Annotated in this window: 50 protein-coding genes (2 of these 50 running past the window's edge); 28 read left to right on the forward strand and 22 right to left on the reverse strand. The window is 56.7% G+C overall.

All coding sequences use genetic code 11. The features are described 5' to 3' along the window. Both IB226_RS21575 and IB226_RS21580 read right to left on the reverse strand, forming a co-directional pair. Positions 1–399, reverse strand: partial view of an ABC transporter substrate-binding protein gene (locus IB226_RS21575; RefSeq protein WP_192236959.1) — the beginning only. The gene continues 573 nt to the left of window position 1, outside the view; only the first 399 of its 972 coding nucleotides appear in the window; its start codon is at positions 397–399; its stop codon lies off the left edge, out of view. Then, positions 377–1,090: an ABC transporter ATP-binding protein gene (locus tag IB226_RS21580; RefSeq protein WP_192236960.1), complete on the reverse strand. Its 714-nt coding sequence runs from the start codon at positions 1,088–1,090 to the stop codon at positions 377–379. The genes IB226_RS21575 and IB226_RS21580 overlap by 23 nt, the downstream gene beginning before the upstream one ends. Positions 1,091–1,316: 226 nt before the next feature. Between IB226_RS21580 and IB226_RS21585 the strand changes: the two genes are divergently transcribed. Further along, positions 1,317–2,540, forward strand: a complete 1,224-nt coding sequence (locus IB226_RS21585) for an MFS transporter (RefSeq protein ID WP_192236961.1) — start codon at positions 1,317–1,319, stop codon at positions 2,538–2,540. Between the two features lie 214 nt (positions 2,541–2,754). Here IB226_RS21585 and IB226_RS21590 read toward each other — a convergent pair whose 3' ends face one another. Beyond that, complete coding sequence (locus IB226_RS21590; RefSeq protein ID WP_192236962.1) at positions 2,755–3,570, reverse strand: TIM barrel protein; 816 nt, start codon at positions 3,568–3,570, stop codon at positions 2,755–2,757. A gap of 424 nt (positions 3,571–3,994) precedes the next feature. Here IB226_RS21590 and IB226_RS21595 point away from each other — a divergent pair, with 424 nt between their 5' ends. After that, positions 3,995–5,500: a CoA-acylating methylmalonate-semialdehyde dehydrogenase gene (locus IB226_RS21595; protein ID WP_192236963.1), complete on the forward strand. Its 1,506-nt coding sequence runs from the start codon at positions 3,995–3,997 to the stop codon at positions 5,498–5,500. A gap of 24 nt (positions 5,501–5,524) precedes the next feature. Further along, complete coding sequence (iolB, locus tag IB226_RS21600; RefSeq protein WP_192236964.1) at positions 5,525–6,340, forward strand: 5-deoxy-glucuronate isomerase; 816 nt, start codon at positions 5,525–5,527, stop codon at positions 6,338–6,340. 72 nt (positions 6,341–6,412) lie between these two features. On the opposite strand, the gene IB226_RS21605 is transcribed toward iolB, so the two are convergent. Together IB226_RS21605 and iolC are read right to left on the reverse strand one after the other, a co-directional pair. Beyond that, positions 6,413–7,258, reverse strand: a complete 846-nt coding sequence (locus IB226_RS21605) for a MurR/RpiR family transcriptional regulator (RefSeq protein WP_101762694.1) — start codon at positions 7,256–7,258, stop codon at positions 6,413–6,415. Between the two features lie 331 nt (positions 7,259–7,589). After that, entirely contained in the window at positions 7,590–9,503 is a 1,914-nt protein-coding gene (iolC, locus tag IB226_RS21610) for a 5-dehydro-2-deoxygluconokinase (protein ID WP_192236965.1), read from the reverse strand. Between the two features lie 549 nt (positions 9,504–10,052). On the opposite strand from iolC, the gene iolD reads away from it, so the two are divergent. The 3 genes from iolD (at position 10,053) to iolE (ending at position 14,031) form a co-directional block, all read left to right on the forward strand. Continuing rightward, on the forward strand, positions 10,053–11,987 hold the full coding sequence (iolD, locus tag IB226_RS21615; RefSeq protein ID WP_192236966.1) for a 3D-(3,5/4)-trihydroxycyclohexane-1,2-dione acylhydrolase (decyclizing): 1,935 nt from the start codon (positions 10,053–10,055) through the stop codon (positions 11,985–11,987). 68 nt (positions 11,988–12,055) lie between these two features. Then, complete coding sequence (locus IB226_RS21620) at positions 12,056–13,069, forward strand: Gfo/Idh/MocA family protein (protein WP_192236967.1); 1,014 nt, start codon at positions 12,056–12,058, stop codon at positions 13,067–13,069. A 65-nt stretch (positions 13,070–13,134) separates the two neighbouring features. After that, positions 13,135–14,031 (forward strand): myo-inosose-2 dehydratase, encoded by an 897-nt coding sequence (gene iolE, locus IB226_RS21625; protein WP_192236968.1) that lies wholly within the window; start codon positions 13,135–13,137, stop codon positions 14,029–14,031. A gap of 131 nt (positions 14,032–14,162) precedes the next feature. Here iolE and glpD read toward each other — a convergent pair whose 3' ends face one another. Beyond that, positions 14,163–15,671: a glycerol-3-phosphate dehydrogenase gene (glpD, locus tag IB226_RS21630; protein ID WP_110867634.1), complete on the reverse strand. Its 1,509-nt coding sequence runs from the start codon at positions 15,669–15,671 to the stop codon at positions 14,163–14,165. Positions 15,672–15,899: 228 nt separating this feature from the next. On the opposite strand from glpD, the gene glpE reads away from it, so the two are divergent. From glpE to malQ, 5 genes are all read left to right on the forward strand, one after another. Then, a complete protein-coding gene (glpE, locus tag IB226_RS21635) occupies positions 15,900–16,226 on the forward strand; it encodes a thiosulfate sulfurtransferase GlpE (RefSeq protein ID WP_101762689.1) in 327 nt (108 codons plus the stop codon). Positions 16,227–16,258: 32 nt separating this feature from the next. Next, a complete protein-coding gene (gene glpG, locus IB226_RS21640) occupies positions 16,259–17,083 on the forward strand; it encodes a rhomboid family intramembrane serine protease GlpG (RefSeq protein WP_101762788.1) in 825 nt (274 codons plus the stop codon). 42 nt (positions 17,084–17,125) lie between these two features. After that, positions 17,126–17,884 (forward strand): DeoR/GlpR family transcriptional regulator, encoded by a 759-nt coding sequence (locus tag IB226_RS21645; protein ID WP_008107931.1) that lies wholly within the window; start codon positions 17,126–17,128, stop codon positions 17,882–17,884. Between the two features lie 175 nt (positions 17,885–18,059). Then, entirely contained in the window at positions 18,060–20,465 is a 2,406-nt protein-coding gene (malP, locus tag IB226_RS21650) for a maltodextrin phosphorylase (protein WP_192236969.1), read from the forward strand. A gap of 28 nt (positions 20,466–20,493) precedes the next feature. After that, entirely contained in the window at positions 20,494–22,548 is a 2,055-nt protein-coding gene (gene malQ / locus IB226_RS21655; RefSeq protein WP_192236970.1) for a 4-alpha-glucanotransferase, read from the forward strand. A 39-nt stretch (positions 22,549–22,587) separates the two neighbouring features. Here the strand turns inward: malQ and nfuA are convergent, their stop codons facing one another. Together nfuA and gntX are read right to left on the reverse strand one after the other, a co-directional pair. Further along, complete coding sequence (gene nfuA / locus IB226_RS21660; protein ID WP_064741235.1) at positions 22,588–23,163, reverse strand: Fe-S biogenesis protein NfuA; 576 nt, start codon at positions 23,161–23,163, stop codon at positions 22,588–22,590. A gap of 58 nt (positions 23,164–23,221) precedes the next feature. Beyond that, positions 23,222–23,899, reverse strand: coding sequence for a DNA utilization protein GntX (gene gntX / locus IB226_RS21665; protein ID WP_192236971.1), 678 nt, complete (start codon positions 23,897–23,899; stop codon positions 23,222–23,224). Positions 23,900–23,934: 35 nt separating this feature from the next. On the opposite strand from gntX, the gene bioH reads away from it, so the two are divergent. Then, a complete protein-coding gene (bioH, locus tag IB226_RS21670) occupies positions 23,935–24,705 on the forward strand; it encodes a pimeloyl-ACP methyl ester esterase BioH (protein ID WP_192236972.1) in 771 nt (256 codons plus the stop codon). Here the strand turns inward: bioH and IB226_RS21675 are convergent. Then, the gene (locus IB226_RS21675; protein WP_192236973.1) at positions 24,689–26,374 is read right to left on the reverse strand and encodes an alpha-amylase family glycosyl hydrolase; all 1,686 of its coding nucleotides are present in this window, start codon (positions 26,372–26,374) and stop codon (positions 24,689–24,691) included. The genes bioH and IB226_RS21675 overlap by 17 nt on opposite strands. Positions 26,375–26,487: 113 nt before the next feature. After that, on the reverse strand, positions 26,488–28,815 hold the full coding sequence (locus IB226_RS21680; RefSeq protein WP_110867721.1) for a Tex family protein: 2,328 nt from the start codon (positions 28,813–28,815) through the stop codon (positions 26,488–26,490). Positions 28,816–29,007: 192 nt separating this feature from the next. On the opposite strand from IB226_RS21680, the gene greB reads away from it, so the two are divergent. Beyond that, complete coding sequence (gene greB / locus IB226_RS21685) at positions 29,008–29,496, forward strand: transcription elongation factor GreB (RefSeq protein ID WP_101762682.1); 489 nt, start codon at positions 29,008–29,010, stop codon at positions 29,494–29,496. A gap of 146 nt (positions 29,497–29,642) precedes the next feature. On the opposite strand, the gene yjbE is transcribed toward greB, so the two are convergent. Then, positions 29,643–29,885: an exopolysaccharide production protein YjbE gene (yjbE, locus tag IB226_RS21690; protein ID WP_101762681.1), complete on the reverse strand. Its 243-nt coding sequence runs from the start codon at positions 29,883–29,885 to the stop codon at positions 29,643–29,645. Positions 29,886–30,397: 512 nt separating this feature from the next. Here yjbE and ompR point away from each other — a divergent pair. Next, complete coding sequence (ompR, locus tag IB226_RS21695; RefSeq protein WP_001157751.1) at positions 30,398–31,117, forward strand: two-component system response regulator OmpR; 720 nt, start codon at positions 30,398–30,400, stop codon at positions 31,115–31,117. Further along, positions 31,114–32,478: a two-component system sensor histidine kinase EnvZ gene (gene envZ, locus IB226_RS21700; RefSeq protein ID WP_101762680.1), complete on the forward strand. Its 1,365-nt coding sequence runs from the start codon at positions 31,114–31,116 to the stop codon at positions 32,476–32,478. The genes ompR and envZ overlap by 4 nt, the downstream gene beginning before the upstream one ends. A gap of 36 nt (positions 32,479–32,514) precedes the next feature. Here the strand turns inward: envZ and pckA are convergent, their stop codons facing one another. From pckA to IB226_RS21725, 5 genes are all read right to left on the reverse strand, one after another. Continuing rightward, positions 32,515–34,134: a phosphoenolpyruvate carboxykinase (ATP) gene (gene pckA, locus IB226_RS21705; RefSeq protein WP_101762679.1), complete on the reverse strand. Its 1,620-nt coding sequence runs from the start codon at positions 34,132–34,134 to the stop codon at positions 32,515–32,517. Positions 34,135–34,408: 274 nt separating this feature from the next. Beyond that, entirely contained in the window at positions 34,409–35,281 is an 873-nt protein-coding gene (gene hslO, locus IB226_RS21710; RefSeq protein ID WP_192236974.1) for an Hsp33 family molecular chaperone HslO, read from the reverse strand. Positions 35,282–35,305: 24 nt separating this feature from the next. Beyond that, positions 35,306–35,707 carry a ribosome-associated heat shock protein Hsp15 gene (gene hslR / locus IB226_RS21715; RefSeq protein ID WP_192236975.1) on the reverse strand — a complete coding sequence of 134 codons (402 nt, stop codon included), beginning with the start codon at positions 35,705–35,707 and terminating at the stop codon, positions 35,306–35,308. An 18-nt stretch (positions 35,708–35,725) separates the two neighbouring features. Next, positions 35,726–36,394 (reverse strand): GMP/IMP nucleotidase, encoded by a 669-nt coding sequence (gene yrfG, locus IB226_RS21720; protein ID WP_192236976.1) that lies wholly within the window; start codon positions 36,392–36,394, stop codon positions 35,726–35,728. A gap of 53 nt (positions 36,395–36,447) precedes the next feature. Further along, the gene (locus tag IB226_RS21725) at positions 36,448–38,589 is read right to left on the reverse strand and encodes an intracellular growth attenuator family protein (protein ID WP_137386663.1); all 2,142 of its coding nucleotides are present in this window, start codon (positions 38,587–38,589) and stop codon (positions 36,448–36,450) included. Between the two features lie 397 nt (positions 38,590–38,986). On the opposite strand from IB226_RS21725, the gene nudE reads away from it, so the two are divergent. After that, a complete protein-coding gene (gene nudE / locus IB226_RS21730) occupies positions 38,987–39,553 on the forward strand; it encodes an ADP compounds hydrolase NudE (RefSeq protein ID WP_101762674.1) in 567 nt (188 codons plus the stop codon). Positions 39,554–39,604: 51 nt separating this feature from the next. Here the strand turns inward: nudE and mrcA are convergent, their stop codons facing one another. Further along, positions 39,605–42,145, reverse strand: coding sequence for a peptidoglycan glycosyltransferase/peptidoglycan DD-transpeptidase MrcA (gene mrcA, locus IB226_RS21735; RefSeq protein WP_110867624.1), 2,541 nt, complete (start codon positions 42,143–42,145; stop codon positions 39,605–39,607). Between the two features lie 149 nt (positions 42,146–42,294). Here mrcA and pilM point away from each other — a divergent pair, with 149 nt between their 5' ends. The 12 genes from pilM (at position 42,295) to trpS (ending at position 52,277) form a co-directional block, all read left to right on the forward strand. Further along, on the forward strand, positions 42,295–43,104 hold the full coding sequence (gene pilM, locus IB226_RS21740; protein ID WP_192236977.1) for a type IV pilus biogenesis protein PilM: 810 nt from the start codon (positions 42,295–42,297) through the stop codon (positions 43,102–43,104). Continuing rightward, positions 43,104–43,646: a PilN domain-containing protein gene (locus IB226_RS21745; protein ID WP_192236978.1), complete on the forward strand. Its 543-nt coding sequence runs from the start codon at positions 43,104–43,106 to the stop codon at positions 43,644–43,646. Before pilM ends, IB226_RS21745 begins: the two co-directional genes overlap by 1 nt. Further along, the gene (locus tag IB226_RS21750) at positions 43,639–44,133 is read left to right on the forward strand and encodes a hypothetical protein (RefSeq protein ID WP_137386660.1); all 495 of its coding nucleotides are present in this window, start codon (positions 43,639–43,641) and stop codon (positions 44,131–44,133) included. Before IB226_RS21745 ends, IB226_RS21750 begins: the two co-directional genes overlap by 8 nt. Then, positions 44,123–44,500, forward strand: coding sequence for a HofP DNA utilization family protein (locus IB226_RS21755; protein WP_192236979.1), 378 nt, complete (start codon positions 44,123–44,125; stop codon positions 44,498–44,500). The genes IB226_RS21750 and IB226_RS21755 overlap by 11 nt, the downstream gene beginning before the upstream one ends. Continuing rightward, a complete protein-coding gene (hofQ, locus tag IB226_RS21760) occupies positions 44,445–45,704 on the forward strand; it encodes a DNA uptake porin HofQ (protein WP_192236980.1) in 1,260 nt (419 codons plus the stop codon). Before IB226_RS21755 ends, hofQ begins: the two co-directional genes overlap by 56 nt. Positions 45,705–46,185: 481 nt before the next feature. Then, positions 46,186–46,707 (forward strand): shikimate kinase AroK, encoded by a 522-nt coding sequence (gene aroK, locus IB226_RS21765; protein ID WP_008107887.1) that lies wholly within the window; start codon positions 46,186–46,188, stop codon positions 46,705–46,707. Positions 46,708–46,746: 39 nt separating this feature from the next. After that, positions 46,747–47,835 carry a 3-dehydroquinate synthase gene (gene aroB / locus IB226_RS21770; protein WP_192236981.1) on the forward strand — a complete coding sequence of 363 codons (1,089 nt, stop codon included), beginning with the start codon at positions 46,747–46,749 and terminating at the stop codon, positions 47,833–47,835. Between the two features lie 64 nt (positions 47,836–47,899). After that, on the forward strand, positions 47,900–48,937 hold the full coding sequence (locus IB226_RS21775; protein ID WP_192236982.1) for an SPOR domain-containing protein: 1,038 nt from the start codon (positions 47,900–47,902) through the stop codon (positions 48,935–48,937). 97 nt (positions 48,938–49,034) lie between these two features. Further along, entirely contained in the window at positions 49,035–49,847 is an 813-nt protein-coding gene (gene dam, locus IB226_RS21780; protein ID WP_101762665.1) for an adenine-specific DNA-methyltransferase, read from the forward strand. A gap of 65 nt (positions 49,848–49,912) precedes the next feature. Further along, positions 49,913–50,596, forward strand: a complete 684-nt coding sequence (gene rpe / locus IB226_RS21785) for a ribulose-phosphate 3-epimerase (protein ID WP_101762664.1) — start codon at positions 49,913–49,915, stop codon at positions 50,594–50,596. Continuing rightward, positions 50,580–51,257, forward strand: coding sequence for a phosphoglycolate phosphatase (locus IB226_RS21790; RefSeq protein ID WP_192236983.1), 678 nt, complete (start codon positions 50,580–50,582; stop codon positions 51,255–51,257). Before rpe ends, IB226_RS21790 begins: the two co-directional genes overlap by 17 nt. A gap of 15 nt (positions 51,258–51,272) precedes the next feature. Then, positions 51,273–52,277: a tryptophan--tRNA ligase gene (gene trpS / locus IB226_RS21795; protein ID WP_101762662.1), complete on the forward strand. Its 1,005-nt coding sequence runs from the start codon at positions 51,273–51,275 to the stop codon at positions 52,275–52,277. Positions 52,278–52,326: 49 nt separating this feature from the next. On the opposite strand, the gene IB226_RS21800 is transcribed toward trpS, so the two are convergent. The 5 genes from IB226_RS21800 to nirB all read right to left on the reverse strand — a co-directional run. Next, positions 52,327–52,773: a hypothetical protein gene (locus IB226_RS21800; protein ID WP_192236984.1), complete on the reverse strand. Its 447-nt coding sequence runs from the start codon at positions 52,771–52,773 to the stop codon at positions 52,327–52,329. A gap of 75 nt (positions 52,774–52,848) precedes the next feature. Then, the gene (gene cysG, locus IB226_RS21805) at positions 52,849–54,213 is read right to left on the reverse strand and encodes a siroheme synthase CysG (RefSeq protein WP_192236985.1); all 1,365 of its coding nucleotides are present in this window, start codon (positions 54,211–54,213) and stop codon (positions 52,849–52,851) included. A gap of 44 nt (positions 54,214–54,257) precedes the next feature. Then, positions 54,258–55,061, reverse strand: a complete 804-nt coding sequence (gene nirC / locus IB226_RS21810) for a nitrite transporter NirC (protein WP_192236986.1) — start codon at positions 55,059–55,061, stop codon at positions 54,258–54,260. Between the two features lie 30 nt (positions 55,062–55,091). Then, positions 55,092–55,418, reverse strand: a complete 327-nt coding sequence (gene nirD / locus IB226_RS21815; RefSeq protein ID WP_101762658.1) for a nitrite reductase small subunit NirD — start codon at positions 55,416–55,418, stop codon at positions 55,092–55,094. Next, positions 55,415–57,671: the 3' portion of a nitrite reductase large subunit NirB gene (gene nirB / locus IB226_RS21820; RefSeq protein ID WP_192236987.1), read on the reverse strand. The gene runs 284 nt beyond the window's last position; only the last 2,257 of its 2,541 coding nucleotides appear in the window; its start codon lies beyond the right edge, outside the window — the gene reads right to left on this strand; its stop codon occupies positions 55,415–55,417. The genes nirD and nirB overlap by 4 nt, the downstream gene beginning before the upstream one ends.

The following is a 57,671-nucleotide window of genomic DNA, read 5'->3' on the forward strand; positions in this document are numbered from 1 at the left end:
TTGCGTATTCCACACGATGCCGAGCGCGGAAATGCCTTGCGCGACATAGTTGGCGGTTTTGAACTGATCCGGCACCTTCGCCGCGTTGGCGCTGTTGAACGGCAGCAGCCAGCCGCGCTGTTGCAGATCTTCGGCAGTATCCCACGAAGCCGAGATCAGCACGTCGGCTTGCGGATTGGCCTGTTCCGCTTCCAGACGCGCCATCACTTTGCCGGTGGTGGCCTGGAAAATATTCACTTTGATGCCGGTCTGTTTTTCAAATCCGGCGGCAAGACTTTTCGACAGCGAACCCGGACCGGCGGTGTATACAGTCAGCGCCTGGGCGTCGTTGATCATGATGGCGGAAGTCAACATCATCGCGCTGATGGCTCCTGTTTTAACTGACTTGAGAGATGGCATTGCAGTCCCCTGAGAGGTGAGTAACGGAAACAATCTGGCCCTGCGCCAGGTGAATGATGCGGTCGGCCAGCGTGCTGGCTTCGTCGCGATCGTGCGTAACGTAAACAGCGGTGATGCGCGCCGCGCGCAGCAAATCCGCCATGGTGTGAACCAGAGTTTCACGCAGGTCGCGGTCGAGGTTGGAGAGCGGTTCGTCGAACAGCAGAATGGCCGGTTTCGCCACCAGCGCACGCGCCAGCGCCACGCGCTGCTGCTGGCCGCCTGAAAGCAGCGCCGGTTTGCGATCGCCAAAATCCTCAAGGCCCACCTGCGCCAGTGCGGCATCGGCCTGTTGCCGCGCGGCGGCTTTTTTCATGCCGCGCATACGCAGCGGAAAGGCGACGTTTTGCGCCACCGACATGTGCGGCCACAGCGCGTAATCCTGAAACACCATGCCAAGGTTACGTTTTTCCGGCGCATCACAGTGGCGCGGTGAGGCCACGCAGCGTTGGCCGATCCACAGTTCGCCGGCGGTGGGCTGCAACAAACCCGCCAGCAGTTTCAGCAGCGTGCTTTTGCCACAGCCGCTCGGGCCGAGCAGCGCCAGAATTTCGCCTGCGGGAATGGTCAGGGAGAGATCGTGCAGAATAGTCAGGTTATCCACCGACCATCTGAGATTTTTCAATTCAATAGGCAGCGCGGCATGCGTCATCGGCCACCTCGCGCGAAGGCGTGAGCGTTACGCACGCGCGCCTGAGAAATCAGGGGCGTCATCAGATTGTTATCCTCTTTGGGATTTGATTGGGGGCGAGTCTACGAGCGCGATATGACGAAATGATGACCATAAAACTGGGCATTTCACTGATGCGGATAAAACCAAATGGCGTATAGTTATCCTCTTGTTATAAAAATTCCGTCACCCACGAGCGCAATCACTCATGCCTGACTCGCCTGCCGCCGCACCTGAACACGGCCGTTTTCGCCTCAATTTACTGATCCTTTCCATCGTGAAGTTCAACTTTGCCAGCTATCTCACCATCGGCTTGCCGCTGGCGGTGCTGCCCGGTTTTGTCCATGACGGACTGGGTTACAACGCCTTCTGGGCCGGATTGGTGATCAGCCTGCAATACATCGCCACGCTGCTCAGTCGCCCACACGCGGGACGCTATGCCGATATGTGGGGGCCGAAAAAAGTGGTGGTGCTGGGGCTGGTGGGATGCTTGCTGAGCGGCATCTGTATTTTGCTGTCGGCGCTCAGCGATGGGCAGGGCGTGCTGAGCCTGGTGCTGCTGTGTCTGGGGCGCGTGATTCTCGGCATCGGACAGAGTTTTTCCGGCACCGGTACGTCGCTGTGGGGCGTGGCGCGCGTCGGTTCGCTGCATATTGGCCGGGTGATTTCGTGGAACGGCATTGTCACCTATGGCGCGATGGCGATTGGTGCGCCGCTCGGCGTGGTGATTTTCCGCAGCGGCGGCTTGCTGCTGCTTTCCAGCATCATCATTGCCATTTGTGTGCTGGCAATTGCGCTGGCGCTGCCGCGCGCATCAGTGAGAGGCAGCAAAGCCAAGCCGCTGCCGTTCCGTGACGTGCTGAGCAAGGTGTATGGTTTCGGCCTGATTCTGGCGATGGGTTCCGCCGGGTTTGGCGTGATCGCCACCTTTATCACGCTGTTTTATCAGGATAAAGGTTGGGATGGTGCCGCCTTCGCGTTGACCATGTTCAGCGCCGCGTTCGTCGGCACGCGTCTGCTGTTTCCGAATGCCATCAACAAGCTTGGTGGTTTGCGCGTGGCGAGTATCTGCTTTGCGGTAGAAGCGATGGGCCTGTTTCTGGTGGCCGGTTCATTCGACCCGTGGATGGCGAAGATGGGCGCGTTCCTCACCGGCGCGGGTTTCTCGCTGGTATTCCCGGCGATTGGCGTGGTGGCGGTAAAAGTGGTGCCGCAGCAGAATCAGGGCAGCGCGCTCGCGACTTATACCGCGTTTATGGATTTATCGCTGGGCATCACCGGCCCGATCGCCGGTTTCATCATGAGTTATGCCGGCGTGTCGCTGGTCTATTTCCTCACCGCACTGCTGGTGTGTTTAGCGCTGTTCTGCACGCTGCGCATGATTAAGCAGATGCCGGAAGAGCCGATGGGGGAGGTTAAAGAGAACGCATAATTTTGCTATTGAACTCAGGCATACCCTAAATAGTTTAAGTCAGAGCAAGGCGGCAAGCGTGAGAATCCCCAGGAGCTTACGCCCGTAAGTGACTGGGGTGAGCACGGGCAGCCAACGCAGCTATGGCTTAAAATATGACGGGTATGAAAAAAAGGCCTCCGACCGAGGCCAACACTAACAAAATGTGTCATTAGACACAGATAAGGGTTCGTTTTCAGGCTTGCAGCAACTCGATGCTGTAGCGAATTTGGCGTTCAATCTCAGCGGTATTCCACGTCTCCAGCGATGAGGCAAACGGCTCAAATGCGTAAATGCCTTTATAGCCCAACATCTCCAGACGTTTCACCTGCGCCACGCTGTTAAGCACATCGCGGTCGCTGAGCATGATGCGTTCTTCATCGGTCAGCTGCGCCGTTGGGCGGGTATCTTCCACGCCGGATAAATGCACCAGACCAATATGGTTGATATCAATCTCCTGCGGGAACTCGTTTTCGGCGTTCTCATACAGATGATGATGGAAGGTATCGAGCAGCACCTTAAACGGGACTTTTGCTTGCTGAATCAGTTGCTGCGTCTGCACCGCCGAGCGCAGCGAGCTGACCGGGAAGCCCAGCGGTTCAATCAGCCCCTGAATGCCATACTTTTCAAAGCGCGGCGCCAATACCTGCAGCGCTTCCAGCGTCTGCTGGGGCGGAATCTGAATCCCTTCATTGAGCGGACACATCACCAGCGCTTTTGCGCCGATGGCCTGAGCTTCCTGTAGCAGCGCGTCGGCTTTAGCCAGCAGCAACTCATCGGCACGGTTAAACGGATAGAGCGCGTTAATCGTCACGATTTCAATGTGGTACTTATCCGCTAGCGCGCGCAGCTGCGCCGCGCTGAGATCATCGGTTACCTTGCCGCTCTGCATGTCATTACGCAGTTCAACCTTGCTCAATCCCAGGCGTTGTACCAGCTGAAAGAAGGCTTCCAGCGTTAGCCTGGGCGCAATTTTACGGTTAATACAGAAACGGGTCGGATCGATGGCCATGTGCGGCTCCTGTAAACGGATGCGGATTAGGTGCTGCAAAGAGAACATTTATTTCATTGTTATTGAATTATGAAATATCAGATATTGGATCTGCCTCGCAAAAATTTCATATTTCGTTTCGCGTTGCATGGGGAAGCTGGATTTCAGACATAAATTCGGTGCGGGCAACGGCTTAGCGGCAGAGCGGTTTGGCGAGCCTTTAGCACCAGCAGTGCAGCGCTACGGGCTGATTTACACCCGGCTGTCAGCGCAGGCGGAAAAAATGCGATCCATGCCGCTAAAAGGAAATTTTCTAAAAAGAAGTATTTGAAAAATTCATTTCATTACGATAGCTTCATAGCACGCTTTAAGTATTGCCTGCACACGCAGCGTCGCGGTTCGAACGGGCTATCTGCAGGGAACTTCACATCTAAGAGGCAACGACATGACTATCGTAGGAAACTTTATCGGCGGCAAAATTACCCACAGCGCCAGCAATGAAACCATTCCCGTGTACGATCCGGCGACCGGCAAAGTCGTGCGTGAACTGACGCAGAGCACCGCTGCTGAAGTGGAAAAGGCGATTGAAGTCGCGCATGCCGCCTTCCCGGAATGGTCGAAAACCGCGCCGTTGCGTCGTGCCCGTGTGATGTTCAACTTTAAAGCGCTGATGGAAAAACATCGCGAAGAGCTGGCGGCACTGATCGTGTCTGAGCACGGTAAAGTGTGGTCCGATGCGCTGGGTGAACTGACGCGCGGTATCGAAGTGATCGAGTATGCCTGCGGTATTCCACATCTGATTAAAGGTGAAAACTCACCGAGCGTGGGCACCGGCGTTGACAGCTATTCGCTGATGCAGCCGGTCGGCGTTGTCGCCGGTATCACCCCGTTTAACTTCCCGGCGATGGTGCCACTGTGGATGTTCCCCATCGCGCTGGCGTGCGGCAACACCTTTATCCTCAAGCCACCGGCGCTGGATCCTTCCGCATCTGTGCGCATGGCCGAACTGCTGAAAGAAGCGGGCCTGCCGGATGGCGTATTCAACGTGGTGCATTCGTCTAACGAAGATGCCGAGCAGCTGTACAAAGATCCGCGCATCGCCGCGGTCAGCTTCGTGGGTTCTTCCGGCGTAGCGGAGCACATCTATAAAACTGCCAGCGCCCACGGTAAACGCGTGCAGGCGTTTGGCGCGGCGAAAAACCACGCCATCGTGATGCCCGATGCCGATCTCGATGCCACCGTGAACGCCATTATGGGCGGTGCGTTTGGTTCAGCGGGTGAACGCTGCATGGCGCTGCCGGTTGTGGTTGCCGTGGGTGACGACACCGCAGACAAACTGATTGCGCGTCTGACGCCGCTGATCAAAGCGCTGCGCGTCGGTCCTGGCATCCAGAAAGGTACCGAAGAGAATGAAATGGGGCCGGTGGTTTCTGCTGCGCACCAGAAGAAAGTGCTGGGCTACATCGACAAAGGTGAGCAGGAAGGCGCGAAGCTGGTGGTTGATGGCCGCGGCATCCAGGTTGCTGGCCATGCAGAAGGTTACTACGTTGGCGGCACGCTGTTCGACAATGTGACGTCGGATATGACTATCTGGCGCGAAGAGATCTTTGGGCCGGTGCTGAGCATCATGCGTTCCAGCGATTACGACAGCGCACTGCAGCTGGTTAACAGCCACGAATTCGGTAACGGTAGCGCCATCTTCACCAGCAACGGCCACACCGCGCGTGAGTTCGTGCAAAACGTCGAAGCTGGCATGGTTGGCGTTAACGTGCCGGTTCCGGTTCCGATGGCGTTCCACAGCTTCGGCGGCTGGAAGCGTTCGGTATTTGGTGCGCTGAACGTGCACGGTCCAGACGGCGTGCGTTTCTACACCCGCATGAAAACCGCCACCGTGCGTTGGCCGAGCGGCCAGCAGACCGTATCTGAGTTCAGCATGCCGACGCTGGGCTAATTTCGCTCAACAAGGAGGAACAGGATGTCTCTGATTTCGAAAGCGCAAAAACCCGACAGCAACGGCCGCATCCAGCACATCACGCCGGAAAGCGCGGGCTGGGAATATGTCGGCTTTGATGCCTATCTGCTGAAAAAAGGGCAGAGCCTGAAGCTGAGTAGCGGCGACAAAGAGTTGTGTCTGGTGCTGGTGGCGGGCTTTGCGTCGGTGAAAACCCGTCACGCCGAGTTTCCGAATCTGGGTAAACGTCTGTCGCCGTTTGAACGCACTCCGCCTTACTCAGTTTACGTACCGCATAACGACGAAGTGGAAGTGTATGCGGATAGCGATCTGGAGCTGGCGGTGTGTAATGCACCGAGCAGCGGCAACCTGCCGGCGCGACTGATTGCGCCGGAAGATGTTGGTGTTGAGCAGCGTGGTAAAGGGCGTAATCAGCGTCTGGTGCACAACATTCTGCCGGACAATAAAGAGGCCGACAGCCTGCTGGTGGTGGAAGTCTACACCGATGAAGGCGCGACCAGTTCGTACCCCAGCCACAAGCACGACCAGAAAAACAGCCCGGACGAAACCTATCTGGAAGAGACCTACTATCACCGTTTCGATCCTGAGCCAGGTTTCGCCATGCAGCGCGTTTATACCGACGACCGTTCACTCGACGAGTGCATGGCGCCGTATAACCGCGATGTGGTGACGGTGCCGCGTGGCTATCATCCGGTGGCAACCATTGCCGGGTACGATAACTACTATCTCAACGTGATGGCGGGTCCAAAACGTCTGTGGAAATTTACCTGGGAGAAAGATCACGCCTGGGTGAACAGCGACCAGTATCCGCGTTCGTAGATTGCACATCAATGTAAGAAGGGCAGCCACCTGGCTGCCCTTTTTTGTTAGCTGGTCGACTCTGCGAAGAGATTATTCGCTGGGCACGTTGTTGTTCAGCGCCAGCGACACGGCAAGCGTCTGTGCCAGACACAGCGAGGCGACCTGCGAACGGAAGCCATCCACTTGCGCTTCACGCACCACAAAACACACATCGCTGAAGGCAGCCAGCGGGCTGACCTGGCTGTCGGTGATGGCGATCAGATGCGCGCCACGTTTGGCACCCAACTCAACCAACTCCACCGCTTCACGCGCGTATGGCGAATAGCTGATGGCGATCACCACGTCTTTCGGGTTCACCATGCTCAGCTGCTCGGTGAACATGCCGCCGAGGCCGTCGATCAGAAACGCACGACGCTCCAGATGGCGCAGCGCATACACCAGATACGATGCCACGCTGAATGAGCGACGCAGGCCGATGATGTAGATGTTCTCGGCTTCATCGAGCATTTTCACCGCGCGGTTGAGCTGGTCTGGATTGACCTGCATCGCCAGCTGTTGCAGCGCCTGGCTGTTGACCATGGTGAAGACGTTGAGGATTTCGGCCGGGCTTTCGGGTGAAGTGGCGCTGTCGTCGGTGGCGGTCTGGCGGAACAGACGTGCGCGCTCGGTATAGTTAACGGTCTCTTCCATCAGGTGCTGACGGAAAACCTGTTTCATTTCGTTGAAGCCGCTGAAGCCAAAGGCGTTGGCAAAGCGGATCAGCGTGGAGGGCGGCACATCGGCATGTTGTGCGATGGAAGCAACGGTATCGAAAGCGATACTGTTACTGTTATCAAGGATATAACGAGCCACCTGCTTCAGGCGTTTGCTCAGCGTCTCATAGCGACGACGGATCTCGTCCTGTAACAAGGTTAATTGCGTTGGATTATTGGTCATTACTTCGGCCCGCTAGAAAAGAAAATATGGCTGGATAATGAGCGCTATAGTACCAGATGGATGGAAAATTTCATTTGTTTGACATCATCGTGACGCTTATTTCATCGGTTTATGAAATGCCTCACAGAATATGCAGGTTTTCCCCTCACCCTAACCCTCTCCCGCAAGCGGGCGAGGGAACCGTCTTGTGCGGTACACCGGATCGCGTTCAATACTCAACAATTGCTGGATCGGTCCCTTCTCCCGCTGGCGGGAGAAGGCCAGGATGAGGGCCAGCGAGCACAATCAAAAAAGCGGCCAATTGGCCGCTTTTTCCCAGCTAACTTCGCACTTAACCGCGTACAGCGCGCCAGTAGCCGATCAACCGCAGGTAATTCCCTTTCACGGTCTCAACCAGCGCCTTATCATCCAGCTCGCCTTGCAGCCACTGGCGTGACGGCTGGCCGAAGATGGTGCGACCTACCGCGAAACCTTTCACCCACGGCGCTTGCGCTGCGGCGGCGAAACCAGCTTTCAGCGTCTCTTCCGGGGCATCGAGGCCCAGCAGCAGAATGCCGCGGCAGTGCGGGTCGTTCTGCTCGATCAACCCGCTGATCGCCTGCCAGCTTTCGGCAGACAGCGGCGGCAGTTTCCACCAGTCTGGCTGAATGCCAAGGCTGTAGAAGTGGCTCAGCATGTCGTAATAGTAGGATTCGTTACGGTCCGGATTGCTCTCCGGCAGAATCAGCTCCAGCAGCAGTTCGTGCCCGCTCTTGTTACAGCCATTCCACACATCGAGCACCAGCTCATCCTGCTCTTTGCGCAGTTCCGCGCTGTCGTGCGGATGGTAGAACACCAGACATTTCACCACGTGCTCGGCTGGCCAGTCGACCAGCTGTGAGCCGATGTTGCCGTGTTCAAGGCGCAGCGGACGTGAACTTGGCAGCTCAATTGGACGCCCAATCCACCAGTTTTTACCGGTAATCGCGTTCAGCGCTTTCTGGCCGTAAGTGGTGTCCGCGAGGATGCCGCTCTTTTCATTCAGGCCGGCTTCATTGGCCGCTTCTTCTGCGGCACGCAGCAGCAGCAGTTTCAATTCTGGGATGCGCGCTTCGCTGACGCCCGCTTCGCGTGCCATATCAGCCAGCTGTTTGCGATGGTCGAAGGCGAACACATTCAGCTCTGGCCACTGCTGTTTACGCGTGGTGACGCGATGCAGGTGATTAAGACGTACATCAAGATCCGGACGTTTCACCTCTTTATCGCGGCTAAGGAAATCGTCCAGCTCTTCTTTGGTCGGCATCGCCGGTGCACAGCCGTGGCGCGAAACCACCAGCGCGCCACAGGCGTTCGCGTAACGGCACGCTTGCTCCCAGCTTTCATCATTCAGCCAGCCGCGCAGCAGGCCAGACATAAAGGCATCGCCCGCACCCAGCACGTTCAGCACTTCAACGCGCACGCCGCTCTGCAGTTTGGTCTGTTCCCAACTATCCGGGATCTCGCCCTCAAACACCACGCAACCCAGCGGACCGCGTTTGCACACTAATGTGGCCTGGCTCGATTGACGCACATTTTTCAGCGCGGTCAGCGTATCAGTGCTGCCACCGGCGATATGGAACTCTTCTTCCGTTCCGACCACCAAATCGAAATAGTGCAGCACTTCCTGCAGCTGTTGCGTCACTTCGCCCGATTCAATGAAACGCGTTTCGCCGTCGCCGAGTGAGGTCAATCCCCACAGCACCGGACGATAATCGATATCCAGCGCGGTGCGCAGGCCGTTGCGTTTGGCGATATCCAGCGCTTTCAGCACGGCAGCGCGGGTTTGCGGATGCGAAAGGTGCGTGCCGGTGACGGCGACCGCGCGTGAAGAGGTGATGAAATCTTCGTTAATATCTTCCGGCACCAGCCCCATATCGGCGCAGTTGTCGCGGTAGAAGATCAGCGGGAAGCTCTCTTCATCTTTGATCCCGAGGATCACCAGCCCGGTCAGGCGCTGCTTATCGGTAATCAGGCCATCGGTATTGCAGCCCGCTCGTTGCAGCTCTTCACGCAAAAAGCGGCCGTTATGCTCGTCACCTACGCGCGCCAGCATCGCCGATTTCAGGCCCTGAATCGCCGTACCGTAGGCCACGTTGCCGGAAGATCCGCCGAGATATTTGTTGAAGCTGGTCATATCTTCCAGGCGTGATCCAATTTGCTGACCGTAGAGGTCGACGGCGATGCGTCCGATACAAATCACATCAAGCCGCTTCTGTTGTGTACTCATACCTATTGTTTCCTTCTGTGATAAGCAGACACTGCGGGCGCTGCCGCCCAACGTCGAGCGCTTTGCTTCCGGGTTCTCAAGGTGCCTGATTGGCTTTGGTCGCAGTATGAGGAATAAAAATTCCAAATTCAATATGAAATGAAACATCCATCACGATTTTGTGAGCCAGGTAAAACTCTGACCAGGCCGCAAAGCGGCGTTGGAATCGTCGGGAGTTTCAGTGATAGTCAGGCTTGTGAGCCAGGTCTCAGGAAAGTGCTGGCGAATCAAGGAAGCTACTGAAGTGAAATGAAATTTCGTTATGACCTGCAAATGACCTGTTACTGTTCCACTTTTCCCCCTTTCCCGGCTTGCGCAGCCCACGTTTCATTGCTGAATTTGATCTCCATCGCAAAATGAAATGTTTCTTCTGTAATCGTGTTTAATGAAAAAAATATTTGTTTATAATCGCCTCACGTTTCACTTAATCCGCGGGCGCCGTGAACGGCAGTTTTTACCCGAACCGCGATGTACCTCGCCGCAGGTACCAGCATGTAAAGGAAGAAGCATATGGGCACAATCAGACTCACCACGGCACAGGCGCTGGTAAAATTTCTTGATAACCAATACCTGAACGTTGACGGCGTTGAAACCAAATTTGTGAAAGGCATTTTTGCCATTTTCGGTCACGGCAACGTGCTGGGATTGGGACAGGCGCTGGAGCAGGACAGCGGCGACCTGGTGGTGCATCAGGGCCGTAACGAGCAGGGCATGGCGCACGCCGCCATTGGCTTTGCCAAGCAGTCGCTGCGTCGTCAGATTATCGCCTGTACCTCATCGGTCGGTCCCGGCGCGGCCAACATGATTACCGCTGCTGCCACCGCGACCGCCAACCGCATTCCTTTACTGCTGCTGCCGGGCGATGTATTTGCCACGCGCCAACCGGATCCGGTATTGCAGCAGATTGAACAGAGCCACGATCTCAGCATCAGCACCAACGACGCGTTCCGCGCGGTGAGCAAATACTGGGATCGCGTCAGCCGCCCGGAACAGCTGATGACTGCCTGCATCAACGCCTTGCGCGTGTTGACCGATCCGGCAGAAACCGGCGCGGTGACGATTGCGCTGCCGCAGGACGTGCAGGGCGAAGCCTGGGACTTCCCTGAATACTTTTTCCAGAAACGTGTGCATCGTCTGGATCGCCGCTTGCCAACTGCCGCGCAATTAGAAGATGCGCTGGCGCTGATTGCGCGTAAACACAAGCCGCTGATCATTGTCGGCGGCGGCCTGAAATACTCTGATGCCGGGGATGCGCTGCTGAAATTTGCCGAGCGCTTCAACATTCCGTTTGCCGAAACTCAGGCCGGTAAAGGCACCATCGTTTCCGATCACCCGCTCAATGTCGGCGGCGTGGGCGAAACCGGCTGCCTGGCGGCCAACCTACTGGCGAAAGAGGCCGATCTGGTGATTGGTATCGGTACGCGTTACACCGACTTCACCACCGCGTCGAAATGGATTTTCCAGAATCCGGACGTCAGCTATCTGAACCTCAACGTCAGCAACTTCGACAGCTACAAGCTGGATGCGGTGCAGCTGCTGGCGGATGCGCGTGAAGGTTTAACCGCGCTGGAAAGCGGGCTGCAAGGTTTCGAAAACCATTGGGGCGGCCAGATTGAGCTGTCGCAAAGCAAGCTGTTGAAAGAGACGCAGCGCGTCTATGCCGCCACCTATAACACCGACGATTTCATTCCGGAAATCGCCGACCACGCCGATCGCGAAGCGCTGTTTGCCGAGTTTGAGCGCCTGACGAAATCGGTGCTGACGCAGAGCAGCGTGCTGGGCACCTTAAACGAGCAGCTCCCAAAGGATGCGGTGATCGTCGCGGCAGCGGGCAGTCTGCCGGGCGACCTGCAGCGCGTGTGGCGCACCAAAGATTACAACTCGTACCACGTTGAGTACGGCTACTCCTGTATGGGTTATGAAGTGAATGCCGCGCTGGGTGTGAAGCTGGCGCAGCCGCAGCGTGAAGTCTACGTCATGGTTGGCGACGGTTCGTTCATGATGCTGCACTCCGAGCTGGTCACGTCGATTCAGGAAGGGGCGAAAATCAACGTGGTGCTGCTGGATAACATGACCAACGGTTGTATCAACAACCTGCAGATGGAACACGGCATGGACAGCTTCACCACCGAGTTCCGCTTCCGTAATCCGGAAGGCGGCAAGCTGGATGGCGGCTTTGTGCCAGTGGACTTCGCGGCGATCGCCGGCGGTTACGGCTGCAAAACCTACCGCATCACCACGCTGGAACAGCTGGAAGCCGCGCTGATCGATGCGCAGAAGCAGACCGTTTCCGTGCTGTTCGACATCAAAGTGCTGCCAAAAACCATGGTGCACAAATACTTCAGCTGGTGGCACGTCGGCGTGGCGCAAACCTCTACGTCAACGCGCACGCAAGAAGTGGCCGACAACCTTAACGTGCACATCGAACAAGCACGTAAGTATTAAAACCTCTTTTAGGCCGGAGCTCTCCGGCCTTGTTTTACCCTAACTTATCCGACTCTACAGGTGTAATTATGACGCTCAAACTCGGTGTAATTGGTACCGGTGCAATTGGTCAGGAACATATTCGTCGCTGCAATAACGTTTTGCAGGGTGCGAAAGTGGTGGCGGTTTCTGATATCAACGTGGAAGGGGCGCGCGCGGCGCTGCAACGTCTGAATATCGAAGCCGAGGTGTATCAGGATGGTCATCAGGTGATCAACTCACCGGAAGTCGATGCCATTCTGGTGACGTCCTGGGATCCGACCCACGAAGAGTTTACGCTGGCGGCAATCGCGGCCGGCAAACCGGTGTTCTGTGAAAAGCCGCTGGCGCTGAGCGCTGAAGGTTGCCGTCGCATTGTGGATGCCGAGATCAAACACGGTAAACGTCTGGTGCAAGTGGGCTTTATGCGCCCGTACGATGCCGGCTATCGCGCGCTGAAAAAAGTGATCACTGACGGTGAAATCGGCGAACCGCTGATGCTGCACTGCGCGCACCGCAACCAGAGCGTCGGCGAGAATTACACCACCGACATGGCGATCACTAACACCCTGATTCACGAGCTGGACGTGCTGCGCTGGCTGACCGAAGACGACTACAAAACCGTGCAGGTGGTGTTCCCGCGCACCACGTCGAAGTCTCATGCCAATTTGAAAGATCCGCAGATCGTGCTGTTCGAAACGCAGAAAGGTATCCGCATTGATGTGGAGATCTTCGTTAACTGCGCGTACGGCTACGACATTCAGTGTGAAGTGGTGGGCGAAGAGGGCATCGCTAAGCTGCCGGAGCCTTCGGCGATCCAAACGCGCAAAAACGCGCGTCTCGGCGTGCCGCTGCTGACCGACTGGAAAGACCGTTTCATTGATGCTTATGACGTTGAGCTGCAAGCGTTTATTAATGACGTGAAAGACGGCCAACTGACCGGACCTTCTGCCTGGGATGGTTTTGCTGCCTCCGTGGCCGCCGATGCCTGCCACAAAGCGCAGAACAGCGGTGCGATTGAGCCGGTAACCATGCCGCCGCGTCCGGATTTCTACGCCAAATAACTGAGCTGTGCGCTAAATACTCCTCGGCGGCTCAGCGGCCGCCTCTGTGAATCAGGGACAACAACATGAACAAAGACAACGTTAAACTGGCGATCGCGCCAATCGGCTGGACTAACGACGACATGCCAGAGCTGGGCAGCGAAAACACCTTCCAGCAAACCGTGAGTGAAATGGCGCTCGCGGGCTTTACCGGCAGCGAAGTGGGCAGCAAATATCCGCGCGATCCGGCGATTCTCAAGCCGATGCTCGATATCCGTGGCATTCAGATCTGCAACGCTTGGTTCAGCACCTTCTTCGCCAACGGCGACAAAGCGAAAACCATCGACGGATTTACCAATCACATGAACTTCCTGCATGCGATGGGCGCGCGCGTGATTGGTTGCTCCGAGCAGAGCAAAAGTATTCAGGGCACCACGCTGGCGGTGCTGGAGCAGAAGCCGATTTTCAGCGATGAAGAGTGGCGCTTAACCGCAGAAGGCTACAACGAGCTGGCAGAGATCGCCGCGAAAAAAGGCATGCGTTTGACGCTGCACCACCACATGGGCACCGGCATTCAGACGCCAGCCGAGATTGACCGCTTTATGGAATCGACCAATGAGAATGTTGGCCTGCTGTACGATACTGGCCACATCTACTATTCCGAAGGTTCACAGCAGGCGATGCTGGATGTGCTGACCAAATATCTGCCGCGTATTTTCCACGTGCATCTGAAAGATGTGCGCGACAGCGTGGTAGCCGAAGTGCGTGAGAAATCGCTGTCGTTCCTGGATGGCGTGAAGAAGGGGACTTTCACCGTGCCGGGCGATGGCGTGATCGATTTTAAACCGGTGTTCAAAATCCTCGATGATTACGGCTATAAAGGCTGGATGGTGGTGGAAGCGGAGCAGGATCCGGCGCTGGCCAATCCGTTCGAATATGCGGTAAAAGCGCGTAAATACATCCGCGAGAATGCGGGGTTGTAAGGGCAAATGCGCGCAATGCATTGCGCCGCTACGGGATGTGCACGCATTCGTAACGGCGCGATTTATCGCGCTGTTTTCCATAAAAAAAGGCCGTTATCCCATCAGGATAGCGGCCTTTTAATTGGCTGAGATTATGACGCTAACGACAACGCCGGTTTCTGTGCGTTGACCGCCAGCCACTCGGCAATGCGCGCCTGCTCGGCTTCGTTCAGCCACATACCTTGTTTGGTACGACGCCAAATCGCATCATCCAGCTCGCGTACCCATTCGTTTTTCACCAGGTAACGCAGCTCGGCTTCGTAGAACTCGTGACCGAAGTTTTCACCCAGATCATCGATGCTCTTCGCGCCTGCCAGCAGCTCTTCGGTGCGGCTGCCGTAAGTCCGCGCAAAGTGACGCGCCATCCCTTCGCTGATAAACGGATAGCGACGACGCAGGCTGGCGGTGTAATCCTCGCGTGAACCGGAGAAATCCCCGCCCGGCAATACCGCGTTTTTGGTCCACGCCGGGCCGATATTCGGGTAGTATTTGGTCAGTTTCTCCAGCGCATGTTCCGCCAGCTTACGATAGGTGGTCAGCTTGCCGCCGAACACGGACAGCAACGGCGCCTGGCCATTGTCGTCATGCACATCCAGCGTGTAATCACGGGTGATGGCCTGCGGCGAATCCGATTCGTCATCGCACAGCGGACGTACGCCCGAGTAAGTCCAGACGATGTCATCTTTGCTCAGCTGCTGTTTGAAGTGTCCATTGAACACGTTCAACAGGTAGCTGATTTCGTTGTCATCGATCTTCACGTCTTTCGGATCGCCTTTGTACTCCACGTCGGTGGTGCCGATGATGGAGAACTCATCCATCCACGGAATCACAAACACGATACGGTTATCTTCGTTTTGCAGGATATACGCCTGCTTTTCGCGATGGACGCGCGGTACCACGATGTGGCTGCCTTTGATCAGACGAATGCCGTACGGCGATTTCAGCTTCAGACCATCGTCGAAGAACTCTTTTACCCACGGACCGGCCGCATTGACCAGACCTTTGGCGCGCCAGGTGTAGGTTTTACCGCTGTCGATATCTTCGGCTTCCACCATCCACAAACCGGCTTCACGCCAGGCGCGGGTCACGCGCGTGCGGGTGCGTACTTCGCCGCCCTGTTTTTCCACTTCCTGCGCGTTGAGCACCACCATGCGCGCATCATCAACCCAGCAGTCAGAATATTCGAATCCGCGCGTGATCTCCGGCTTGAGGGCCGAATCCGCGCCAAAACGCAGGCTCTTACTACCCGGCAGCGTGGTGCGTTTGCCGAGGCGATCGTACATAAACAGGCCCATGCGGATCATCCACGCCGGACGCAGATGCGGACGGTGCGGCAGACGGAAGCGCATCGGGAAGGCGATGTGCGGGGCCATTTTCAGCAGCACTTCACGTTCTGCTAACGCTTCGCCCACCAGGCGGAATTCATAGTGTTCAAGGTAGCGTAGGCCGCCGTGAATCAATTTCGAGCTGTTGGAGGAGGTTGCACAGGCCAAATCCCGCGCCTCCAGCATCAGCACCGACAGTCCGCGTCCTGCAGCGTCCACTGCAATGCCGGCTCCGTTAATGCCGCCGCCGATCACGATCAGGTCTTTGGTTTCCACGTCATCTCCTCCGATGTTCGGAATAGTTCTAAAATGTTCGTTTTCGAGCGTAATGATAATCGGAAACCAACATCTACGCCAGCGGTTAACTGAATAAAAACATTTTTGCGTGATATAGCTAACATTCCGACAGGAAAAAAATCACATAACCACAGGGCTTGTCAGGTTATCGCGGCGCGTTCTCAGGTTAAACTAGGCGCTAATCGTGATGAAGTAATGAGAGACACCATGGAAACCTTCGAGTGTATTAATGTCCTGCAGGCGCAAGAGCATCTGGCACAAGGTGCGCAGCTGGTGGATATCCGTGATCCGCAGAGCTTTATGATGGGCCACGCGGCGGGCGCGCAACATCTGAACAACGATAATCTGGCGGATTTCATCGCCAACGCTAATCAGGCTTTGCCGGTGCTGGTGATGTGCTATCACGGCAACAGCAGCAAAGGCGCGGCGCAGTTCCTGCTGGGCCAGGGATTCAGCGCGGCGTACAGCATTGACGGCGGATTTGATGCCTGGCGCGCGGCATTCCCGGCGCAGGTTGCCCTCGGCGACGCCTGAGCCCATCGCATAAGGAAGGAGATCACCGCATGATGCGCATTACCCAGTTCAATAATCCGCGCATGGCGCAGGCGTTTGTCGACTACATGGCGACTCGCGGCGTGACGCTACGCATTGAGCGCGAAAGCCACTTTGTCATTATGTTGGATGACGAAAGCAAGCTGGAGAGGGTCGAAAACGAACTCGCGCAGTTCGTGCGCGATCCCAACCATCCGCGCTATCAGGCGGCCAGCTGGCATAGCGGCAACACCGAAAGTGGCTTGCGCTACGAGCGCACTAATATCTGGGCGAGCATTCGCGAACGCGCAGGTCCGCTCACCATGGCCATCATGATCGCCTGCATCGCGGTGTTTATCCTGATGCAGATCGTCGGTGATGATGTGGCGCTGGAGTGGCTGGCTTGGCCGGCGGATTCCTCGCAATATTTCCAGGTGTGGCGCTGGTTTAGCCATGCGCTGCTGCACTTCTCGCTACTGCATATCCTGTTCAACCTGATGTGGTGGTGGTATCTCGGCGGTGCGGTCGAGAAGCGTCTCGGCAGCGGCAAGCTGTTTGTGATTATGCTGATCTCGGCGCTGCTAACTGGCTGGATGCAGGCCAAGTTCAGCGGCGTGCTGTTTGGTGGCTTGTCGGGCGTGGTTTACGCGTTGATGGGTTACTGCTGGCTGCGCGGCGAGCGCGATCCCGAAAGTGGTATTTATCTCGAGCGCGGCCTGATTGGCTTCGCGGTCGTATGGTTGGTGATTGGCTGGTACGGCGCATTTGGTCTGTCGATCGCCAACGCCGCGCACGTCACCGGCTTGCTGGTGGGTTTAGCGATGGCATTTGTTGATACGCGTAAGATTACGCGTCGTTAGCAGCACCAATAAAAGAAGCGGCCACGAGCCGAGGAGAGAGATGTGAAGCAGACGCAACGTCATGACGCCATTATCGATCTGGTCCGGCGTCAGGGATATGTCAGTACCGAAGAGCTGGTGGATCACTTTGAAGTCAGCCCGCAAACCATTCGGCGTGACCTGAACGACCTGGCCGATCAGAACAAAATCATGCGCCATCACGGCGGGGCGGCGCTGCCGTCCAGCTCAGAAAATACCGCATGGCAGGATCGTAAAATGATGTGGTCGGCGGAGAAAGCGCGTATCGCCGAGCGCGTGGCGAGCCAGATCCCTGATGGCGCCACGCTGTTTATTGATATCGGCACCACGCCGGAAGCGGTGGCGCATGCGCTGCTCAATCACAATAATCTGCGCGTCGTCACCAACAACCTCAACGTGGCGATTCTGCTGATGGCGAAACCTGATTTCCGCGTGATTATCGCCGGCGGCGAAGTGCGCACGCGCGATGGCGGCATCATGGGCGAAGCGACGCTGGACTTCATTTCGCAGTTTCGCCTCGATTACGGCATTCTCGGCATCAGCGGCATTGATATGGATGGTTCGCTGCTGGAGTTCGATTATCACGAAGTGCGCACCAAACGCGCCATCATCGAAAACTCGCGCTGCGTGATGCTGGTGGTGGATCACTCCAAGTTTGGCCGTAATGCGATGGTCAACCTCGGCAATATGAGCCTGATTGATTACATGTATACCGATCAAAGCCCGCCGGCCAGCGTGCTGAAAGTGATTGAACAGCACGAAGTTCACCTCGAACTTTGCTAATGCCGTAGCGGCGCAATTTATTGCGCGATAAATCGCGCCGCTACAAAAATCAGCACCGATTTTTTTCACCGCACCTGCATTTCCCTGTCGCTTTTTTCTGCGCCCCCAGCTTTACTTATCCATTCACCTCTTGCGCTCGCCCGGCTTTACCGTTAACGGACTCGAAGGGATTGATATGTCGCAGCAAAAATTCAATAAAACACGTTTCGACGCCGCGCTCACCCGCCAATGGCAGCATCTCGGACTCACTTCCGCCCAGCAAATGACACCGCAGCAATGGTGGCAAGCGCTGAGCCGCGTGCTGGCAGAAATGCTGGCGACGCAGCCACCTGCGCCAGCCAAACACGGGCAGCGCCACGTCAACTATCTGTCGATGGAGTTTCTGCTGGGGCGTTTGACCGGCAACAATTTGCTCAATCTTGGCTGGTATAACGAAGTGCAAGCCGCGCTGGCGGAACATCAGGTTGAGCTGAGCGAACTGCTGGAAGAGGAGGTGGATCCGGCACTCGGTAACGGCGGATTGGGGCGTTTGGCCGCCTGCTATATGGATTCGATGGCGACCGTCGGCCAGGCTGCGATGGGCCACGGCCTCAACTATCAATACGGCCTGTTTCGTCAGACGTTTGCCGACGGACAGCAGCAGGAAGCGCCGGATGACTGGCAGCGCGATCGCTATCCGTGGTTCCGCTACAACGCCGCGCTGGATGTGCAGGTAGGCCTCGGCGGCAAGGTCAAAGAGAACCACGATGGCAGCCTCAGCTGGCGACCTAAAATTCACCTCAAAGGCGAAGCCTGGGATTTGCCGGTGGTGGGCTATCGCAACGGTATCACGCTGCCGCTACGCCTGTGGAAAGCCAGCAGCGCGCAGCCGTTCGATCTCACCGCGTTCAACAACGGCCAGTTTCTGCAGGCTGAGCAGCAAGGCATTGCAGCCGACAAGCTGACCAAAGTGCTCTATCCCAATGATAATCATGCCGAAGGTAAGCGGCTGCGCCTGATGCAGCAGTATTTCCAGTGCGCCTGCGCGGTGGGCGATATTCTGCGGCGTCATCATCTCGCCGGGCGCGCCATTCGCACTTTGCCTGATTTCGAAGTGATCCAGCTTAACGACACGCATCCCACCATCGCCATCCCGGAGATGCTGCGCGTGCTGCTGGATGAGCATCAACTGAGTTGGGACGATGCGTGGCATATCACCAGCCGCACTTTTGCGTATACCAATCACACGCTGATGCCGGAAGCGCTGGAGCGCTGGGATGAGAAGCTGGTGCGCGACCTGCTGCCGCGCCATATGTTGATCATCCGCGAGATTAATCGCCGCCTGAAAAAGGTGGTGAAGCAACGGTGGCCAGACGATAAAGCGATCTGGCACAAGCTGGCGGTGGTGGCTGATGGTCAGGTGCGCATGGCGAATCTGTGCGTGGTGAGCTGTTTCGCCGTCAACGGCGTGGCGGCGCTGCACTCCGAGCTGGTGGTGAAAGATCTGTTCCCGGAATATCACCAGCTGTGGCCAAACAAATTCCATAACGTGACCAACGGCATCACGCCGCGCCGCTGGTTGAAACAGTGTAATCCGCTGCTGGCGACGCTGATCGATGACAGCCTGCAGGTTGAGTGGGCCAACGATCTCGATGCGCTGGCGTGGCTGGCACCTTTCGCCCGCAAGAAGGCGTTTCGTCAGCAGTTTCGCGACATCAAGCAGCAAAACAAACAGCGGCTGACGCTCTACGTCAAGCGCGTGACCGGCATTGATATCAATCCGGATGCGCTGTTTGACGTGCAGATTAAGCGACTGCATGAGTACAAACGTCAGCACCTCAGTTTGCTGCATATGCTGCACTGCTATCGCCAGCTGCGCGACAACCCGGATAACCCCGACTTCGTGCCGCGCGTGTTCCTGTTTGGCGCCAAAGCCGCGCCCGGCTACTACCTCGCCAAAAATATCATCTATGCCATCAACAAAGTGGCGGAGGTGATCAACAACGATCCACTCGTCGGCGATCGCCTCAAAGTGGTGTTTATCCCGGATTACCGCATCACCGCCGCAGAGCTGATGATTCCGGCCGCCGATCTCTCCGAGCAGATTTCCACCGCCGGTTATGAGGCTTCCGGCACCGGCAATATGAAGCTGGCGCTGAACGGCGCACTCACCATTGGCACGCTGGACGGCGCCAATGTGGAGATTGCTGAAGCGGTGGGCGCGAAGCATATCTTTATCTTCGGCAACAGCGTGGATGAGGTGAAAGCGCTGAAGGCGGGAGGCTACAGCCCGAAAAAGCTGCGTAAACAGAATCCTTATCTGGATGGTTTGCTGAAGGAGCTGGAGAAGGGCAAGTTCAGCGACGGCGATAAGCATGCGTTTGATTTGATGCTGCAAAGCCTGACCAAAAATGGCGATCCCTGGCTGGTGCTGGCCGACTTTGATGCCTACATCGCCGCGCAGCAGCAGGTGGAAGCGTTGTGGAAAAATCCGGACGCCTGGACGCGCGCAGCGATCCTCAATACCGCTCACACCGGCCGCTTCAGCTCTGACCGTTCAATTCGCGATTATCAGCAGCGGATTTGGCAGGCGGCCCGATAAAGACACGATAGATGATTTTGGAGACACGATGACGCTCAACAAGCTGGACCAGGCGACACAGGATGCCGGCATTTCGCTGCGCTTTATTAACGCGCACGGCGAGCCGGAAACCATCAGCGATGAGACCAAACGCGCGTTGCTGGCAGTCATGGAAACGCCAACCGGTAAAGCGCCACCACTGCCGCCGGTGCAGGTATTTGCCGCTCGCAGCAAGCGCCAACTGACGCCACAAGGCAGCGGCACCTTTTCCTGGCAGCTACAAACCGAACAGGGCAAAAGCTTCAGCGGCGAAGTGCAGGGCGGAGAACCGCTCACACTGCCGCCACGTCTGTCACAAGGTTATCACCAGCTCACGCTGCGCAAAGGTCGCCAGCAGTGGCAAACCCGCATCATCATTGCGCCACGCCGCTGTTTTATCCCGGCATCAGTCGAGCAAGGAGAGAAACTGTGGGGCGCGTTAGTACAGCTTTACACGCTGCGATCGGATGACAATTGGGGCATCGGTGACTTCGGCGATTTGGCGCAAATGCTGGAGAACGTTGCCAATAATGGCGGTGACTTCGTTGGCCTTAATCCTTTGCATGCGCTTTATCCTGCACAGCCAGAACATGCCAGTCCTTACAGCCCAACCTCGCGTCGCTGGCTCAACGTGCTGTATATCGACGTTAATCGGCTGGAGGATTTTCAGCGTAGCGAGGCAGCGCAGCGTTGGTGGCAAAGGGCGAAAACACGCAAAGCGCTGGATCAGGCGCGCGCGGCTGAGTTTGTCGATTACAGCGCGGTGGCCAAACTGAAATTGGCCGCGCTGCGCTTTGCCTGGCAACGCTTTCAGCCGCGCGCCGCTGAAGATGCCGGATTCCAGCAATTTATCGTTGAGGGCGGCGACCATCTGCGTTATCAGGCGGCGTTTGATGGCATTCTCGCCGAACGCAGCCAGCAGCATCCTGATGAATGGGGTTGGACCAACTGGCCGGAAGGCTGGCGCAACGCTTTGCTGCCGGAGGTGCAGCAATGGTGTGCGGAACACGAAGAGGAGATTCAGTTCTGGAGTTGGTTGCAGTGGGTGGCGCAAGAGCAGTTTGCCATCTGCTGTCAAATTAGCCAGCAGCTTGGCATGGAAGTGGGATTATATCGCGACTTAGCGGTCGGCGTAGCGCAGGGCAGCGCGGAAACCTGGCAGGATCCGGAACTGTATAAACTCGGCGCTTCCGTCGGTGCGCCGCCGGATCGCCTCGGTCCACAGGGGCAAAACTGGTGTTTGCCGCCGCTCGATCCACATGTGATGCGCGCGCGCGGCTATCAGCCTTTTATCGACCTGCTGCGCGCCAATATGCGTGACTGCGGCGCTTTGCGTATCGATCACGTGATGGCGCTGCTGCGCTTGTGGTGGATTCCCTACGGCGAAAGCGCGGATAAAGGCGCTTACGTGGCCTATCCGGTTGAGGATCTGCTAGCGATCCTTGCGCTGGAGAGTCAGCGCCATCGCTGCATGGTCATTGGCGAAGATCTCGGCACGGTGCCAAAAGAGATCGTCAGCCTGCTGCGCAAAAGCGGCATTTTCTCGTGGAAAGTGTTGTTCTTCGAGCAGCACGGCGATGGCAGCTATCGTCAGCCGCAAGAGTATCCCGTGCAGTCGATTGCCAGCGCCAGTACCCATGATTTGCCGACGTTGGCGGGATTCTGGGGGTATGAGGATCTTTTTCTGGGTCACAAACTGGGCTTGTACCAGGAGAGCGTATACATGTCATTGCTAAGGCAAAGGGATAAACAAAAACAGGCGCTATTGGATGCGCTGCATCAGATGAATACGTTGCCTGCGCGCCACGGTACCGTTGCCAGCCGATTGTCCTTCACACCGGTGCTCAATCGCGGCTTCCACCGCTATCTGGCGCGCACTAACAGCGCATTGCTGGGGCTGCAACCTGAAGACTGGCTTGCTATGACTTCACCGGTCAACGTGCCGGGTACGGTAGATGAATATCCAAACTGGCGGCGCAAGTTAAGCGTCACAATCGAAAAGATGTTTAGAGGAAACGTGCCGGGCTTATTGAATGCGGTGAATACCGGGCGCAGGAAGCGTTGAAGAACGCGCGGCAGCGTCGGGTCGCTGCCGCGTGCTTAATCAGTAGTACGAGTGCTCGCCGCGCTGGTGCTCGGTCAAATCGCGCACGCCTTTCAGCTCAGGGAAGGCTGCCAGCAGCTCTTTCTCGATGCCATCTTTCAGCGTGACGTCGATCATCGAACAACCGTTACAGCCGCCGCCGAATTGCAGAATGGCGATGCCGTCATCGGTGATTTCCATCAGCGATACGCGACCGCCGTGGCCAGCCAGCTGCGGGTTAATCTGCGCTTGCAGCAGATATTCCACGCGTTCCACCATTGGCGCATCGTCAGAGACTTTCCGCATTTTGGCGTTAGGCGCTTTCAGCGTCAGCTGCGAACCGAGGTTGTCGGTAACAAAGTCGATTTCCGCGTCATCGAGGTACGGTGCGCTCAGCTCATCAACAAAGGCTGACAGTTTTTCGAACTTAAATTCGGTATCAGTCGCTTCTACTGCATCGGGTGGGCAGTAAGAAACACCGCATTCTGCGGTTGGCGTACCCGGATTAATGACGAATACGCGAATCTGAGTGCCATCTTCTTGTTTGGACAGCAATTTTGAGAAGTGCTCTTGCGCAGCATCAGTAATAACGATCATGGCGATTGCTCAATAGTTGACTAAATTACTTGGTTATAATACGCCCAACACCGACGCTCTACAAGGTACGGCACAGGCAACCAATGTGTACGCTGGCCGCGCCTTGCGCCAGCAGGATGCGGCTAATTTCCGCCACGGTACTTCCGGTCGTCACAACATCGTCGATAAGCAGGATATGGCGTCCGTGCACCGGCATTTCAAGGCGAAACGCGCCGCGCAGGTTCTTTTTGCGCGCGCTGGCGCTCAATGAATGCTGAACTGCGCCCTGTCGCACCCGCTTTACCGCTTCGCAATATTCACAGCCCAGCCAGCGAGCCAGCGGTTTTGCTAGCAGCGCCGCCTGATTGTAGCCGCGTTGCCAGGCGCGCCGACGATGCAGCGGTACGCTCAGCACCAAATCTACACGCGGCAGCCGGTAATCACGACGCATTGTTAACAATTTTAACAAAATCAGCCGCGCCAGCATCACTCTGAGTGCGGTTACGCGAGAAAACTTCAACTGCTGCACCCAATCGCTCAGCGGCGGCAGGTAATCGCTGACGCAGCTCAGGCTCTGCCACGGCGGCGGGCGGCGCAGGCAGCGCCCGCAGGGCTGCATTCCACTGGCCGGTAAACCGCAGCAGGGACAGAGTGCCGGTAGCCGCGGAATTTGCTGCACGCAGCGGCTGCACAAACCGTGGCTGGCAATCTGCAACGGCAGGCGGCATAGCCAACACAGGGCCGGGATTGGTAGCATAGCGACCTCCTTATCACTTTTCCGGAGTGTAACCGATGAGTTCGCTTTACTGGCACACCACAGGCACGGGCGATCGCGATCTTGTGCTGCTGCACGGCTGGGGTTTGAACGCCGAAGTGTGGCAAAACATCGTTTCGCGACTCAGCTCGCATTTTCGCCTGCATCTGGTGGATCTGCCGGGCTTTGGCCGCAGCCAGGGTTTTGCGCCGCTGACCTTAGTGGAAATGGCGCAACAGCTGTTGCCGCAGTTACCCGATCGCGCGGTGCTGCTCGGCTGGTCGCTGGGTGGATTGGTGGCCAGCCAGCTGGCGTTAACCCAGCCGGAGCGCGTTGCAGCGCTGATCACCGTTGCCTCATCGCCGTGTTTTACCGCGCGTGATCAATGGCCGGGCATCAAGCCCGAAACGCTGCAAAATTTTCAGCAGCAGTTGAGCACCGATTTCCAGCGCACCGTGGAGCGCTTTCTGGCGCTGCAAACTATGGGCACGGAGAACGCGCGACAGGATGCGCGTCAGTTGAAAGAGGTGGTGTTATCGCAGCCGATGCCGTCGGTTGAAGTGCTGGAAGGGGGATTGGAGATTCTGCGTCAGGACGATTTGCGTGCCGCGCTCGACGATCTGCCGCTGCCGTTCCTGCGTATCTACGGCTATCTCGATGGGCTGGTGCCGCGTCGTGTCGCAGAAGAACTGGATTCACGCTGGCCAGCTTCATCCTCGGTGGTGATGGAGAAAGCCGCGCATGCGCCTTTCATTTCTCACCCCGATGAATTTACGCAGCTGATCATGACGTTTACCGCAGCCACATAAACTGCCACGCAGCCAGCGTTAAGGGCTGGCTGCCATCCAGCTTCTCACCGCTAATCACATCCTGCATATGCCGCGCCAGCGGTAACTGTGTCGTCACCTCATGACGGCTGAGATTAAACACACACAGCAAACCCTCATCGCTATCCGGCTGATGGCGACGCAACACCAGCAGGCTATTTTCGCTTTCCAGCAGCGTCATCGGATTATCGGGATGAAACGCGGGCTGCCGCGTGCGCAGTTGAATCAGCGCGCTCAGGCGTTCATACACCTGTTGGCGCAGCGGGTTGCCGCCGCTGATCCACTGTTCCATTTCACGCAGGCTGTACTTCTCCCGGTTGATGGCACGGTTATGACCGGCGGCGCGCACGCCTTCATTATCGTTGCGCGAGCCAAGAATACTTTGAATGTAGATCGCCGGTACGCCAGGAAACGACAGCAGAATCGCGTGCGCCAGCAGGAAGCGGCGCAAACGCGTGTCATCGTCGTCGTCCTGCTGATTGAGCGCATCGAAATAGGTGACATTGATTTCGTAAGGGCTGGTGGTGCCATCGGCATTGTTCTTGTAGGAGACCAGCGCGCCTTCCAGCGCTAAATCACGCACCAGCGCCACAATCTCCACTTCCGACAAAATGCCGCGCGCCGGATTGAGTCCAATGCCGTCGTGCGAGGCGAGAAAGTTAAAGAAAGTGGTGGTGCCGCCGCCTAAATCCAGCGTGCTGGCCCATTGACGCAGCGCACGCGCCGATCCGGAATGAATGGCGTGCAGCACCAGCGGCGGCAGCGAAAACTGATACACCATTTGCGCTTCATCTTTGCCGTTACCGAAATAGCTGATGTTGTCTTTGTGCGGCACGTTGGTTTCGGTGACGATCACCGTACCGGGCGCCACTTCATTGGCGATGGCGCGAAACAGCTTCACCAGCTGATGCGTTTTCGGCAGGTGAATGCAGTTGGTGCCCGGCGTTTTCCACATGTAGCCCACCGCGTCGAGCCGCACATAATCCGCGCCTTTGTTCAGGTAGTCGAGCAGCACATCGACCATGCGAATCAGCACTTCCGGATTGCCAAAGTTGAGGTCGATCTGGTCGGCGCTGAAGGTGGTCCAGATATAGCGCGTCTCGCCGTCGGCCATCGCAAACGGTGTGAGCAGCGGCGAGGTGCGTGGACGCGTCACCGCGCTGAGATCGGTCGCCGGCGGCATGCTGATAAAGAAATCATCCCAACCCGGATCCTGCCCCAGAAAGTGTTGAAACCAGCGGCTGTGCGCCGACATATGGTTGCAGACAAAATCAAACATCAGCCGCGTTTCGCTGTGCAGCGCGCTGATGTGCTGCCAGTCGCCGCAGATCGGATTGACCTGGTGATAGTCGATAACCGAGAAGCCATCGTCGGAAGAGTAGGGAAAAAACGGCAACAGATGCACCAGACTGAAAGTGGATTGCAGATGCTGCTGATAAAAACGCGAGAAGCTGGCGAGGGTTGGCTGTTCGGGTTCGCGGAACTGATCGGCATAGGTAATCAGCACCACATCTTTCTCATCCCAATGCGCCTTGCGCGGCAGTTTTACCGTATCGCGCGCGGCACGAATGTGTGAAAGCAGGCGTTCACGCGCCGCGACCGGAAAGCTGCCGTGATAAATCTCATCGATTAAGGCGTTGATAATATCCATGGATCGCTGGGCCACGCGGAAGGTTATTTTTTCAGCGTAGTTGGATGAGGAGATTTATCAAGCTGATACGCGCAGAGACGAGGGTTTCTCTGCGCGTTATTTACGGCAGGAACTTAGCGTTTTTTACCGAATGCCGCGGCGAGCGCATCGCCCATCGCGCTGTTGCCGGCAGACGAGCTGGCAGGTTTGCCGCGACCTTTGTTATTGGCCGCCGGGCGGGCGTTTTCTTTGCCTGCGCTGCGGTTGCTGCCGCGGGCATTGCTTTCACCAGGCTGCTCGTCCAGACGCATGGTGAGCGCAATACGCTTACGCTGCATATCCACTTCCATTACCTTCACTTTGACGATATCGCCGGCTTTCACCACCTGATGGGGATCTTCAACGAACTTGTCGGAAAGGGAAGAGATGTGCACCAAACCATCCTGATGCACGCCGATATCGACGAAAGCACCGAAGTTGGTGACGTTGGTGACGGCGCCTTCCAGCACCATGCCCGGCAGCAGATCGTTGAGCGTTTCCACGCCTTCAGCAAATTGCGCGGTTTTAAACTCCGGACGTGGATCGCGGCCCGGTTTTTCCAGCTCTTTGATGATGTCTGTGACCGTTGGCAAGCCAAAGCGCTCATCGGTAAAGTCGCGGGCATTCAGATCGCGCAGACCGCCAGCATTGCCCATTAGCTCATTCAGCGCCTGCTCGGTGGCGGCCAGAATGCGCTCGACCAGCGGATAAGCTTCCGGGTGCACGGTTGAGGCATCCAGCGGGTTATCGCCGTGGTTGATGCGCAGGAAGCCCGCGCACTGCTCAAAGGCTTTCGGCCCGAGGCGGCTCACCTTCAGCAGTTGCTGACGGTTCTGGAAGCGGCCATTTTCATCGCGCCAGCTAACAATATTCTGCGCCATCATGCGGGTTAAACCGGCCACGCGGGTCAGTAGCGCCACAGACGCGGTGTTGAGATCGACACCCACGGCGTTTACGCAGTCTTCCACTACCGCATCCAGCTTCTTCGCCAGCTGGCTTTGGCTGACGTCGTGCTGATATTGGCCTACGCCGATCGATTTCGGATCGATCTTCACTAGCTCGGCGAGCGGGTCCTGCAGGCGACGCGCGATGGAAACCGCGCCACGGATGGAAACGTCGAGATCCGGGAACTCCAGCGCCGCCAGCTCAGAAGCCGAATAGACCGATGCACCGGCTTCGCTGACGATCACTTTCTGCGCGTTGATTTGCGGGAACTGCTTCTGCACGTCGAGGAAGAAGCGCTCGGTTTCGCGCGAGGCGGTACCGTTACCAATCGCCACCAGTTCAACCTGATGTTTGGCGCACAGCGCCGCCACAGCCGTGGCCGCTTTCGCCGCCTGGCCGGTGTGCGGATAAATGGTATCAGTGGCGACCAGCTTGCCGGTGGCATCTACCACCGCAACTTTCACGCCGGTACGTAAGCCTGGATCGAGGCCCATGGTGGCGCGCATGCCCGCAGGCGCGGCCATCAGCAGATCGTGCAGGTTACGGGCAAATACGTTGATGGCTTCATCTTCGGCGCGTTCACGAAGGGTGCCCATCAATTCAGTTTCGAGGTGCAGCAGCACTTTGATGCGCCAGGTCCAGCTCACCACCGCTTTACGCCAGCTATCCGCTGGCGCGTTATTCAGGCGCAGCTTGAGGTGTTCGGCGATCAGCGTTTCGCCATAGCTTTCACGCGGGGCTTCATCGAACTGCGGATCGGCATTCAGCGACAGCTGCAGCACGCCTTCATTGCGGCCGCGGAACATCGCCAGCGCACGGTGCGACGGGACGCCGCTCAGCGCTTCGTGATGATCGAAGTAGTCGCGGAATTTCGCGCCTTCTTCCTCTTTACCTTCCACCACGCGCGAAACCACATGCGCGTTCTTCCACAGATATTCACGCACTTTCGCCAGCAGCGTGGCGTCTTCGGCAAAGCGCTCCATCAGGATGTAGCGCGCGCCATCCAGCGCAGCGCGCACGTCGGCGACACCTTTGTCGGCATCAACGTAGCTGGCGGCCAGCTGCTCGGGATCCTGCGATGGGTCCTGCCACAGCGTATCGGCCAGCGGTTCCAGACCGGCTTCAATAGCGATCTGTCCGCGCGTGCGACGCTTCTGTTTGTACGGCAGGTAAAGGTCTTCCAGCTCGGTTTTGTTCAGCGTGCTGTTGATGGCGGTGGCGAGTTCAGGCGTGAGTTTGCCCTGTTCGTCGATGGATTTCAGAATCGACTGGCGACGATCGTCCAGCTCGCGCAGGTAACTCAGACGGCTCTCCAGCAAACGCAGCTGGGTGTCGTCGAGTCCGCCGGTCACTTCCTTACGATAACGTGCGATAAACGGCACGGTGTTCCCTTCATCAAGTAAGCGAACGGCAGCATCAACCTGGTCGGCGCGTGCCTTCAGCTCACCTGCGATAATCTGGCTCAGTGAATCTTTCATCATCATTAACAATGCTTACACAGGGTTGGAAATAGCGGACAGTTATACGGAATGAGGCCGAAAATTGCCAGCCGGTGGCCCGTGAATCCGTCTTTTTCTGAATGCAGCGCGCGCAATCTTGCTGATGGTCAATCGGTCGCTTATTGTTAGCCTCTTTGCTGCGAAGAACCGCCGTCACCACGAGTTGAAGTCATGAAAACCCAACTGATTACCCGCGAAGGCTATAACAAGCTGCGTGCCGAACACGACCATTTGTGGAATGAAAAGCGTCCCGAAGTCACCAAAATCGTCTCCTGGGCGGCCAGCCTCGGCGATCGTTCGGAAAACGCGGATTACACCTACAACAAGCGTCTGCTGCGCCAGATCGATCGCCGGGTGCGCTATCTGCGCAAATGCCTCGCCGATCTGAAAATCGTCGATTACGCGCCGCAGCAGGAGGGCAAAGTGTTTTTCGGTGCTTGGGTGCAAGTGGAGAATGAGCAGGGCGACGTGAAGCGTTTCCGCATTGTTGGCCCGGATGAAATTTATGGCGAGACGATGAAAGAGTACATCTCGATCGACTCGCCGATGGCGCGCGCGCTGATCAAGAAAGAAGTGGATGACGAAGTGGTGGTCAACACGCCGGAAGGGCAGAAGTTGTGGTTTGTGAACAGCATCGATTATGTGAAAGAGACGCCTTAAGAAAGCGCAATCGCCGTTGGTGTAGTACTCAACACTCTTTCGCAAAACGCACACATCGTCGCGGCGCAATTGACTGCGCGATAAATCGCGCCGCGACGAAATGTGCGGTATTAAATGGCAGAGATTAACGGAACGGCCGTGATGCGTTATTTACCGGCCTGGGTCGCGGTGGTGGTTGAGGTACCGCTGCCACCTTTGTCGCCGCCGCCCATGGTCGCCAGCGCCACGCCCAGCAGCGCGCCTACAGCGCCAACACCAATCGCGTCAGAGTTACCCTTCGCCGTCGTGGATGCCTGCGCGCCAGCCGCTTCGCCCGCGCTGGTGGCCGCCTGAACCTGAGTGAAGCTGGTCAGTACCAGTGCGCCCAGCAGAATTACCGTTTTTTTCATTTTTCTCTCTCCACATGAACTCAATAACAACAGGTACGAATCCAGTGTCGGAGATCGAGAGAAGCGAGGAAAGAGGAGATTACTGATTGATTTGTAGGAATTAATTCAACACTGGCCTTGTTTTTCATCGCTCGGGAATTGTTCCGAAAACAGATGCGCATTCCGCAAGAGAAATGCCCTATTTTATGCTGCCATCACTGCAACTCAGGCCTATTCTTCACCATCACCTTAAGTCAAATCGCCCTGAACGCCTCTCTGGCGGCGGGATTTTTTGTCATGAACCAGTAACAGAAAGAAAATGCGCCAAATTTTCAGATAAGCGCTAAGCGGCTTGAAAGCACAGATAAAAAACGCGAAGCGAAGCGCATTTCAGGGTCAAAAATAAATATAAGCTGCTGTTTAATATGCTTTGTAACAATTTCGGCTAGAATATAAACCATTAATGACTGTCACACTGAGGCCTCTTTTTTTAACAATATTGGCTCAGGCAATGGCGCCTTTGGGAGTTGAACATGCAAGAGAACTACAAAATTCTGGTCGTCGATGATGATATGCGTTTGCGTGCGTTGCTGGAGCGCTATCTCACCGAGCAGGGCTTTCAGGTGCGTAGCGTTGCCAACGCCGAGCAAATGGACCGACTGTTAACCCGCGAATCCTTCCACTTGATGGTGCTCGACTTGATGCTGCCGGGCGAAGATGGTTTGTCTATCTGCCGCCGTTTGCGCAGTCAAAGCAACCCGATGCCGATCATCATGGTCACCGCGAAAGGCGAAGAAGTGGATCGCATCGTCGGTCTGGAAATCGGTGCGGATGACTACATTCCAAAACCGTTTAACCCGCGCGAACTGCTGGCGCGTATTCGTGCCGTATTGCGTCGTCAGGCCAATGAGTTGCCGGGCGCGCCTTCGCAGGAAGAAGCGGTTATCGCCTTCGGTAAGTTCAAGCTGAACCTCGGCACCCGCGAGATGTTTCGTGAAGATGAGCCAATGCCGCTGACCAGCGGTGAGTTTGCCGTGCTGAAAGCGCTGGTGAGCCATCCGCGTGAGCCGCTGTCACGCGATAAGCTGATGAACCTGGCGCGTGGCCGTGAATACAGCGCCATGGAACGCTCCATCGACGTGCAGATCTCGCGTCTGCGCCGCATGGTGGAAGAAGATCCGGCGCATCCACGTTACATTCAGACCGTTTGGGGTCTTGGCTACGTATTCGTTCCGGACGGCAGCAAAGCATGAGGCGATTGCGCTTCTCACCCCGCAGTTCGTTTGCCCGCACCTTGTTATTGATTGTTACCTTGCTGTTCGTCAGCCTGGTAACAACCTATTTGGTGGTGCTCAATTTCGCCATTCTTCCCAGCTTGCAGCAGTTCAATAAGGTCCTCGCGTACGAAGTGCGTATGTTGATGACCGATCGGCTGCAGCTGGAAGACGGAACGCAGTTGGAAGTGCCACCGGCCTTCCGACGCGAAATTTATCGTGAGCTGGGCATCTCGTTGTATACCAACGCGGCGGCGGAAGAGAGCGGTTTGCGCTGGGCGCAACATTACGAATTCCTCAGTGAGCAGATGGGCCAGCAGCTGGGCGGTCCTACCGATGTCCGTGTCGAGGTGAATAAAAACTCGCCGGTGGTGTGGCTGAAAACCTGGCTGTCGCCGGATATCTGGGTGCGCGTGCCGCTCACCGAAATCCATCAGGGCGACTTCTCACCGCTGTTCCGCTACACGCTGGCGATTATGCTGCTGGCGATTGGCGGCGCCTGGCTGTTTATCCGCATCCAGAACCGACCCCTGGTGGATCTGGAGCATGCGGCGTTGCAGGTCGGTAAAGGCATCATTCCACCGCCGCTGCGTGAATACGGCGCGTCGGAAGTGCGTTCGGTGACGCGGGCGTTTAACCAAATGGCGGCCGGTGTGAAGCAGTTGGCCGACGATCGTACCTTGTTAATGGCGGGTGTCAGCCACGATTTGCGTACGCCGCTGACGCGCATTCGTCTCGCTACTGAGATGATGGGCGAGCAGGATGGTTATCTGGCGGAGTCGATCAACAAAGATATCGAAGAGTGCAACGCGATTATCGAGCAGTTCATCGACTATCTGCGTACCGGTCAGGAGATGCAGACCGAGCGCGCCGACCTCAACAGCGTGCTGGGCGAAGTGGTGGCGGCAGAGAGCGGCTACGAGCGCGAGATTGAGAACGCGGTGATGTCCGAGGATTTGATGCTGGATATCAACCCGCTGTCGATCAAGCGCGCGCTGGCGAATCTGGTGGTCAACGCGGCGCGTTATGGCAATGGATGGATTAAGGTCAGCAGCGGCAAGGAGCTGAACCGCGCGTGGTTCCAGGTGGAAGATGATGGTCCGGGCATCAAGCCGGATCAGCTACAGCATCTGTTCCAGCCGTTTGTGCGCGGCGACAGCGCGCGCAGTACCAGCGGCACCGGTCTCGGTTTGGCGATTGTGCAGCGTATTATTGATGCGCATGAAGGCTCGCTGGAGATTGGTGACAGCGACCGGGGCGGATTGCGGATTCGTGCCTGGTTGCCGATTCCGGAAGGCAGCAGCGCTACGGCGGTGGCGAGTATCAATCACAGTGCGTGATACCCGGCGGGCATTTATGCCCACCGGGTTTTCACATCACAACTGCGGACCCGCCTGCACTAGCGCTTTACCCGCATCGTTATCGGTATATTTCTCAAAGTTAGTAATAAAGCGCTGCGCCAGATCCTGCGCGGCTTGCTGCCAGGCCGCTTCTGTCGGCCAGCTGCGGCGCGGATCGAGAATCGCGCTATCCACCTGCGGCAGAACTTTAGGCATCTGCAGGTTGAACACCGGCAAGGTGTCAGTCTCAACCTCATCCAGCTCCCCAGCCAGAATCGCATTGATGATGGCGCGCGTGTCTTTCAACGAAATGCGCTTGCCGCTGCCGTTCCAGCCGGTATTCACCAGATACGCCTGCGCACCTGCCGCTTCCATGCGCTTCACCAGCACGTCGGAATATTGCGTTGGGTGCAGCGTCAGGAACGCCGCGCCAAAGCAGGCAGAGAAGGTGGGCGTTGGCTGCGTGACGCCGCGCTCGGTACCGGCCAGTTTGGCGGTGAAGCCAGACAGGAAATGGTATTGCGTCTGTTCCGGCGTCAAGCGTGAAACCGGCGGCAGCACGCCAAAGGCATCGGCGGTCAGGAAAATCACCCGCTTCGCATGGCCCGCTTTCGACACCGGCTGCACGATGTTCTCGATATGCTCGATCGGATAAGAGACGCGGGTGTTCTCGGTCTTGCTGCCGTCGGCGTAATCCACGCTGCCATCGGCGCGAACCACCACATTTTCCAGCAGCGCATTGCGGCGAATCGCACGGTAGATCTCCGGCTCCGCCTGCTCAGACAGATTGATGGTTTTGGCGTAGCAGCCGCCTTCAAAATTGAACACGCCGTCGTCATCCCAGCCGTGTTCGTCATCGCCAATCAGCTGGCGATCCGGATCGGTGGACAACGTGGTTTTACCGGTGCCGGACAGGCCGAAGAACACCGCCACATCGCCCGCTTTGCCGACATTAGCCGAACAGTGCATTGAAGCGATGCCTTTCAGCGGCAGCAGGTAGTTCATGATGGCGAACAGCCCTTTCTTCATCTCGCCGCCGTACCAGGTGCCGCCAATCAGCTGCATGCGCTCGGTCAGGTTGAAGGCGACGAAGTTCTCGGAGTGCAGACCTTGCGCCTGCCAGTCTGGATTGGTGCACTGCGCGGCGTTCATCACCACGAAATCCGGTTTGAAGTCAGCCAGTTCGGCTTCGCTCGGGCGGATAAACATGTTTTTGACGAAGTGCGCCTGCCAGGCCACTTCCATCACGAAGCGCACGCTGAGGCGCGTGTCAGGATTGGCACCGCAGAACGCATCGATCACAAACAGGCGTTTGCCGGAAAGCTGCTGGGTGCAGCGATCTTTCAACGCCTGCCAGGTTTCCTGTGACAGCGGCTGGTTATCATTTTTACCGTTGCCGACATCGTTCCACCACAGCGTGTCGCGCGTGGTGTCATCCCGAACGATGTACTTATCTTTTGGCGAGCGACCCGTGAAGATGCCGGTATCCACGGCAATAGCACCGCTCTGCGTCAGAATGCCTCGCGCATAACCTTCCAGCTCTGGGCGAGTTTCTTCCTGAAACAGGGTGTCGAAATCAGGGTTGTACACCACTTCGGTGGTGCCACTGATGCCCATAGAGGCGAGGTCTTGCGATGTCAGGCCGTTAACGCGCATGTGACTGCTCCTTTAATCGGTATCTGTTACTGCATATTTTTTATGGGGTGATTCTGCCGCCTGCCTGCATAGCCACGCAGGGCAGATCGCGCGCAGTGTACTCTTCTGAGCACGGCGGAAAAGAGAAGATAGTCAGAAATGCGAGCTGGAACGTGACAAGTAGAGAAATCTGCCACTTATGAAACTAAAGTCAGCGTTATTTAGCTAATAACCGTGATAAATGATAGGGATACGTTCAGCAGGAATGCGGGCGGATGAACCGCCCGGCAGGTAATTAATGCACGTGATCGCTGTTGTTGGTTGGCGCGTTACGAATGGCGGCAATATCCACCGCATCAAACACGTAATGCGATCCGCAATAGTCGCAATTCATATCGATTTCGCCATCCTCTGCGAGGATTTCGTCCACTTCCTCAACCGGCAGCGTGCTCAGCACTTCACCGCAGCGCTCGCGTGAACAGGTGCACTTGAAGCTGACTGGCGACGGATCGAACACGGTGGCTTCTTCCTGATGATACAGGCGCCACAGCACGTCGGTGGCGGGCAGCTCAATCAGCTCTTCGCTCTTCACGGTTTCGGTCAGCGTGGCGAGGTGATTGAAATCATCCAGGCTCGGCTCTTGCGCTGGCAGCACCTGCAGCAGAATGCCGGCTGCGCCTTTGTCGCTGGTGCGGATAAACAGGCGCGTTGGCAACTGCTCAGAACGCATGAAGTAATCTTCCAGACAACCCGCCAGCGTATCCGCTTCCAGGCCAACCACGCCCTGATAGCGCTCGCCTTTCTCTGGCGAAATGGTGATCACCAGATAGCCGTTACCGACCATCTCTTTCAGGCTGCTGCCGGGTGCGATCTCCGCGTCTTCTTGCACGCGCGCCACGCCACGCAACTCCTGACGGTTGTTACCGTTGATCACCGCCAGCGTCAGCGGACCGTCGCCCTGTAACTGCACCGTGATATCACCGTCAAACTTCAGCGTTGCCGTTAGCAGGCTGGTGGCTACCAGCAGCTCGCCCAGCAAGGTTTTTACCGGCTCAACGTAGTTGTGATTTTCGACGATTTCACGCCAGGTTTCGCTCACATTGACCAGCTCGCCGCGCACGGCGACATTTTCGAACAGGTAACGGTGCAGTTGATCGTTTGCAGACATAGTGTTTCTCTCGTTGGGGGCGCGTTATTTATCACCCGACAATTTAAATTTCATCAGATCGCGGCGCTCTTTCTTATCCGGGCGGCGATCGGGGTGCGGCATGGTTAAGGCATTCATCTTGCGTGCCAGCGCGGTTTTCTCGCGCTTGTCGATGCTGGCGGCGGTTTCGGCATACAGCGCCTGGGCTTCGCTGGCCGGACGACGCTGATCGGTCACGGCGGTGATCACCACGGTGCGCTCATCGTTGCCCTGACGCAGCGTCAATTCAGCATTTAGCTCCACCATTTTGCTCGGCTTGCTGCGCTGACCGTTGTAATGCACTTTGCCGCCTTCGACCATTTCGCGTGCCAGCGCACGCGTTTTGTAGAAGCGTGCGGCCCACAGCCATTTGTCGAGGCGCACGCCTTCGCTCACTTTCTCTTTCATGGTATTGCGGCTCCTGCTTTAACGCAGCGTCTCACACAACTGGCGATAATCGCGTACCGCCGGATGACGCTGGAAAGATTGATCGGGCCGACCGGAATCCGGATTGCTGACGCCTAAGCACCAGCGGATGCCCCAGCGTGTTGCTGCATCCAGAATCGCTTCGCTGTCATCAATGAATAGCGTGCGCGCGCTGTCAAACGCAGTGTGTTGCTGAACGGCTTGCCAGAGACGCGGATCCTCTTTCGGATATCCAAAGGTATGGGTGGAAAGTAATAAATCAAGGTGGGCAGCTAATCCGGTCTGCTCCAGTTTCACATCCAGATTGTAAGGATGCGCATTGGTCAACAGAATCGTACGTTTACCTGCGGCACGCAGCGCCTGCAATAGTGGCAGCGTATCTTCACGCATTGCCGCGCGGTGGCGCTTCTCCCACGTCATGGCGTGAATATCCAGCGCCAGTTCCTGCGACCAGTAATCGAGACAATACCAGTTTAGCGTATGCACCACGGCCTGGTATTTCTGCTCAATCAGCTGATGCGCTTCGCCCAGCGTGATGGCTCGTTCGCGGCTTAGGGTTTCCGGAACGTGTTCCAGCCAGAAGTGGCGATCAAAGGCGAGATCGAGCAAGGTGCCGTCCATATCCAGCAGCACGGTATCAATCTCTGACCAGTTAAACGTAACCTGCATTGTCTTTCTCGCCGCAAAAAAGTGGGCGACAGGGTAGCACAGAAGGAGAGGGCTCAGAACAGCGAGCGCACGCTCTGCATAGTGTTCAGATTGTGGTTGAAGCACTTATCGTAATACTGCTGAATTTCCGCCATGCGCAGGCGATTGCGATGAATACGACGCAGCGCCAGCAAGCCGTTGATCACCGCGCTGGCAATCAGCACCAGCATCAACAGCGTAGTACCCAAATAGCGCCATTGCGCCATGGCATCCGGCTCGTTATGCAGCGCGATATGGCGTGTGCCGTTGGCATCGGTGGTAATACTGGTGATGATGCCGCTGGCGGCGAATGGCGTATGCAGCAGCATGCCGGACATGCGTTGCAGTTCGCGCCATTGCGAAGGTGCATCAAGATCGAACAGCGGTACCGACGGCTGCGGCTGCATCACCATCTGACGACCTTCATCACTGACAATCAGGAAGCCACCCGGCGGTGGACTATTAAGGTTTTCAGCCGCACGACGCGTTTCACGCGCGAAGAAGCTGGAGGTGGCGGTGTTCACCAGATTTTCCAGCGCTTCGGCACTCACCGGACGCAGCAGCACGTTCATGCCATTCAGCTTGCCAGAATCCGCACGGTGAATCAGTGAATCCCAATCTTTGGCGTTGCCGAGATTCACCAGCGCATTTTTCAGGCGTACGCAATCCTGCTGCTGGCTGCACAGATCCTGGGTTTTCAGCACCAAATCCGAGAAGTCATCCAGCAGAATCATGCCCGATTTCTGAATCGCCGAGGCGAGCTGCGGGTTGAGTTTGGGATCGGTATTGGTTTCCGGATGCAGCTGGCGCGTGGTGGTATCGAGCAGCGCCGAGGCTTTATCGATGATCTCCGATTGCGGCTGTGGCAGCGGCGCGGCGTTATTCCAGTAAATCGCCGAGCAGTCGAACGGCATGTAGGCGTAGCTGCGATTGCTTTGATAATTGCCCGGTACCGAACACATGCCGGTGCCACCCACTTTCAAAATGTCGCCGATGTGCAGCGGCAGCGCATTCAGCTTATCCACGCTATTCACTTCAATGCTCTCGGTGCCTTTCACCCACGCAAGGCTGAGTTTGATCGGCATACTGAGAGGAATCCAGGTGAATAGCATGACCAGCACCAGCAGCGAGCCGCACGCCAGCACCAGATTTTTACGCCAGCGCTGCACCGGGAAGTTACGCACTTCGTCCTGCAGCGACAGGAAGCGACCCTGACGCACTACCTGACGATTGAGGTACATATCGACGTCGGTGGTTTGGCCTAAATCGTGCGCTACATACGGCTGCCAGTGCGCGGGATAGATTAAATCAATAATGCCCAGCGAGATGTTGCTCTGCTCCTGATTGGATTCACCAAACAGGCCCCAGCGCTTGGGCGCACCGCGCAGGCAATGCACATCGCGCAAACCTTTGGCGCCAGGGAAGCGATAGAGGAACCACAGGCTAACGGCGATCATCAGGCAGCCGAGCAGCGCAATCCAGCCCATCAGGCTGCCGGGCAGCACCAGACTCAGGAAGAACAGCAGGAAAGCGAAACAGATGGCGACCGCTTCACGCGTGCCGTCGGCGCGAGACAGCTGATACTCTTCTGAGGTCTCTTTGCGTACCTGCAGCAGCTCAACATTCTCGCTCTCTTCTTTACGAATTGACGCGTTAGTGGACATCGGCCGCACCAGTGGCGGCAGCGCCGGTTGTTCCACCGCGTAATTCACCAGCGAATGTCCGTTAAGCGAAATCACCAGCGGCAGCGTTTGCGTGCGGATCAGCTCTACGTGGTTCTCTTCGGCTATGTACTGTTCCCAAAGCGGCGGAAGATGCACTTCGACTTCATCGAGATAGTAGCGCCACTTCTGCGGATCGTCGGTGGAGAGGCCATAGCGGGTGATGGAGCGGGTGACAGGATAAACATTGTTGCTTTGCGCGGTGAGCGTCAGCGCTTGAGGTTCGCGCGGCTTCTTTGCGGATCGCGCGCTGCTGTGTTGCTGCTGTTTCACCAGTAGCGCGATGTACTTTTCAACGGCAGCGCGTTCTTCGTCGGTGAGCTTGCGATTAGGCGGACTGATAAACGGCAGTGGTTTCGCCAACGGCGGACGATGCCGCATAGCGAACCAATAGCCAATACCTGCTAATAAGGAACAGGCGAGCATGACAGCCAGAATGACAATATAAGTGCTCATGCTTTGCTCAATCCAGCCAAAAAACTGCCTTCACGTTAACGAATTACTCCCGGTGAATCCATCAATACAAGTCAATTTTGGCGAGCAGATGTCATTCTGACAAGGGAAAAGTCAGATAAAATAACGCGCAAAATCATTTAATTATAGTTTGTTAGATCATTCCTTAACGGGATGTTAACCAGACATGACTCAACTAAATATCGGTATTTTCTGAATTTAACCCAACACCGTTGACTTATTGTGAATTTTTAACTGCATAGATAACAAGAAGTTGTTAGCAGCCATAAGTGAATGTGTGTCACCATAGTTTACTTACGCTGCGTGTCGCACAATAGTTCTGGCTTCGGTATGCTGGCGTCATCACGTTTCACAGGGTTGTGCTAAGTTTGAGGCTGATATGAAAACCCCAATGAAAAAACCTGACATCCTCAATGTGGCAGCGGTGGCCCGCTCCCGCCTGTTCACCATCGAAGCGGTCGATCTCGCTTTCAGCAATGGCGCGCGACGCGTCTATGAGCGGATGAAACCTTCCGACCGTGAAGCGGTGATGATTGTGCCGATTATTGGCGATGACGTGATCCTGATCCAGGAGTACGCCGTCGGTCTGGAAAGCTATGAACTGGGCTTTCCTAAAGGGCTAATCGATCCTGGCGAAAGCGCCTTTGAAGCCGCCGATCGTGAACTGAAAGAAGAAGCGGGATTTGGTGCCACCAAACTGGAAGCGCTGGGCAAGCTGACCATGGCGCCCTCATATTTCTCCAGCAAGATGAACATCGTGGTGGCGGAAGGTTTGTACGAAGAGAAGCTGGAAGGTGATGAGCCGGAGCCGCTAATTGTCCATCGCTGGCCGCTAAATAATCTGCTGGCGCTGCTGGATGAACCCGACTTCCGCGAAGCGCGTAACGTCAGCGCGCTGTTTATGGTGCGTGAGTGGCTGGTGAAGCAGGGCCGTTTAAGCTACTAAATTGCATCATCATTAAAAAAAGAAAGCCGGCGCATTTGCCGGCTTTTTTGATCAGAACAGTTCGTGGCTTTCGCCGTTGTCCATGAGGGTGGTGCCGACATCATGCACCGAATACTCGGTTGGCTGGGTGCCGTTGATGAAGTACTCCTGACGCGAGTTACCGCCGTTAGCCAACTTGCCGGTGCCGCGATCGATGTTAACGGTGACCACGCCATCTGGCGGTGTTAGCGGCTGTACCGGCACGCCTTCCAGCGCGGATTTCATATAGTCATCCCACGCTGGCTGTGCACTCTTCGCGCCGCCTTCGTAACCGGAGATTTGATCCGGTATCGCACCTGACATGGTGGAGCGACCCAACGCGCGCGAATCATCGAAACCAATCCACACCGACGTCACCACGCCCGGACCATAACCAGAGAACCACGCATCTTTCGAGCTGTTGGTGGTACCGGTTTTGCCGCCGATATCGTTACGCTTCAGGTCACGACCGGCACGCCAGCCCGTTCCCATCCAGCCCGGCTCGCCGAAGATGTTGGTGTTCAGCGCGCTCTTGATCAGGAATGACAGCGGCGTGTTGATCACGTGCGGAGCATACTGCTGCTCGCCACCCGGCTGTGCAGGCACTTGCTCCAGCTCCGGTTGCGGCACGGTTTGGTTCTGCGATTGATCGGAGGTCGCGACATTCTCGACGCTCTCTTCATTCAACGCGACCGACTTTTTGGTATCGCCATAGATCACCGGCAGGTTGCACTGCGGACAGGCAATCTTCGGTTTCTCTTCGAAGATCACGCCGCCTTGTTCATTCTCAATCTTCGCGATGAAGTACGGATCAACCAGGAAGCCGCCGTTCGCCATCACCGCGTAGCCGCGTACCACCTGCATTGGGGTAAAGGACGCCGCGCCTAAGGCTAACGATTCGGTATGCACGATGTTCTGCGCCGGGAAGCCGAAACGCTGCAGATATTCCGCCGCGTAATCAACGCCCATCGCACGCATCGCACGTACCATCACCACGTTTTTCGACTCGCCTAACCCCTGACGCAAACGGATTGGACCTGCATACGTTGGCGGTGAGTTCTTCGGACGCCAGTCAGCACCCGCACCGGCATCCCAGCGCGAAATCGGCACGTCATTGAGAATCGATGCCAGCGTTAAACCGCGATCCATTGCTGCGGTATACAGGAAAGGTTTGATGTTGGAACCCACCTGACGCAGCGCTTGGGTTGCGCGGTTGAACATGCTCTGGTTGAAGTCGAAACCGCCGACCAGCGCGCGAACCGCACCATCTTCTGGATTGAGTGACACCAGCGCCGAGTTCACCGCCGGAACCTGGCCGAGCCACCAGTCGTCATTCACTTTACGCACCCAAATCTGCTGGCCGGTCTGCAGCACCTGCGTCACGCTGCGCGGCGTTGGGCCTTGCAGCGTGTCAGATTTGTAAGCGCGCGCCCAGCGTACACCGGCCATATTCAGCGTAACGCTGCTGCCATCTTTCAGCATCGCCGTGGCGTGATCGGCGCTGGCGCTGGTGATCACCGCAGCATTCAGCGGTCCGTAAGTTGGCAGATTTTTCAGCGCATTCTGGATGCGGGTTTGATCCCAGCTCGCTTCGCCCACTTTCCACAGCACATTGGTTGGACCGCGATAGCCGTGGCGCATGTCATACGCCATCACATTATTACGCACCGCCTGCTGCGCGGCTTCCTGCAGATGGCGGGTGACGGTGGTGTAAACCTTGTAACCATCTTCATAGGCTTTATCGCCATAACGCTTCACCATCTCCTGACGCACCATTTCACTTAAGTAAGGTGCAGAGAAGGCGATTTCCGGGCCGTGATAGCTGGCCGTCAGCGGCGAGTTACGCGCTTCGTTATATTGCTGCTGCGTGATGTAGTTTTGATCCAGCATACGCGCCAGCACCACATTACGACGCGCCAGCGCACGCGTATGAGAATAGAGCGGGTTGAACGTCGAAGGTGCTTTTGGCAACCCAGCAATCATCGCCATTTCACTCAGCGACAGTTGATCAATAGGTTTACCAAAGTAGACCTGCGCCGCCGCGCCCACGCCGTACGCGCGATAGCCGAGATAAATCTTGTTGAGATAGAGCTCAAGGATTTCATCTTTGCTCAGCAACTGTTCGATACGGATCGCGAGGAACGCTTCCTTAATCTTACGCATCAAGGTGCGTTCCGGGCTGAGGAAGAAGTTACGCGCCAGCTGTTGAGTAATGGTGCTGGCGCCCTGCGAGGCGTGACCGGACATCAGCGCAATGCTGGCTGCACGGAAAATCCCCACCGGATCGACACCGTGATGCTCGTAGAAACGGCTATCTTCGGTGGCAATAAACGCTTTGATTAACTCAGGCGGCATCTGTTGTAGGGTCAGCGGGACACGGCGCTTCTCGCCGTACTGGGCGATCAGATCGCCATCCGCGCTGTAAACCTGCATAGGAGTTTGCAGGCGCACATCTTTCAATGTGTTCACATCAGGCAGCTGCGGCTCTATGTATTTGTACAAACCATAAACCGTGCCGGCTCCCAGCAAAATGCAACACACTGCAAGGATCAATAAATACTTTACGAACTTCACCTGAGAATTCCCATCTGTTGTCGTTTGAGCAGTTTATAAGCAACCGCGCGGTAGTATAAAGACAAGCCTGACGCATTCATATACCTGTCAGGCTTGAAGTTGCCGGGGTATCAGCACTCTGACCTTTTAATGATAAGGAGATCGCGCGTATGGCTTTTCAGCGCTGGCAAATTGGACTGGATATCCAAAACGGACAACTGTGTGCCCTTGGCATCGAACGCCGACGTCATGGTTGGCAGTTGCGACACTGGTGGCAACAAACGCTGCCGCAAGATACGTTAAGAAACGGCGTGCTGCAAACCACGCCTGCGTTACTGGATATGTTAGGGCGCTGGCAGCGCCATCTGCCGAAGCGCTATTCACTGCGCGTTGGCCTGCCGCCGCAATTGGTATTGCAACGCACTTTACCGCTGCCGGAAACCTCGCTGCGTGAACCCGCGCTGGGGCGCTATGTGGCGGCTTCTGCGCAGCGTCTGTTTCCTGTCGAACCCGCTTCGCTGTCGCTGGATTATCGCTCACCGGGCAAGGATGCACCGCTTTACGTTACCGCGGCACGGCGCGAGGTGATTACGCAATGGCTGACGCCGCTCAAGCAGGCAGGTCTGCGACCGGACGTATTCGAACTGAGTAGCCTGGCGCTGACGCAGATCGCCATGCGCCTGCCGTTACGCCACAACCACTTATTGATTCATCCACTTAGCGATCATTGGCTATGGACGCTGGTGGGGGAAAGCACCACTTCAGGCGCAGCCACCGAACCGCTCACCCTCGCGCAGCTGCGCGAAACCTTCCCGCAGATGGAAAGCGTATTCTGCACCTCAACTCAGGTTTTGCCTGAGGAGCAGGTTAAACGCTTCAAGCCGTTTTCGCTGCTGCACTATCTGCAACCGCCGTTGCCTGCACAGGAAGGTATTTTTGCCATCGCGCTTGGGCTGGCGCTGCGGCCGGAGGATGTCTGATGCTGGCGGTCAACCTGCTTCCCTGGCGCCTCCAGCAATCGCAGCGGCGGCGCCAGCAGAGTCTCTCGCTGCTGTCGCTCACGCTGGCCTGCACCTTGCTGATCCTCTCATTACTGTGGTGGCGCGGCGTCATTGCACGGCAGCAACAAACGGATGCGCTGATGGATATTACTTCTCTCCTCAGCGCGCTGCAGCTACAGCTGGAACAGCAGCAATCGCTGTTGAAGCTGCGTGAATCACTTCTTCAGGCGCAGCTGGCACAGCTGCAACGGCAAGATCAGCATCAGCGCTGGCAGCATTTTTGGCAGCAACTACCGGAGTTAATGCCTGACACCTTGTGGCTCAATCGCCTCGAACGTCGGCAAGGGCAACTGGTGCTGGAAGGGCAAGCGCAGAGCATGGCGGCGGTCAGTGATTTTCGTCATCAGCTCATGACTCAGCCGCTGTTCAGCAGCGTAAAGCAGGGCGCTGTGAAGCGCGAAGCGGGTGGCGACTATCGTTTTGCTTTGCATGCGCGCGTGCAGGAGGTAGCCGATGAATGAACTCCTGCAGCGCTGGCTGATGCTCACGCTGCCGCTGCGCATGCTGGGACTTTTGACATTATCGCTGGGGCTGTTTGCGCTGACGTGGATCGTGCTGCTTCGTCCGCAGCAGCAGATGCGTGAAGCGCAAGCGCGGCAGCTGGAACAGATGCGTCAACAGCAGCAACAGCGGTTGCAACAGCTGGCTTCACTTCCGGCGATTGATGTGTTGCAGAGCGAAATTAGCCTGCTGCAGCAACCCACGAAGGATGCCGGCACTCAGCAAACGCTGGAGCGAATCGTGGCAGCGCGCGGCAATCAGCTGGAAGCCTGGCATCCAGATAGCCAACCGCAGCAGCTGCAGTTAAGGCTTGCCTGGCCGCAATTTCTGCCGCTGTTTAGTGAACTAGCTAGCACCCGATTACCGGTGCCACAACGCTTTCAGCTGCAAGCCGAGCAAGGAGTATTGAACACGCAACTGTGGCTGGAGAGTGACGATGCGGAGTAGCGCCTTGCTGTTGTGGCTTTGTAGCTCGCTGGCGCTGGCGCGCGATCCTTTCCAGCCGCTGGCAGCAACGCTGTGTCAGACGCAGGTTGCTGCGCCAGAAGGCTGGCGCTTGCAGGGCATTATTGGCACGGCGCCGCACTACGTGGCGTGGCTGGTGTCACCTCAAGGCAAAAGCCATCGGGTGGATAATCAAGCGCCTTTTCCCCAGCCGCCCTGGCAAGTCGTGCAGCTTACGTCGCGCATGCTGGTGTTGAGCGCAGCACAAAGCTGCACGCCACAGCAAATCACATGGGTAATAAAAGGAGGTTTTTATGAAATGGATGACGTTACTGATGCTGCTGTGTCTGAGCATGCCGCTGCGCGCTAACGACGACCGATTAAGTCTGACGTTTGATGATGCGCCGGTTGAACGCATTTTGCAGGCGCTGGCAGATTATCAGCAGACCAACCTGCTGATTGCGCCGGGCGTTGAAGGTCGGCTGTCGCTGCGATTAGACAATGTCGGCTGGGATCGCGCGCTCGCGCTGGTGACGCAGCTGGCAAAACTCACCGTGGTGCAGGAAGAGGGCGTTTTGCTGGTCTATCCGGAAAGCTGGCAGCAGCAGCAGGCGCAACAGGAAAAGGTGGAGCGTGAGGAGGAGAAGCAGCAAACGCCGCTGGAACAACAAACCGTGACGCTGCATTACGCCAGCGCCAGCGATATTTACCGCAGCCTGCAAGCCGAACGCTCGTTGATGACGCCGCGCGGTAGCGTCACGGTCGATAGCCGCACCAACAGTTTACTGCTGCGCGATACGGCTGAGGCATTGCGTGACACCGAGCGCTGGTTAAAAGCGCTGGATTTGCCGCTCGAGCAGGTTGAGCTCGCGGCACATATCGTCACCATCAATGAAGAGCATCTGCGCGAGTTAGGTGTTAACTGGGGCACGTCACCGGCAGAAGTGGTAACGCAGGCGTTGCGCAACCCGCTGCTCGAGATTCCTCTTGCGGTGAGTAATCCGGCGTTTCGCGCGGGCGTGACGCTGGGCCAGGTCAGCGGCGAATTGCTCAATCTGGAACTGAGTGCGCTGGAGCAGGAGAACCAAATCGAAATCATCGCCAGTCCGCGCTTGTTTACCTCGCATCAGCAAACCGCCAGCATCAAACAGGGCACGGAAATTCCTTATGAGGTGAAATCGGGCAACAGCGGTGCCACCGCCATTGAATTTAAGGAAGCGGTTTTAGGCATGGAAGTGACGCCGGTGGTGCTGGGAAATGGCCGCATTCAGCTCAAACTGCGGCTGAGCCAGAACTTGCCAGGGCGCAGTGTAAACATTGGCGACAACCAGGTGCTGAGTATTGATAAGCAGGAGATCGAGACTCAGGTGACGCTGCACGATGGCGAAACCTTAGCGCTGGGCGGCATTTTCCAGCAGCAGCGTACGCAGAGCGAAAAACGCGTGCCCTGGCTGGGCGATATGCCTTTATTAGGGAATTTGTTCCGTCAGCAAACTGATGAGCAGAAGAAAAAGGAGCTGGTGATCTTTATTACTCCCAGACTGGTCAGGGAAGCAGCGCTTACTGCCGGATAAAGCGGAAAATTCGTTCTGTGAGGCCAACTGCGTTGACGCAGGGCTGGAATTAGCTTACAAGGTTTAGCGATTTTCAAAATGGTGTAACGGAACGCGGCAGAATAACCTTCCGAATGACGTTGGTCACAAGCGATACTGACGTCAAAAGAAATATCGCCAAAATAATTCGAGCTCCAGTAAGACGTTAAATGAGTGAATGCACTGTGCTTACATCGGTAAGCGATGACAGTGGATGACCCCGGCCAGCGTGCCTGTAGCACGAAATATAGCGGATCAGCGGAGGTGCGTTACCGTCTCGCGAACCACAGACCGGTCCTGTTAAGAGGTCGCCGGGGGCAATTTATTCGGTTGCCAAACGGCCATGAGTGTTGAGATAATTTTCCGTCTGACTCTTGTTAACGCTCATGAGGTCTCAGTTCCTGTCCCGCCAGCTATGCTGAACGCGGGGTATCATCAACGAATTCTTAGTAATACCGATAAAATGGCAGAGAAACGCAATATCTTTCTGGTTGGGCCGATGGGTGCCGGCAAAAGCACTATTGGTCGTCAGTTGGCTCAGCAACTCAATATGGAATTTTTCGATTCCGATCAGGAAATTGAGCGACGCACCGGAGCGGATGTAGGCTGGGTATTTGATGTGGAAGGCGAAGAAGGCTTCCGCGATCGTGAAGAAAAGATCATTAATGAGCTGACCGAGAAGCAAGGCATTGTCCTCGCGACCGGTGGCGGCTCAGTCAAATCCCGCGAGACCCGTAATCGTCTCTCCGCCCGCGGTGTGGTCGTATACCTTGAAACCACCATCGAAAAGCAACTTGCACGAACCCAGCGTGATAAAAAGCGTCCGCTGTTGCAGGTTGAATCACCGCCGCGCGAAGTACTGGAAGCGCTAGCTGGTGAACGTAATCCGCTTTATGAAGAGATCGCTGATGTCACTATTCGCACTGACGATCAGAGTGCAAAAGTGGTGGCCAATCAGATCATCAACATGCTGGAAAAGAACTAATCCAGCGCCCTGAGGGCTCAGCAATAGGTATCGGTCATCATGGAGAAGATCACTGTCTCACTCGGGGATCGCAGTTACCCCATCACCATCGCTGCCGGACTGTTTAACGATCCGGCTTCTTTTTGGCCGCTCAAAGCAGGCGACAATGCCATGCTGGTGACAAACCAGACCCTGGCGCCGATCTATCTTGAACCCCTGTCAGCGCTGCTCAGCAATGCCGGCATTAAGGTAGATCAGGTCATTTTGCCTGATGGTGAGCAGTACAAAACCCTGGCGGTCATGGACGAGGTGTTCACCGCGCTGCTGAAAAAGCCGCACGGTCGTGATACCACGTTGATTGCACTCGGTGGTGGCGTGATTGGTGACTTAACCGGATTTGCTGCAGCCAGCTATCAGCGTGGCGTGCGCTTTATTCAGGTGCCGACCACGTTGTTGTCTCAGGTTGACTCCTCCGTCGGTGGAAAAACCGCGGTAAACCATCCACTCGGCAAAAACATGATTGGGGCGTTTTATCAGCCCGCGTCTGTCGTAGTGGATACCCATTGCCTGACCACTCTGCCACCGCGCGAACTAGCGTCCGGTCTGGCGGAAGTGATCAAATACGGCATTATCCTTGATGGCGAATTCTTCCAGTGGCTAGAGCAAAATCTTGATGCTCTGCTGGCGCTGGATGAAAAAGCCCTGGCTTACTGCATCCGTCGCTGCTGCGAGCTAAAAGCAGAAGTGGTTGCGGCTGATGAGCGCGAAACCGGCGTACGTGCACTGCTCAATCTGGGCCATACTTTTGGTCATGCGATTGAAGCGCACATGGGCTACGGCAACTGGCTGCACGGCGAAGCGGTGTCGGCTGGCATGGTGATGGCCGCACGTACCGCTGAACGTTTAGGGCAGTTCACCTCGGTTGAAACCGATCGCATTATCGCGCTGCTGCTGCGTGCTGGTTTGCCTGTACATGGCCCGGCGAGCATGGCGGCGGAAGATTATTTGCCACACATGATGCGCGATAAGAAAGTGCTGGCGGGCGAGCTGCGTCTGGTGCTGCCTCTCGCTATTGGCCGCTCTGAAGTGCGTGGCGGTGTGGCTCATGATATGGTGCTGGCAGCAATTAACGATTGCCAGAAACCCTGATTATTAGAAGTGATGAGTGGTGATGCGGCGTGTGGGAAGCGCGTCGTTTTACGGAGGAGGCTAAATGGATGAGTTCAAACCGGAAGACGAGTTAAAACCTGACGCCAGTGACCGCCGTCCGACGCGGCCACGCAAATCGTCTTCTGCGCCGAAAGTGAAAGTACCGGTTTCCCGTCAACATATGATGATGGGCATTGGTATTTTGGTTCTGCTGTTGGTGGTGCTGGGGATTGGTTCAGCATTAACCGGCCCAGACGAGAAGAAACCCGCAACCAATACCGCAAATAATGGCGCGGCACCTTCTGCCGGTGGCAGCGAAAAGAACATCGACCTTTCGGGATCGACGTCCATGAGCGGCCAGCAAAACGCCACGCCTTCTGCTGAAGGCAGCGTAGCGCAAAACACCGCGGGCACAACTGCACCAGCGGGCAGCGATGGTCAATCCATCTCGATGCCATCGGTCTCCTCGACGCCGACGCAAGCTGCGCCTGTGGATACGCCAGCTAACCAACAACGTGTCACGCTGCCGGGCGATCTCAATAGTGCGCTGAACAATCAGCAAGGTTCTGTCGATGCCGCAGCACAAGGCGCGCAGGGTAATAGCTCGCTGCCAACCGCGCCGGCCACAGTCAGCGGCAACGGTAAAGCGATCACGCCGCCAGCCATGCGTTCAGAAACCCCCGCGCGCACCAGCAACAACGGTACACGCGAGACGCACGCGTCGACGCCGCATAAAACACCGACCGCCACTAAACCAGCAGCTGTGAAAGAGAACAACACCCGCACCACCGCGACGCGTAATCCCGCGCCTGCCAGTGCGAGCGGTGCCAGCAAATCGTTGCCGTCGGGCGGAAACTACACGCTGCAGTTGAGCGGTGCGTCGAAAGAAGAGAGCCTGAACGCCTGGGCGAGAAAACAGAACCTGAGCGGTTATCACGTGTATAAAACCACGCGTAACGGCGAACCTTGGTATGTGTTGGTGAGCGGCGCTTACGCCACGCCAGCCGATGCGAAACGCGCCGTGGCATCGCTGCCAGCGGAAGTGCGTGCGGCCAATCCGTGGGTAAAACCGCTTAGCCAGGTGAAGAAAGAAAGCCAGTAATGAGATGTGGGGCCGCAAACATGCGGCCCCGTTTAAAGCGCAGAGCTGCTGTCGGTTCCACCACAGCCAATAATTAAGATGTAATAACCACGACAGCATGAAAAAAAATCGCGCTTTCCTGAAATGGGCCGGAGGGAAATACCCGCTCCTCGATGACATCCGTCGTCATTTGCCACAAGGTGATTGTCTAATCGAACCCTTTGTCGGCGCCGGTTCCGTGTTCCTCAACACCGACTATGACCGCTATCACCTGGCGGACATCAACGGTGATCTCATCAATCTGTATAACATCGTCAAAACGCGTACCGCGGCTTTCATTGAAGACGCGCGCCAGCTTTTCAACGCTGAAGGCAACACGGCAGAAACCTACTACGCGCAGCGCATCGCCTTTAATGCGAGCAAAGATGAATATCAGCGCGCGGTGCTGTTTCTGTATCTCAATCGCCACGGTTATAACGGTCTGTGCCGCTACAATTTGCGCGGTGAGTTTAACGTGCCTTTTGGCCGGTATCGCAAGCCGTACTTCCCGGAAGCGGAGCTGCTCTGGTTTGCCGAACGGGCGCAAAAAGCGACCTTTGTCTGTGAATCGTACGATGTTACTCTGAACAACGCCGTTGAAGGCTCAGTGGTTTATTGCGATCCGCCGTATGCCCCGCTTTCGGCGACAGCAAATTTTACCGCTTACCACACCAACAGTTTTAGTCTGCGCGAGCAGCAGCATCTGGCTGAGTTAGCCAATAAGCTTTCGCAGCAAAATCGCATCCCGGTACTGATTTCAAACCACGATACGGTACTCACGCGTGAGTGGTATCAGAATGCGGATTTACACATAGTCAAAGCCCGGCGTTCCATCAGCCGAAGCATAAGTGGTCGCACGCAAGTCGACGAACTGCTAGCGCTTTTCCGCTAGCCTGTTTCGTCCGCGACCAAGGCATTACGCCAGCTCAGGCTGGCGCACAAAATTGGGAGAATCGGATGAAACAATTTTTACTGGCCCCATCAATTCTGGCTGCTGACTTCGCGCGTTTGGGTGAAGACACGGCCAAAGCGCTGGCGGCAGGTGGTGATGTGGTCCATTTCGATGTGATGGATAACCACTACGTTCCCAATCTGACGATGGGGCCGATGGTGCTTAAAGCGCTGCGCGATTACGGCATCACTGCACCTATTGATGTGCATCTGATGGTTAAACCTGTGGATGCATTGATCCCGGAATTCGCTAAAGCGGGCGCCACCTTCATCACTTTCCACCCGGAAGCCAGCGAGCATGTTGATCGCACGCTGCAGCTGATCAAAGAGCATGGTTGCAAAGCGGGTCTGGTGTTCAACCCTGCGACGCCGCTCCACTACCTCGATTATGTAATGGATAAGCTGGACATCATTCTGCTGATGTCGGTGAACCCAGGCTTTGGCGGTCAATCCTTCATTCCCGGTACGCTCGACAAACTGCGTCAGGCGCGTCGCCTGATTGATGAGAGTGGCTACAACATTCGTCTGGAAGTGGATGGCGGCGTGAAAATCGATAACATCGGCCAGATTGCTGCCGCCGGTGCCGATATGTTTGTTGCCGGTTCCGCGATCTTCGGTCATCCGGATTACAAAAAAGTGATCGATGAGATGCGTGGCGAACTGGAGAAAGTTAATGGCTCATTTCACTGATATCCGCGCGCTGGCGTTTGACCTCGACGGTACGCTGGTCGATAGCGCACCGGGCCTGGCACAAGCCATCGATCATGCGCTGAGCGATCTGCAGCTGCCGCCGCCGGGTTTGGCATTGGCTTCTACCTGGATTGGTAACGGCGCTGACGTGATGATGACCCGCGCGCTGACCTGGGCGCTGGGACGCGAGCCGCATGCCGAAGAGCAACGCGATGCGCGTGCGCTGTTTGACAAACATTACGCGCAAACGGTAGAAGCGGGCAGTACGCTGTTCCCGCAGGTAGTAGAGACGCTGGCGGCTTTGCAGGCGAAAGGCCTGCCGTTGGCGATCGTCACCAACAAGCCAACGCCATTTGTGGCGCCGCTGCTGAAGTCGCTCGGGATTGCTGAGTACTTCACGCAGATTATCGGCGGTGACGACGTAATTGTGAAAAAGCCCCATCCAGCGGCCATTTTCCTCGTCCTTGGCCATTTTGGCGTGCTTCCGGGACAATTACTGTTTGTCGGCGATTCTCGCAATGATATTCTCGCGGCCCAGGCGGCAGGCGTACCGAACATCGGTATGACATTCGGCTACAACTACGGCGAGCCGATTGCTACCAGCCAACCCGATTTAACTCTCGACTCTTTTGACGAACTTTTGCCCGCTATCGGGCTGTGATTATCAGGACATAACATGAGCAAACCCATCGTTTTCAGCGGCGCCCAGCCTTCCGGTGAACTGACCATTGGCAACTATATGGGTGCGCTGCGTCAGTGGGTGCAGATGCAGGATGATTTTCACTGCATTTACTGCATCGTCGATCTGCACGCCATCACCGTACGTCAGGATCCAACCGCGCTGCGTAAAGCCACGCTGGATACCTTAGCGCTCTATCTTGCCTGCGGCATCGACCCGGCGAAGAGCACCATCTTTGTACAGTCGCACGTGCCAGAGCATGCGCAGCTGAGCTGGGTGCTGAACTGCTACGCCTATTTTGGCGAGCTGAGCCGCATGACGCAGTTCAAAGATAAATCTGCGCGCTACTCTGAAAACATCACCGCAGGCCTGTTTGATTATCCGGTGCTGATGGCGGCCGATATCCTGCTCTATCAAACCAATCAGGTCCCGGTTGGCGAAGATCAGAAGCAGCACCTGGAGCTGAGCCGCGATATCGCCCAGCGTTTCAATGCGCTGTACGGCGATGTGTTCAAAGTGCCTGAACCGTTCATTCCGAAATCGGGTGCACGCGTGATGTCGCTGCTTGAGCCGACCAAAAAAATGTCCAAGTCAGACGACAACCGTAACAACGTGATTGGTCTGCTGGAAGACACCAAAGCGGTGGTGAAGAAGATCAAACGTGCGGTAACCGACTCCGCCGAGCCGCCAGTGGTGCGCTACGACGTCAAAGAGAAAGCCGGTGTATCAAACCTGCTGGATATTCTTGCGGGCGTGACCGGTAAAACCATTGCGCAGCTGGAGCAAGAGTTCGAAGGCAAAATGTACGGCCATCTGAAAGGTGAAGTGGCTGAAGCGGTTTCCGGCATGTTGACCGAGCTGCAGGAGCGCTATCATCGTTTCCGTAACGATGAAGAGTTGCTGAATCAGGTGATGCGCGATGGCGCAGCAAAAGCCCGCGCTCATGCGCAGGAAACGCTGAAGAAAGTGTATGAAGCGGTAGGTTTTGTCGCACAGCCGTAAGCGGTTTGCGGAATAGAACAGAACGGCGGGTCATTTGACCCGCCGTTTTTTATTTGATGCGATGTAACGCCAGTTCCGCGCCATCCCAGAACAGGCGGGCGTTACCGTCAGCCAGCACGCTGATCACCGCGCCCGGCGCAGGTCCCCACGCCTGGTTGCCACAACTCACATTGAAACCGTAACGGAAGGTGAAATCACGATCCTGGCCCGCGCCATTGGCGGCGCTCAGGCGCGGCTTAGCGTTGCAGTTATCGACGGAAGGATTGATGCTGCGCTCAGCAGTGCCGCGCGTCCAGGTGATCGCATTCAGCTTAAACGCCACGCGCGCGCCCATAAACTGTGGATCATTCTTGATATACAGCTGACCGACTTCCTTCTTAGGCGTTACCGCCACCACCTGCCATTCACCCACCACGTTCGACCAGGTAACCGGTGCGGCGGTAGCAACCGCGCTTAACGGCAATAACAACGCGCAAATCCGTGAAGCAACGCGCATGGAAACTCCTTATTGACGAGAAAGATGGCCCATAGTCTGGCGACAAAGCGCAGCGCTGTACAGTTTTTTGCCGTTTCAAAACCAGCGTAACTGAGAACGCAGTTCCACCACGCGACCAACAATAATCAGAGCCGGACTGGCAAACTGCTGCGCCAGCGTGGCCAGTTCCGCCAGCGTTGCGGTCTCAACGCGCTGCTGCGGCGTGGTGCCATTCTGCACGATCGCCACCGGCATCGCAGCATCCATGCCGTGTTGCAACAGCTGCTGCTGAATTTCCGGCGCCTGCGCCAGCCCCATATAGAACACCAGCGTTTGCTGTTCAGCCGCCAGCTTGCGCCACTCAATTTTACCATGCTGCTGCAAATGGCCGGTGACGAAACGCACGCTCTGCGCGTGGTCGCGATGCGTCAGCGGAATACCGCTGTAAGCAGAACAGCCCGAGGCGGCGGTGATGCCCGGCACCACGCTAAACGGGATGTTGTGCTGCGCCAGCAGTTCCAGCTCTTCACCGCCGCGGCCGAAGATAAAGGGATCGCCACCTTTTAGTCGCACCACCCGCTTGCCGCTCTGCGCCTGCTCAAGTAAAACCTGGTTGATCTGCGATTGCGGTACGCAGTGATTGCCGGCTTGTTTGCCGACAAAGATGCGCTCCGCATCGCGGCGGACCAGATTAAGAATCGGCGCCGAGACCAGGCGGTCATACACCACCACATCGGCCTGCTGGATGTGCTGCAAACCTTTCAGCGTCAGCAGCCCCGCATCGCCCGGCCCGGCGCCTACCAGCACCACTTCGCCTTGCTGCGACAGCGGCGCATCGAACAAGGTCTCGACGATGTGCTCGGCGCGTGGCCGATCGCCATTCGCCAGGGTTTGCGCCAGACGATCGCTCACGAAGAAGCGCTCCCAGAAAGCGCGCCGCTGCGCCATGCTGTTAAAGCTACGCTTCACACGATTGCGCAACGATCCGGCTAAGGACGCTAACTCACCCAGATGTTGTGGCAGCATCGCTTCAAGTTTTTCACGCAGCAAACGCGCCAGCACCGGCGCGCGACCGCCAGATGACACGGCGATCATCAGCGGCGAACGGTCGACAATCGACGGCATAATCGCGCTGGCTTCCTGCGGCGCATCCACCAGATTGCAAAAGATGCGCCGCCGCTCAGCCGCATCGCCAACCTGCTGATTCACCGCATCATCATCGGTGGCGGCAATCACCAGCCAACAACCCGCGAGCCAGCGCTCGTCAAACGCGCCGGGGAGTAAGGTCAACTTTCCCTGTTGTGCCCACTGCTGAAAAGCGGGAGAGAAATCCAGCGCGCCAACCTGCAAATTGGCACCGGCGTCCAACAGCAAACGCGCTTTGCGTTCTGCCACATCGCCACCGCCCACCAGCAAACAGCGCTTGCCTTGCAGGCGGCAAAACAGCGGAAAGTAGTCCATAGCTCATCCTGAAAAAAGCCCGCGCAAGGCGGGCTGAAAAAGTGTTATGCGGTTTTGAGCGGCGCGGCTTGCGCTTCGGCCTGCGGGCGCTGCGCCTGCGGTGTGGCGTACCAGTAACCGAGGCCCATCAGCACCATGCCGGAGAACATATTGCCCAGCGTCACCCACAGCAGGTTGTGGCCGATGCCGCTTAGCGTGAAGTCGGCATTATGCTGACCAAACCACGACAGCGCAAAGACCGTCATGTTGGCAATCGAGTGTTCGTAGCCGGAAGCGATGAACGCCAGCAAACACCACCAGATGGCGATGAACTTCGCCGTGCCTTCGGTACGCACCGCCATCCAAATCGCCAGGCAGACCAGCCAGTTACAGAGCGCGCCTTTAAAGAACAGCGCCATGGCTGGCTGCGTGGTTTTTGCCAGCGCCGCGCTGTGCAGCAGCGATCCGGCATTTGGCAGCAGCGGTCCCGCCGCATAGTAATAAATCAGCGCGACGAATACTGAACCGACAAGATTACCCAGCCAGGTTTGCGGCAGCACGCACCACATCTGGCCTTGCTTGATGCTGCCGGCTTTGACGCCGATGGTCAGGAACATGGTGTGGCCGGTGAACAACTCGGAACCAGCGATGATCACCAGCGTTAAAGCGATACCGAAAGTCGCGCCCATCAGCAGCGGACGATAAGCCGGATCGACCAGATTGCCGAGCGTGAAGATCAGGATAATCGCCAGGCCAACGTAAGCGCCCGCCATCGCCGAGCTGATCCAGAAGGCCAGCGGGCTGTGCTGCGCCGTACGCACAATGCGCGCCGCGTTGGCGGCGCATTTATTCAGGGTGTCAGTAAACATAGTGACGTCTCATAAAGTGAAGGAATGCTGTCAGGCGCAGATCTCGACCTTGCCATCGCGAACGCGCACCGGATAGCTCGCCACCGAGCGCGCTTCGTCTTCCAGACACAAGCCATCGCTCAGGCGGAAGCGCTGTTTCTTCAGTGGACTCGCCACCCACAGCGCCTGCTGGTGCTCCGCAATCAGACCGCGTGACAACACGCTGGCTTGGGCGAAAGGATCGATATTGCTCAAGGCGTAGAGTTGCTCATCGTCGTGCGGACGGAAGAGGGCAATCTGCTGGCCTTTGATCAGCGCACATACGCCGGTCGCAGGCAGAATTTGGCTGAGTTCACACACCGAATGCCACTGGCTCATGCGTCGATCTCCTCAATCAGAGTGACCGCAATGCGCTCGGCGGGTTGCGCCGGACGATGCTGATCGCGTTGGTTGATGTGCTGTACCAGCGGATCGCGGCGATCGCTGTTGATGAAAGTGCGGAAGTGACGCTGCTGCTGCGGATCCTGCAGCGTCGCGGTCCATTCACATTCCACTGCCGCGCGCAGACGCGCCAGCTCCGTTTCAAGCTGCGTATTCAGACCGAGTTTGTCATCAATAATCACGCTGCGTAGATAGTCAATGCCGCCTTCCATGCTTTCCAGCCACAGCGAGGTGCGCTGCAGGCGATCGCCGGTGCGGATGTAGAACATCATGAAGCGGTCGAGATAGTGCAGCAGCGTATCGCGATCAAGATCGGCAGCCAGCAAATCGGCGTGACGTGGCTTCATGCCGCCATTGCCGCACACATACAGGTTCCAGCCTTTCTCGGTGGCGATGATACCCACGTCTTTGCCCTGCGCTTCGGCGCATTCGCGCGTGCAGCCGGAGACGCCAAACTTCATCTTGTGCGGGGTACGAATGCCTTTGTAGCGATGCTCCAGCTCAATGCCGAAGCCGAGGCTATCGCCTACGCCAAAGCGGCACCAGACGCTGCCGACGCAGGTTTTCGCCATGCGCAGCGCTTTGGCATACGCTTGTCCGGTTTCAAAACCGGCATCAATCAGCTGCGTCCAGATCGCCGGCAGATCATCGCGCTGCGCACCAAACAGGCCAATACGCTGCGAGCCAGTGATTTTGGTGTAGAGATTGTACTGGCGCGCCACGGCGCCAATCGCCATCAATCCTTCCGGCGTGATTTCGCCTCCTGCCGAGCGCGGGATCACCGAGTAAGTACCGTCTTTCTGAATATTGCCGAGGAACAGATCGTTGCTGTCCTGCAGCGGTGCGAGCTGTGGCTTCAGCACATATTCGTTCCAGCAGGAAGCCAGCAGTGAACCAACCGTCGGTTTACACACCTCGCAGCCGTAGCCCTGACCATATTTCGCCAGCAGCGCGTCGAACGATGTGATCTCTTCCACGCGAATCAGGTGATACAGTTCCTGACGCGAATAGGGGAAGTGCGCGCACAAATGATTGTTCACTTCGATGCCCTGACGGCTCAATTCAGCGTTCAGCACCTGAGTAATCAACGGAATACAGCCGCCGCAGCCGGTGCCGGCGCGGGTTTCGGTTTTCAGCGCTGCGACGGTGTGGCAACCGCCTTGCACCGCTTTGACGATATCGCCTTTGCTGACGTCGAAGCAGGAACAGATTTGCGCGCTGTCCGGCAGCGCATCAGCCCCCATTACCGGCTTCTCGCCGCTGCCCGCAGGCAGGATCAGCAACGTCGGATTTTCCGGTAGCGCGATGTTATTCAGCGCCAGCTGCAGCAGATTGCCGTAATCGCTGGTGTCACCGACCAGCACCGCGCCCAGCAGCGTGCGGTTATCTTCGCTGACGATCAGGCGCTTATAGATATTTTTCTGCTCATCAAGCCACACGAAGCTGCGCGCGCCCGGCGTGCGGCCATGCGCATCACCAATGCCACCGACATCAACGCCCAGCAGTTTCAGCTTGGCGCTCATATCTGCTCCGGCAAACGCGTTGTCGCGGCCAACCAGCCGATCGCTGGCGACCTGCGCCATTTTGTAGCCTGGCGCGACTAAGCCATAAATACGGTTCTGCCAGGCGGCACACTCACCAATGGCGAAGATATCCGCATCGCTGGTCTGGCAATGATCGTCAATGGCGATACCGCCGCGCGCGCCCAGCTGCAGACCGCACTGTTTGGCCAACTTGTCTTGCGGGCGAATGCCGGTGGAGAAGACGATGAAATCGACATCCAGCGCGCTGCCGTCAGCAAACTCCAGCGTTTTACCGCCTTGCGCGTGATGGACGATCTGCTGGGTGTTTTTGCCGGTGTGAACGCGCACGCCCATCTGCTCGATCTTGCGACGCAGCTGCTCGCCGCCTTGCGGATCGAGCTGTTCCGCCATCAGCACCGGCGCGAACTCAATGACGTGGGTTTCGACGCCGAGGTTTTTCAGCGCGCCTGCCGCTTCCAGTCCCAACAGGCCGCCGCCAATTACCGCGCCGCGTTTGCTGCGGCGTGAACAGGCTTCAATGGCGTTGAGATCTTCAATGGTGCGATAGACATAGCAATCACTGCCTTCCGCGCCGGTAATCGGTGGAATCCACGGATAAGAGCCGGTGGCGAAAATCAGCGTGTCGTAATGCACCGCGCGACCGCTA

Source organism: Pantoea sp. PNT03 (assembly GCF_014852515.1).
In the GTDB taxonomy this organism is placed as follows: Bacteria; Pseudomonadota; Gammaproteobacteria; order Enterobacterales; family Enterobacteriaceae; genus Pantoea; species Pantoea leporis.

Bases quoted from the DNA above. Each gene is read 5' to 3' on its own strand.
- IB226_RS21580 (WP_192236960.1), bottom strand. From the start codon at position 1,090: ATGACGCATGCCGCGCTGCCTATTGAATTGAAAAATCTCAGATGGTCG.
- IB226_RS21585 (WP_192236961.1), top strand. From the start codon at position 1,317: ATGCCTGACTCGCCTGCCGCCGCACCTGAACACGGCCGTTTTCGCCTC.
- IB226_RS21590 (WP_192236962.1), bottom strand. From the start codon at position 3,570: ATGGCCATCGATCCGACCCGTTTCTGTATTAACCGTAAAATTGCGCCC.
- IB226_RS21595 (WP_192236963.1), top strand. From the start codon at position 3,995: ATGACTATCGTAGGAAACTTTATCGGCGGCAAAATTACCCACAGCGCC.
- iolB (WP_192236964.1), top strand. From the start codon at position 5,525: ATGTCTCTGATTTCGAAAGCGCAAAAACCCGACAGCAACGGCCGCATC.
- IB226_RS21605 (WP_101762694.1), bottom strand. From the start codon at position 7,258: ATGACCAATAATCCAACGCAATTAACCTTGTTACAGGACGAGATCCGT.
- iolC (WP_192236965.1), bottom strand. From the start codon at position 9,503: ATGAGTACACAACAGAAGCGGCTTGATGTGATTTGTATCGGACGCATC.
- iolD (WP_192236966.1), top strand. From the start codon at position 10,053: ATGGGCACAATCAGACTCACCACGGCACAGGCGCTGGTAAAATTTCTT.
- IB226_RS21620 (WP_192236967.1), top strand. From the start codon at position 12,056: ATGACGCTCAAACTCGGTGTAATTGGTACCGGTGCAATTGGTCAGGAA.
- iolE (WP_192236968.1), top strand. From the start codon at position 13,135: ATGAACAAAGACAACGTTAAACTGGCGATCGCGCCAATCGGCTGGACT.
- glpE (WP_101762689.1), top strand. From the start codon at position 15,900: ATGGAAACCTTCGAGTGTATTAATGTCCTGCAGGCGCAAGAGCATCTG.
- glpG (WP_101762788.1), top strand. From the start codon at position 16,259: ATGCGCATTACCCAGTTCAATAATCCGCGCATGGCGCAGGCGTTTGTC.
- malP (WP_192236969.1), top strand. From the start codon at position 18,060: ATGTCGCAGCAAAAATTCAATAAAACACGTTTCGACGCCGCGCTCACC.
- malQ (WP_192236970.1), top strand. From the start codon at position 20,494: ATGACGCTCAACAAGCTGGACCAGGCGACACAGGATGCCGGCATTTCG.
- nfuA (WP_064741235.1), bottom strand. From the start codon at position 23,163: ATGATCGTTATTACTGATGCTGCGCAAGAGCACTTCTCAAAATTGCTG.
- gntX (WP_192236971.1), bottom strand. From the start codon at position 23,899: ATGCTACCAATCCCGGCCCTGTGTTGGCTATGCCGCCTGCCGTTGCAG.
- bioH (WP_192236972.1), top strand. From the start codon at position 23,935: ATGAGTTCGCTTTACTGGCACACCACAGGCACGGGCGATCGCGATCTT.
- IB226_RS21675 (WP_192236973.1), bottom strand. From the start codon at position 26,374: ATGGATATTATCAACGCCTTAATCGATGAGATTTATCACGGCAGCTTT.
- IB226_RS21680 (WP_110867721.1), bottom strand. From the start codon at position 28,815: ATGAAAGATTCACTGAGCCAGATTATCGCAGGTGAGCTGAAGGCACGC.
- greB (WP_101762682.1), top strand. From the start codon at position 29,008: ATGAAAACCCAACTGATTACCCGCGAAGGCTATAACAAGCTGCGTGCC.
- yjbE (WP_101762681.1), bottom strand. From the start codon at position 29,885: ATGAAAAAAACGGTAATTCTGCTGGGCGCACTGGTACTGACCAGCTTC.
- ompR (WP_001157751.1), top strand. From the start codon at position 30,398: ATGCAAGAGAACTACAAAATTCTGGTCGTCGATGATGATATGCGTTTG.
- envZ (WP_101762680.1), top strand. From the start codon at position 31,114: ATGAGGCGATTGCGCTTCTCACCCCGCAGTTCGTTTGCCCGCACCTTG.
- pckA (WP_101762679.1), bottom strand. From the start codon at position 34,134: ATGCGCGTTAACGGCCTGACATCGCAAGACCTCGCCTCTATGGGCATC.
- hslO (WP_192236974.1), bottom strand. From the start codon at position 35,281: ATGTCTGCAAACGATCAACTGCACCGTTACCTGTTCGAAAATGTCGCC.
- hslR (WP_192236975.1), bottom strand. From the start codon at position 35,707: ATGAAAGAGAAAGTGAGCGAAGGCGTGCGCCTCGACAAATGGCTGTGG.
- yrfG (WP_192236976.1), bottom strand. From the start codon at position 36,394: ATGCAGGTTACGTTTAACTGGTCAGAGATTGATACCGTGCTGCTGGAT.
- IB226_RS21725 (WP_137386663.1), bottom strand. From the start codon at position 38,589: ATGAGCACTTATATTGTCATTCTGGCTGTCATGCTCGCCTGTTCCTTA.
- nudE (WP_101762674.1), top strand. From the start codon at position 38,987: ATGAAAACCCCAATGAAAAAACCTGACATCCTCAATGTGGCAGCGGTG.
- pilM (WP_192236977.1), top strand. From the start codon at position 42,295: ATGGCTTTTCAGCGCTGGCAAATTGGACTGGATATCCAAAACGGACAA.
- IB226_RS21745 (WP_192236978.1), top strand. From the start codon at position 43,104: ATGCTGGCGGTCAACCTGCTTCCCTGGCGCCTCCAGCAATCGCAGCGG.
- IB226_RS21750 (WP_137386660.1), top strand. From the start codon at position 43,639: ATGAATGAACTCCTGCAGCGCTGGCTGATGCTCACGCTGCCGCTGCGC.
- IB226_RS21755 (WP_192236979.1), top strand. From the start codon at position 44,123: ATGCGGAGTAGCGCCTTGCTGTTGTGGCTTTGTAGCTCGCTGGCGCTG.
- hofQ (WP_192236980.1), top strand. From the start codon at position 44,445: ATGAAATGGATGACGTTACTGATGCTGCTGTGTCTGAGCATGCCGCTG.
- aroK (WP_008107887.1), top strand. From the start codon at position 46,186: ATGGCAGAGAAACGCAATATCTTTCTGGTTGGGCCGATGGGTGCCGGC.
- aroB (WP_192236981.1), top strand. From the start codon at position 46,747: ATGGAGAAGATCACTGTCTCACTCGGGGATCGCAGTTACCCCATCACC.
- IB226_RS21775 (WP_192236982.1), top strand. From the start codon at position 47,900: ATGGATGAGTTCAAACCGGAAGACGAGTTAAAACCTGACGCCAGTGAC.
- dam (WP_101762665.1), top strand. From the start codon at position 49,035: ATGAAAAAAAATCGCGCTTTCCTGAAATGGGCCGGAGGGAAATACCCG.
- rpe (WP_101762664.1), top strand. From the start codon at position 49,913: ATGAAACAATTTTTACTGGCCCCATCAATTCTGGCTGCTGACTTCGCG.
- IB226_RS21790 (WP_192236983.1), top strand. From the start codon at position 50,580: ATGGCTCATTTCACTGATATCCGCGCGCTGGCGTTTGACCTCGACGGT.
- trpS (WP_101762662.1), top strand. From the start codon at position 51,273: ATGAGCAAACCCATCGTTTTCAGCGGCGCCCAGCCTTCCGGTGAACTG.
- IB226_RS21800 (WP_192236984.1), bottom strand. From the start codon at position 52,773: ATGCGCGTTGCTTCACGGATTTGCGCGTTGTTATTGCCGTTAAGCGCG.
- cysG (WP_192236985.1), bottom strand. From the start codon at position 54,213: ATGGACTACTTTCCGCTGTTTTGCCGCCTGCAAGGCAAGCGCTGTTTG.
- nirC (WP_192236986.1), bottom strand. From the start codon at position 55,061: ATGTTTACTGACACCCTGAATAAATGCGCCGCCAACGCGGCGCGCATT.
- nirD (WP_101762658.1), bottom strand. From the start codon at position 55,418: ATGAGCCAGTGGCATTCGGTGTGTGAACTCAGCCAAATTCTGCCTGCG.